The sequence below is a fragment of the Sphingomonas sp. SRI_018 genome (assembly GCF_057586275.1).
Map to the genome: position 1 here is coordinate 108324 of NZ_JBYCZO010000005.1, position 54253 is coordinate 162576.

At 66.6% G+C, this 54253-nt stretch carries 58 protein-coding genes, 1 tRNA gene, 3 pseudogenes and 1 riboswitch (2 of these 63 only partly in view); of the genes and pseudogenes, 41 read left to right on the forward strand and 21 right to left on the reverse strand.

Annotated features, from left to right (window positions below):
- The 3 genes from AC2YHA_RS18225 to AC2YHA_RS18235 form a co-directional block, all read right to left on the reverse strand.
- Positions 1-490, reverse strand: the 5' portion of a protein-coding gene (locus AC2YHA_RS18225; protein ID WP_487402753.1) for a malonic semialdehyde reductase. Its footprint begins 104 nt before the window's first position; the window shows 490 of its 594 coding nt (coding positions 1-490); its start codon is at positions 488-490; its stop codon lies beyond the left edge, outside the window.
- 23 nt (positions 491-513) lie between these two features.
- Positions 514-1089, reverse strand: a complete 576-nt coding sequence (locus AC2YHA_RS18230) for a NifU family protein (RefSeq protein WP_233786486.1) — start codon at positions 1087-1089, stop codon at positions 514-516.
- A 209-nt stretch (positions 1090-1298) separates the two neighbouring features.
- Positions 1299-2096, reverse strand: a complete 798-nt coding sequence (locus AC2YHA_RS18235) for an aspartyl/asparaginyl beta-hydroxylase domain-containing protein (RefSeq protein WP_487402754.1) — start codon at positions 2094-2096, stop codon at positions 1299-1301.
- 267 nt (positions 2097-2363) lie between these two features.
- On the opposite strand from AC2YHA_RS18235, the gene AC2YHA_RS18240 reads away from it, so the two are divergent.
- The 4 genes and pseudogenes from AC2YHA_RS18240 to AC2YHA_RS18255 all read left to right on the forward strand — a co-directional run bounded on the left by AC2YHA_RS18240 (position 2364) and on the right by AC2YHA_RS18255 (position 7462).
- Positions 2364-5276: a M16 family metallopeptidase gene (locus AC2YHA_RS18240; protein ID WP_487402755.1), complete on the forward strand. Its 2913-nt coding sequence runs from the start codon at positions 2364-2366 to the stop codon at positions 5274-5276.
- Between the two features lie 48 nt (positions 5277-5324).
- Positions 5325-5406: riboswitch (ZMP/ZTP riboswitch) on the forward strand.
- Between the two features lie 19 nt (positions 5407-5425).
- Positions 5426-5659, forward strand: a pseudogene (locus tag AC2YHA_RS18245) (DJ-1/PfpI family protein); the annotation flags it as partial.
- Positions 5583-6128, forward strand: a complete 546-nt coding sequence (locus AC2YHA_RS18250) for a DJ-1/PfpI family protein (RefSeq protein ID WP_487402756.1) — start codon at positions 5583-5585, stop codon at positions 6126-6128. The pseudogene AC2YHA_RS18245 and the gene AC2YHA_RS18250, both read left to right, overlap by 77 nt.
- Positions 6125-7462, forward strand: coding sequence for a cytochrome P450 (locus tag AC2YHA_RS18255; protein ID WP_487402757.1), 1338 nt, complete (start codon positions 6125-6127; stop codon positions 7460-7462). Before AC2YHA_RS18250 ends, AC2YHA_RS18255 begins: the two co-directional genes overlap by 4 nt.
- Here the strand turns inward: AC2YHA_RS18255 and AC2YHA_RS18260 are convergent.
- The 4 genes and pseudogenes from AC2YHA_RS18260 to AC2YHA_RS18275 form a co-directional block, all read right to left on the reverse strand.
- Positions 7449-8087: a DedA family protein gene (locus AC2YHA_RS18260; protein ID WP_233784821.1), complete on the reverse strand. Its 639-nt coding sequence runs from the start codon at positions 8085-8087 to the stop codon at positions 7449-7451. The two genes, AC2YHA_RS18255 and AC2YHA_RS18260, sit on opposite strands and share 14 nt — an antisense overlap.
- Before the next feature lie 60 nt (positions 8088-8147).
- A pseudogene (locus AC2YHA_RS18265) lies at positions 8148-8765 on the reverse strand (UdgX family uracil-DNA binding protein); the annotation flags it as partial.
- The gene (locus AC2YHA_RS18270; protein ID WP_487402758.1) at positions 8753-9238 is read right to left on the reverse strand and encodes a hemerythrin domain-containing protein; all 486 of its coding nucleotides are present in this window, start codon (positions 9236-9238) and stop codon (positions 8753-8755) included. The gene AC2YHA_RS18270 and the pseudogene AC2YHA_RS18265, both read right to left, overlap by 13 nt.
- Positions 9239-9343: 105 nt before the next feature.
- A complete protein-coding gene (locus tag AC2YHA_RS18275) occupies positions 9344-10507 on the reverse strand; it encodes a phospholipase D-like domain-containing protein (RefSeq protein WP_487402759.1) in 1164 nt (387 codons plus the stop codon).
- 115 nt (positions 10508-10622) lie between these two features.
- Here AC2YHA_RS18275 and rpoZ point away from each other — a divergent pair, with 115 nt between their 5' ends.
- On the forward strand, positions 10623-10967 hold the full coding sequence (gene rpoZ, locus AC2YHA_RS18280) for a DNA-directed RNA polymerase subunit omega (RefSeq protein WP_233784824.1): 345 nt from the start codon (positions 10623-10625) through the stop codon (positions 10965-10967).
- Positions 10968-11182: 215 nt separating this feature from the next.
- The gene (locus tag AC2YHA_RS18285; RefSeq protein WP_487402760.1) at positions 11183-11986 is read left to right on the forward strand and encodes a carboxylesterase family protein; all 804 of its coding nucleotides are present in this window, start codon (positions 11183-11185) and stop codon (positions 11984-11986) included.
- Positions 11987-12039: 53 nt separating this feature from the next.
- Here the strand turns inward: AC2YHA_RS18285 and AC2YHA_RS18290 are convergent, their stop codons facing one another.
- The 4 genes from AC2YHA_RS18290 to AC2YHA_RS18305 all read right to left on the reverse strand — a co-directional run bounded on the left by AC2YHA_RS18290 (position 12040) and on the right by AC2YHA_RS18305 (position 16981).
- Complete coding sequence (locus tag AC2YHA_RS18290; RefSeq protein ID WP_487402820.1) at positions 12040-13350, reverse strand: ammonium transporter; 1311 nt, start codon at positions 13348-13350, stop codon at positions 12040-12042.
- Positions 13351-13375: 25 nt separating this feature from the next.
- A complete protein-coding gene (locus AC2YHA_RS18295; RefSeq protein WP_233784826.1) occupies positions 13376-13714 on the reverse strand; it encodes a P-II family nitrogen regulator in 339 nt (112 codons plus the stop codon).
- A gap of 766 nt (positions 13715-14480) precedes the next feature.
- Positions 14481-14681, reverse strand: a complete 201-nt coding sequence (locus AC2YHA_RS18300) for a putative signal transducing protein (protein WP_487402761.1) — start codon at positions 14679-14681, stop codon at positions 14481-14483.
- On the reverse strand, positions 14681-16981 hold the full coding sequence (locus AC2YHA_RS18305; protein ID WP_487402762.1) for an FtsK/SpoIIIE family DNA translocase: 2301 nt from the start codon (positions 16979-16981) through the stop codon (positions 14681-14683). Before AC2YHA_RS18305 ends, AC2YHA_RS18300 begins: the two co-directional genes overlap by 1 nt.
- A gap of 117 nt (positions 16982-17098) precedes the next feature.
- On the opposite strand from AC2YHA_RS18305, the gene AC2YHA_RS18310 reads away from it, so the two are divergent.
- Positions 17099-18316 carry a UbiH/UbiF/VisC/COQ6 family ubiquinone biosynthesis hydroxylase gene (locus AC2YHA_RS18310; RefSeq protein WP_487402763.1) on the forward strand — a complete coding sequence of 406 codons (1218 nt, stop codon included), beginning with the start codon at positions 17099-17101 and terminating at the stop codon, positions 18314-18316.
- A 123-nt stretch (positions 18317-18439) separates the two neighbouring features.
- Here the strand turns inward: AC2YHA_RS18310 and AC2YHA_RS18315 are convergent, their stop codons facing one another.
- Genes AC2YHA_RS18315 through AC2YHA_RS18325 form a run of 3 tightly spaced genes read right to left on the reverse strand, consistent with a single transcriptional unit; the run spans position 18440 to position 20135 of the window.
- On the reverse strand, positions 18440-18640 hold the full coding sequence (locus AC2YHA_RS18315; RefSeq protein ID WP_487402764.1) for a Trm112 family protein: 201 nt from the start codon (positions 18638-18640) through the stop codon (positions 18440-18442).
- On the reverse strand, positions 18637-19242 hold the full coding sequence (locus AC2YHA_RS18320; RefSeq protein ID WP_487402765.1) for an LON peptidase substrate-binding domain-containing protein: 606 nt from the start codon (positions 19240-19242) through the stop codon (positions 18637-18639). Before AC2YHA_RS18320 ends, AC2YHA_RS18315 begins: the two co-directional genes overlap by 4 nt.
- The gene (locus tag AC2YHA_RS18325) at positions 19239-20135 is read right to left on the reverse strand and encodes a tetratricopeptide repeat protein (protein ID WP_487402821.1); all 897 of its coding nucleotides are present in this window, start codon (positions 20133-20135) and stop codon (positions 19239-19241) included. Before AC2YHA_RS18325 ends, AC2YHA_RS18320 begins: the two co-directional genes overlap by 4 nt.
- Before the next feature lie 163 nt (positions 20136-20298).
- On the opposite strand from AC2YHA_RS18325, the gene AC2YHA_RS18330 reads away from it, so the two are divergent.
- The 7 genes from AC2YHA_RS18330 (at position 20299) to AC2YHA_RS18360 (ending at position 23942) form a co-directional block, all read left to right on the forward strand.
- A tRNA-Gly gene (locus tag AC2YHA_RS18330) sits at positions 20299-20373 on the forward strand.
- A 317-nt stretch (positions 20374-20690) separates the two neighbouring features.
- The gene (locus tag AC2YHA_RS18335; protein ID WP_487402766.1) at positions 20691-21674 is read left to right on the forward strand and encodes an ArdC family protein; all 984 of its coding nucleotides are present in this window, start codon (positions 20691-20693) and stop codon (positions 21672-21674) included.
- Positions 21671-22072: a DUF2958 domain-containing protein gene (locus AC2YHA_RS18340; protein WP_487402767.1), complete on the forward strand. Its 402-nt coding sequence runs from the start codon at positions 21671-21673 to the stop codon at positions 22070-22072. Before AC2YHA_RS18335 ends, AC2YHA_RS18340 begins: the two co-directional genes overlap by 4 nt.
- Positions 22072-22356 (forward strand): hypothetical protein, encoded by a 285-nt coding sequence (locus AC2YHA_RS18345; RefSeq protein ID WP_487402768.1) that lies wholly within the window; start codon positions 22072-22074, stop codon positions 22354-22356. The genes AC2YHA_RS18340 and AC2YHA_RS18345 overlap by 1 nt, the downstream gene beginning before the upstream one ends.
- Positions 22357-22728: 372 nt before the next feature.
- Positions 22729-23304: a hypothetical protein gene (locus AC2YHA_RS18350; protein WP_487402769.1), complete on the forward strand. Its 576-nt coding sequence runs from the start codon at positions 22729-22731 to the stop codon at positions 23302-23304.
- A complete protein-coding gene (locus AC2YHA_RS18355; RefSeq protein ID WP_487402770.1) occupies positions 23301-23684 on the forward strand; it encodes a hypothetical protein in 384 nt (127 codons plus the stop codon). Before AC2YHA_RS18350 ends, AC2YHA_RS18355 begins: the two co-directional genes overlap by 4 nt.
- Positions 23685-23738: 54 nt before the next feature.
- Positions 23739-23942: a hypothetical protein gene (locus AC2YHA_RS18360; RefSeq protein ID WP_487402771.1), complete on the forward strand. Its 204-nt coding sequence runs from the start codon at positions 23739-23741 to the stop codon at positions 23940-23942.
- Here AC2YHA_RS18360 and AC2YHA_RS18365 read toward each other — a convergent pair.
- Positions 23926-24177 carry a DUF6771 family protein gene (locus AC2YHA_RS18365; RefSeq protein ID WP_487402772.1) on the reverse strand — a complete coding sequence of 84 codons (252 nt, stop codon included), beginning with the start codon at positions 24175-24177 and terminating at the stop codon, positions 23926-23928. The two genes, AC2YHA_RS18360 and AC2YHA_RS18365, sit on opposite strands and share 17 nt — an antisense overlap.
- A 120-nt stretch (positions 24178-24297) precedes the next feature.
- Here AC2YHA_RS18365 and AC2YHA_RS18370 point away from each other — a divergent pair, with 120 nt between their 5' ends.
- The 4 genes from AC2YHA_RS18370 (at position 24298) to AC2YHA_RS18385 (ending at position 27704) form a co-directional block, all read left to right on the forward strand.
- Positions 24298-26451, forward strand: coding sequence for a ParB/RepB/Spo0J family partition protein (locus AC2YHA_RS18370; protein ID WP_487402773.1), 2154 nt, complete (start codon positions 24298-24300; stop codon positions 26449-26451).
- A 100-nt stretch (positions 26452-26551) separates the two neighbouring features.
- Positions 26552-26746 carry a hypothetical protein gene (locus AC2YHA_RS18375; RefSeq protein ID WP_487402774.1) on the forward strand — a complete coding sequence of 65 codons (195 nt, stop codon included), beginning with the start codon at positions 26552-26554 and terminating at the stop codon, positions 26744-26746.
- 81 nt (positions 26747-26827) lie between these two features.
- Complete coding sequence (locus tag AC2YHA_RS18380; protein WP_487402775.1) at positions 26828-27310, forward strand: DUF6878 family protein; 483 nt, start codon at positions 26828-26830, stop codon at positions 27308-27310.
- Positions 27311-27320: 10 nt separating this feature from the next.
- Positions 27321-27704, forward strand: coding sequence for a DUF6915 family protein (locus AC2YHA_RS18385; RefSeq protein WP_487402776.1), 384 nt, complete (start codon positions 27321-27323; stop codon positions 27702-27704).
- Here the strand turns inward: AC2YHA_RS18385 and AC2YHA_RS18390 are convergent.
- Complete coding sequence (locus AC2YHA_RS18390; protein ID WP_487402777.1) at positions 27680-27955, reverse strand: hypothetical protein; 276 nt, start codon at positions 27953-27955, stop codon at positions 27680-27682. The genes AC2YHA_RS18385 and AC2YHA_RS18390 overlap by 25 nt on opposite strands.
- Positions 27956-28143: 188 nt before the next feature.
- Positions 28144-28959 carry an SEL1-like repeat protein gene (locus AC2YHA_RS18395; RefSeq protein ID WP_487402778.1) on the reverse strand — a complete coding sequence of 272 codons (816 nt, stop codon included), beginning with the start codon at positions 28957-28959 and terminating at the stop codon, positions 28144-28146.
- A 423-nt stretch (positions 28960-29382) separates the two neighbouring features.
- On the opposite strand from AC2YHA_RS18395, the gene AC2YHA_RS18400 reads away from it, so the two are divergent.
- Positions 29383-29841 carry a hypothetical protein gene (locus AC2YHA_RS18400; RefSeq protein WP_487402779.1) on the forward strand — a complete coding sequence of 153 codons (459 nt, stop codon included), beginning with the start codon at positions 29383-29385 and terminating at the stop codon, positions 29839-29841.
- Between the two features lie 142 nt (positions 29842-29983).
- Here the strand turns inward: AC2YHA_RS18400 and AC2YHA_RS18405 are convergent, their stop codons facing one another.
- Complete coding sequence (locus AC2YHA_RS18405) at positions 29984-30298, reverse strand: hypothetical protein (protein WP_487402780.1); 315 nt, start codon at positions 30296-30298, stop codon at positions 29984-29986.
- Positions 30299-30554: 256 nt separating this feature from the next.
- Here AC2YHA_RS18405 and AC2YHA_RS18410 point away from each other — a divergent pair, with 256 nt between their 5' ends.
- The 3 genes from AC2YHA_RS18410 (at position 30555) to AC2YHA_RS18420 (ending at position 37217) form a co-directional block, all read left to right on the forward strand.
- Positions 30555-34907, forward strand: coding sequence for a strawberry notch-like NTP hydrolase domain-containing protein (locus tag AC2YHA_RS18410; protein ID WP_487402781.1), 4353 nt, complete (start codon positions 30555-30557; stop codon positions 34905-34907).
- 11 nt (positions 34908-34918) lie between these two features.
- Positions 34919-35980, forward strand: coding sequence for a DUF7146 domain-containing protein (locus AC2YHA_RS18415; RefSeq protein ID WP_487402782.1), 1062 nt, complete (start codon positions 34919-34921; stop codon positions 35978-35980).
- A gap of 310 nt (positions 35981-36290) precedes the next feature.
- Entirely contained in the window at positions 36291-37217 is a 927-nt protein-coding gene (locus tag AC2YHA_RS18420) for a DUF2493 domain-containing protein (protein ID WP_487402783.1), read from the forward strand.
- A gap of 27 nt (positions 37218-37244) precedes the next feature.
- Here the strand turns inward: AC2YHA_RS18420 and AC2YHA_RS18425 are convergent, their stop codons facing one another.
- Complete coding sequence (locus tag AC2YHA_RS18425; RefSeq protein ID WP_487402784.1) at positions 37245-37526, reverse strand: hypothetical protein; 282 nt, start codon at positions 37524-37526, stop codon at positions 37245-37247.
- A gap of 97 nt (positions 37527-37623) precedes the next feature.
- On the opposite strand from AC2YHA_RS18425, the gene AC2YHA_RS18430 reads away from it, so the two are divergent.
- The 3 genes from AC2YHA_RS18430 (at position 37624) to AC2YHA_RS18440 (ending at position 39484) form a co-directional block, all read left to right on the forward strand.
- Positions 37624-38481: an HNH endonuclease gene (locus AC2YHA_RS18430; protein WP_487402785.1), complete on the forward strand. Its 858-nt coding sequence runs from the start codon at positions 37624-37626 to the stop codon at positions 38479-38481.
- A 307-nt stretch (positions 38482-38788) separates the two neighbouring features.
- Entirely contained in the window at positions 38789-39109 is a 321-nt protein-coding gene (locus AC2YHA_RS18435; protein WP_487402786.1) for a DUF736 domain-containing protein, read from the forward strand.
- A 66-nt stretch (positions 39110-39175) separates the two neighbouring features.
- The gene (locus tag AC2YHA_RS18440; protein ID WP_487402787.1) at positions 39176-39484 is read left to right on the forward strand and encodes a hypothetical protein; all 309 of its coding nucleotides are present in this window, start codon (positions 39176-39178) and stop codon (positions 39482-39484) included.
- 48 nt (positions 39485-39532) lie between these two features.
- On the opposite strand, the gene AC2YHA_RS18445 is transcribed toward AC2YHA_RS18440, so the two are convergent.
- Positions 39533-39808 (reverse strand): HU family DNA-binding protein, encoded by a 276-nt coding sequence (locus tag AC2YHA_RS18445; RefSeq protein ID WP_487402788.1) that lies wholly within the window; start codon positions 39806-39808, stop codon positions 39533-39535.
- A 417-nt stretch (positions 39809-40225) separates the two neighbouring features.
- Between AC2YHA_RS18445 and AC2YHA_RS18450 the strand changes: the two genes are divergently transcribed.
- The 15 genes and pseudogenes from AC2YHA_RS18450 (at position 40226) to AC2YHA_RS18520 (ending at position 51838) form a co-directional block, all read left to right on the forward strand.
- Positions 40226-40393 (forward strand): hypothetical protein, encoded by a 168-nt coding sequence (locus AC2YHA_RS18450; RefSeq protein ID WP_487402789.1) that lies wholly within the window; start codon positions 40226-40228, stop codon positions 40391-40393.
- 147 nt (positions 40394-40540) lie between these two features.
- The gene (locus AC2YHA_RS18455; protein ID WP_487402790.1) at positions 40541-40990 is read left to right on the forward strand and encodes a hypothetical protein; all 450 of its coding nucleotides are present in this window, start codon (positions 40541-40543) and stop codon (positions 40988-40990) included.
- Positions 40991-41519: 529 nt separating this feature from the next.
- Positions 41520-41837 carry a DUF736 domain-containing protein gene (locus AC2YHA_RS18460; protein ID WP_487402822.1) on the forward strand — a complete coding sequence of 106 codons (318 nt, stop codon included), beginning with the start codon at positions 41520-41522 and terminating at the stop codon, positions 41835-41837.
- A gap of 135 nt (positions 41838-41972) precedes the next feature.
- Positions 41973-42092 (forward strand): annotated as a pseudogene (locus AC2YHA_RS18465) (transcriptional regulator domain-containing protein); the annotation flags it as partial.
- A 130-nt stretch (positions 42093-42222) separates the two neighbouring features.
- On the forward strand, positions 42223-42744 hold the full coding sequence (locus tag AC2YHA_RS18470) for a DUF2285 domain-containing protein (RefSeq protein WP_487402823.1): 522 nt from the start codon (positions 42223-42225) through the stop codon (positions 42742-42744).
- A gap of 133 nt (positions 42745-42877) precedes the next feature.
- Positions 42878-43138 carry a helix-turn-helix transcriptional regulator gene (locus AC2YHA_RS18475; protein ID WP_487402791.1) on the forward strand — a complete coding sequence of 87 codons (261 nt, stop codon included), beginning with the start codon at positions 42878-42880 and terminating at the stop codon, positions 43136-43138.
- Between the two features lie 4 nt (positions 43139-43142).
- Positions 43143-44027 (forward strand): replication initiator protein A, encoded by an 885-nt coding sequence (locus AC2YHA_RS18480; RefSeq protein ID WP_487402792.1) that lies wholly within the window; start codon positions 43143-43145, stop codon positions 44025-44027.
- A gap of 313 nt (positions 44028-44340) precedes the next feature.
- The gene (locus AC2YHA_RS18485) at positions 44341-45054 is read left to right on the forward strand and encodes a DNA-methyltransferase (protein ID WP_487402793.1); all 714 of its coding nucleotides are present in this window, start codon (positions 44341-44343) and stop codon (positions 45052-45054) included.
- A complete protein-coding gene (locus tag AC2YHA_RS18490; protein WP_487402794.1) occupies positions 45051-45569 on the forward strand; it encodes a DUF2840 domain-containing protein in 519 nt (172 codons plus the stop codon). Before AC2YHA_RS18485 ends, AC2YHA_RS18490 begins: the two co-directional genes overlap by 4 nt.
- The gene (locus AC2YHA_RS18495; RefSeq protein WP_487402795.1) at positions 45566-46165 is read left to right on the forward strand and encodes a S26 family signal peptidase; all 600 of its coding nucleotides are present in this window, start codon (positions 45566-45568) and stop codon (positions 46163-46165) included. The genes AC2YHA_RS18490 and AC2YHA_RS18495 overlap by 4 nt, the downstream gene beginning before the upstream one ends.
- Entirely contained in the window at positions 46156-46500 is a 345-nt protein-coding gene (locus AC2YHA_RS18500; protein WP_487402796.1) for a DUF736 domain-containing protein, read from the forward strand. The genes AC2YHA_RS18495 and AC2YHA_RS18500 overlap by 10 nt, the downstream gene beginning before the upstream one ends.
- 3 nt (positions 46501-46503) lie before the next feature.
- Positions 46504-47304, forward strand: a complete 801-nt coding sequence (locus AC2YHA_RS18505) for a lytic transglycosylase domain-containing protein (RefSeq protein ID WP_487402797.1) — start codon at positions 46504-46506, stop codon at positions 47302-47304.
- Between the two features lie 244 nt (positions 47305-47548).
- The gene (locus tag AC2YHA_RS18510; RefSeq protein ID WP_487402798.1) at positions 47549-49291 is read left to right on the forward strand and encodes a relaxase/mobilization nuclease domain-containing protein; all 1743 of its coding nucleotides are present in this window, start codon (positions 47549-47551) and stop codon (positions 49289-49291) included.
- A 34-nt stretch (positions 49292-49325) separates the two neighbouring features.
- Positions 49326-51389 (forward strand): conjugal transfer protein TraG, encoded by a 2064-nt coding sequence (locus tag AC2YHA_RS18515; RefSeq protein ID WP_487402799.1) that lies wholly within the window; start codon positions 49326-49328, stop codon positions 51387-51389.
- On the forward strand, positions 51386-51838 hold the full coding sequence (locus tag AC2YHA_RS18520) for a CopG family transcriptional regulator (protein WP_487402800.1): 453 nt from the start codon (positions 51386-51388) through the stop codon (positions 51836-51838). Before AC2YHA_RS18515 ends, AC2YHA_RS18520 begins: the two co-directional genes overlap by 4 nt.
- Here the strand turns inward: AC2YHA_RS18520 and AC2YHA_RS18525 are convergent.
- A complete protein-coding gene (locus AC2YHA_RS18525; RefSeq protein WP_487402801.1) occupies positions 51811-52917 on the reverse strand; it encodes a Fic family protein in 1107 nt (368 codons plus the stop codon). The genes AC2YHA_RS18520 and AC2YHA_RS18525 overlap by 28 nt on opposite strands.
- A gap of 393 nt (positions 52918-53310) precedes the next feature.
- On the opposite strand from AC2YHA_RS18525, the gene trbB reads away from it, so the two are divergent.
- On the forward strand, positions 53311-54253 hold the 5' portion of the coding sequence (trbB, locus tag AC2YHA_RS18530; protein WP_487402802.1) for a P-type conjugative transfer ATPase TrbB. Its footprint extends 41 nt past the window's final position; 943 of the gene's 984 nt are visible here — the first part of the coding sequence; it begins with the start codon at positions 53311-53313; its stop codon lies beyond the right edge, outside the window.

Here is a 54253-nt window from a genome sequence, read left to right on the forward strand (position 1 = left end):
TCGGCTGGTCCGCGAAAAAGGCTGCGTCAACCTTGGCGTTGTCGAAACCCGACATCGGCCCCGTATCGAAGCCCAGCGCGCGGGCGGCGATCAGCAGATAGGCGCCCTGCAGGGACGAGTTGCGGAAGGCATTGTTGAAGCGCATCTCGCCTTCGGGAAACCAGCTCTTGGCGTCGGGCGCGTGCGGGAAGAGCCAGGGCAGATTCTCCTGGAACTCCATGTCCATGCCGATGATCACCGTCGCCGGCGCCTTGCGGATCTTGGGGGCGTTGGCCTGGCTCGCGAGCTCGGCGAGCCTGTCCTTCCCTTCCTGGTTCAGCAGCCAGATGAAGCGCGCGGGATGCTGGTTGGCCGAGGTCGGGCCCAGCTTGAGCAGGTCGTAGATGCGGCGGATGTCCGCCTCGGTGACCGGCGCGTCGGTATAGCCGTTATAGGTGCGCGCGGTGCGGAAGATCGTGTCGAGCCCGGCATCGTCGAGCGGCTGTCCCATGAAATTCTCCCCCGCCCCAAAGATCAGACCGCGCGGACTTCGGTCACTTCGGGGACATAATATTTGAGAAGCTGCTCGATACCCTGCTTCAGCGTCGCCGTCGACGAGGGGCAGCCCGAGCAGGCACCCTGCATCTGGAGATAGACCTTGCCCTGGTCGAAGCCGCGGTAGACGATGTCGCCGCCGTCGTTGGCGACCGCAGGGCGCACGCGCGTGTCGATCAGCTCGCGGATCTGCGCGACGATGTCGGCGTCCTCCGGATTATCGGCGAACTCGGCGCCCTCGGGCGGCACCGTGATGCCGGCGGCCGAGCCGGGGCGGAACAACGGCATGTTGGCGGAGAAATGATCGAGCAGCACCGCCAGCACGTCGGGCTTGAGGTCGAGCCACTCGACGCCGGGCGCGGCGGTCACCGACACGAAGTCGCGGCCGAAGAACACGCCGGTCACGTCGCCGAGGTCGAACAGCGCCTCGGCGAGCGGCGAGGCGGCCGCCTCCTCGGGCGTCGCGAAGTCGCGGGTGCCGGCCTCCATCACCGTGCGGCCGGGCAGGAACTTGAGCGTCGCCGGGTTGGGCGTGGCTTCGGTCTCGATCAGCATGACGTGCATTTGGGCCCGCGTGGGCGCGCGATCAAGGAGCAAGGCCGAAACGTCAGGGGCACGGCGTCCGTTGGAAGCTGTCCGATTGAGTTTGGGGCGTCGTCATTCCCGCGAAGGCGGGAATCCATTCTGGCTGACCGCGGTGAATCTCATGACCTTCGGCGACAATGGATTCCTGCCTTCGCGGGAATGACGATTCGAATTGGCCTTCAGACATCCATCGCCTTCAGTGCCGCATTCCAGCTCAGGATATTCTCCCGCGCTTCCTGAACGAAGGCGGAGCGGCGCGCGACGTTGAGGAACAGGTCGGCGAACCATTTGCCGGGCTGGCGCAGCGGCCGCTCGAACTGGATGAGCAGAACGACGCGGGTGCCGCTGGTGTCGTTCCACACCTCATGGTCGTAGGTGTCGTCGAACACCAAGGTCTCCCCCTCCGCCCAGCGGACGATCCGCTCGTCGACGCGCATCCTGACGTCGCCGTCGTGCGGCACGATCAGGCCGAGGTGGCAGGTGATCAGCCCCTTGGTGACGCCGCGGTGCGCGGGAATGTGGGTGCCGGGCTCGAGGATCGAGAAGAAGGCACTGTTGAGCCCGGGAATCTTTTCGACCAGCGCGGCGGTCGCCGGGCATTGCGCGAGATTTTCCTCGATCGGATAGCCGTAGCCCCACAGGAAGAAGGACTTCCACATGTTGACCTCGGCGATCGCGCGGTGATCGGGCGAGATCGTCGCCAGGCTCGGCGCCACGCCGCCCTGGAGCGCGACCGCGACAGCCTCGTCGCGGATTGTTTGCCAATTGGCGCGCAGCTCCGCCGTCCAGGGGAAGTCCCGTACGTCGAGCACCGGATCGTTCGGCACCAGCGACGAGGAGGCGATCACCCGGTCGAACGGACCGCGCAACCTTTTGCCGAGCTGCACGATCAATGGCCGGCCGCGTGCCTTTTCCAGTCGGCGCGAGTCGGCAGGCGCACCCGAGACGGCGGTGATGTCGGGAATGCGCGAGGGCACGCGATCTCCGGTTCCCGCCCGGGCAGCGGGCTCCGACTCTTCAAGCTTTACGTTCATAATACTCGCCCACAACGGCTGAACTTGGCCGGATCGCAGGTCCCTGGCCCTCATTGGCGCAGCGATCTCGGCACAGGGGGGCGCTAGGCGCGACTTGGGTCAAAATCATGGCAGCGCGACGGCAGCCTCCCGGCCACCGCCAACCAGTCGCCTCACCGGTGCGGCAAGTGACGCTGGCGGGAGATGACGAAGCCAGCTAAATCGGCGGCGATGATTTGGTTCCCCCGCGTGCTCCGCCCGGCGCTCGTCGCGCTTCCCCTGCTCGCCGCCGCCATTGCCGCCCCGGCGCAGGAACATGCCCCGCTGCCGGCGCCGCAGACGCAGCCCGGCTGGCTCTACAAGGGCAGCGACATCCCGCCCGACCCCGAGTGGCGCTTCGGCGTGCTGCCCAACGGCCTGCGCTATGCCGTGCGGCGGAACGGGGTGCCGCCGGGGCAGGTCGCGATTCGCATCCGCATGGACGTGGGATCGCTGATGGAGCACGATGACGAGCTCGGCTACGCCCATTTCATCGAGCATCTCTCCTTCCGCGGCTCGGAGCATGTCGCGGACGGCGAGGCGATGCGGATCTGGCAGCGGATGGGCGCGACCTTCGGCGCCGACACCAACGCCAGCACCAGCTTCACCCAGACGGTCTACAAGATCGACCTGCCCTCGGCGACCGAGGCCAATCTCGACGAGAGCCTCAAGATCCTCGAGGACATGATGGACCGGCCCAGCCTGACCCAGGCGGTGCTCGATTCGGAGCGCCCGGTGGTGCTGGCCGAGGCGCGCGAGCAGCCGGGGCCGCAGATGCGGCTCGCCGACCTCACGCGCGAGACCTTCTTCGCCGGCCAATTGCTCGCTAAGCGCTCGCCGATCGGCAAGCCCGAGACGCTGACGGCGGCCACGCCGGCGAAGATGCGCGCCTTCCAGGAACGCTGGTATCGGCCGGAACGCGCGGTGGTGGTGATCTCCGGCGATATCGATCCGGTCACGTCCGAGCGGCTGATCCAGCGCCACTTCTCGTCCTGGCAGGGCGAGGGTCCGGCGACGCCGAGCCCCGATTTCGGCAAGCCCGCTCCAGGGGCCGATCCCGCCACGGCGAGCCTGGTCGAGCCGTCGCTGCCGCCGCTCTTGTCGATGGCCTATGTGCGGCCGTGGACGATCGGCGACGACACCATCATCTTCAACCAGAAGCGCATGGTCGACATGATCGCGACCCGCATCGTCAACCGCCGCCTCGAATCGCGCGCGCGCGGCGGCGGCAGCTTCATCCAGGCGAGCACCGACCTGCAGGACGTGTCGCGTTCGGCAAACATCACCTTCGTCAACATCCTGCCGCTCGGCAACGACTGGAAGGCCGCGCTCGGCGACGTGCGCCAGACCATCGCCGACGCGATCGCCGCGCCGCCGACCCAGGCCGAAATCGATCGCGAGGTGGGCGAGATCGACGCCAACATGCGCGCCCAGGTGGCGAGCGCGAAGGTCGAGGCCGGCGCCAAGAAGGCCGACGACATGGTCGAAGCGGTCGACATCCATGAGACCACCACGACCATGGCGACGAGCTACGCGATCTTCCAGGATGCGGTGAAGAAGAAGTTCTTCACCCCCGCCGCGGTGCAGGCCTCTGCGAAGGCGGTGTTCTCCGGCACCGCGCTGCGGGCGGTGATCAACAGCCCCACCCCCGGTGAGGACGCTGCCGCCGAGCTCGCGGCGGCGCTCAAGACCGACGTCAAGGGCGCCGCCGAGGCCGCGGCCCGCCTGTCCAAGGTCAGCTTCGACAAGCTGCCGAAATTCGGGCCGAAGGGGAAGGTCGTCAGCCGCACCGTCGCGCTCGCCGATCCCAAGATGGAGCGGATCGAGTTCGCCAACGGCGTGACCATGCTGCTGTTCGAGAACCCCTCGGAGGTGAGCCGCGTCTACGTCCGCGTGCGCTTCGGCCGCGGCCTGACCGCGCTGCCCTCCGACCGGCCGACGCCGGCCTTCGCCGCCGACCTCGCGCTGATGCCGAGCGGGATCGGCAAGATGGGGCAGGAGGAGATCGACCGGCTCACCGGCGGCCGCCGGATCGGCTACGACTTCGCGACCGACGATGACGCCTTCGTGGTCGGCGCGACCACCTCGGCCGAGGACCTGCCCGACCAACTCCGGCTGTTCGCCGCCAAGCTGCAGTCGCCGGGCTGGGACCCCAAGCCGGTGGCACGGGCGCGGGCGGCGCTGCTGGCGAGCTATGCCGCGCTCGGCGCATCGCCCGACGGCGTGCTCGCGCGCGATCTCGACGGGCTGCTCCATGCTGGCGACCCGCGCTGGGGCACGCCCTCGCGCGAGGAGATCGACCAGCTCACCCCCGAGAGCTTCCGCGCCTTGTGGGCGCCGCTGCTCGCCGAAGGGCCGATCGAGGTGCAGGTGTTCGGCGACGTCAAGGCCGATGCCGCGATCGACGCGATGGCGAGGAGCTTCGGCGCGCTCAAGCCGCGCAAGCCCGCCCCGGCGGTGGCGCCTGCGGCCAAGTTCCCGGCGCATGTCGCCAATCCGGTGGTACGCACCCATGGCGGGCGCGACACCCAGGCGGCGGCGGTGATCGCCTGGCCGACCGGCGGCGGGATCGAAGGCGTCGGCGAGGGCCGGCGGCTCGACGTGCTGGCCGCGGTGTTCCGCGACCGGTTGCTCAACCAGCTGCGCATGAAGGCGGGGATGAGCTACACCCCCAACGTCGATTCGCAATGGCCGGTCGGGATGCCGGGCGGCGGGCGCGTCATGGCGATGGGCATGGTGCCGCCCGACAAGACCGGCTTCTTCTTCGAGCTCGCCCGCGGCATCGCCGCGGACCTGGCGGCGAAGCCGGTCGACGCCGACGAGCTGAAGCGCGCGCTGCTGCCGATCGCGCAGCAGATGATGCGCTTTTCGACCGGCAACATGTTCTGGCTCGAGCAGACCGAGGGCGGCACGCTCGACCCGCGCCGGCTGAAGGCGGTCGATACGCTCGCCAGCGACCTGGCGGGCACCACACCGCAGGAGATCCAGGCGCTTGCGGCCAAATATCTGCGCCCCGACAAGGATTGGACGTTGGTGGTGCTGCCCGAAGGCTCGCCTCAGGCGGCCGCGGCGATGGCAGCGAGCAAGAGCGCGGGCGGGCAGTAAGCGGCGGGCGGGGTTCAGCCCCGCCGCCGATCGCGCTAAGCTCCCGGCCAGGCCGCGCGTGACTGGCGATTCGGATGGAGCACCATCGGGAAGCGCGCGGCGCCGGACGCCGCTCGCCTGGGCACCCCTTTGCCATGAGGAGGACTGCCATGCCCGAGCCGATCACCCCAGATCCGGTGACCATCGCCTTCCTGCTGTTTCCGCGCGTCACCCAGCTCGACCTGACCGGCCCGGCACAGGTGCTCTCGCGGCTCGGCGGTGCCCGCATCGCGCTGGTCGCGAAGACGCGCGATCCGGTGCCGACCGATGCCGGCTTCGCGCTGCTGCCGACCGCCACCTTCGACGAGGTGCCGGCGGCGGATATCCTGTGCGTCCCCGGCGGCTTCGGCACGGTCGCGGCGATGGAGGACGAAGCGACGCTCGCCTGGCTGCGGCAGGTCGGCCGGCGCGACCTGGGTCACCAGCGTCTGCACCGGATCGCTGCTGCTCGGCGCGGCAGGGCTGCTCCGCGGCTATCGCGCCGCCTGCCATTGGGCCTCGCGCGACCAGCTCGCCTGGTTCGGCGCCGAGCCGGTGGCGGAACGGGTGGTGTTCGACCGCAACCGCGTGACCGGCGGCGGAGTCACGGCGGGAATCGACTTCGCCCTCGCCCTGACCGCCGCGATCCGCGGCGAGGACCACGCCCGCTTCGTCCAGCTCAGCCTCGAATATGACCCCGCCCCGCCGTTCGACAGCGGCTCGCCCGAACGCGCCGCGCCGGAGACGCTGGCGCGCTATCATGCGATGGTGGAGGCCCATGCCCCCGGCCGGGCCGAGAAGGTGAAGGCGATCGCAGAACGAATGACGTCATGAGCTTCGTCCCCGCCCATCCGCCGCGCGCCGATCGGCTGCGGCCCGCCTGGACCGCCTTCTTCGGCGAGCGATCGCGCAACGCCGTCGCGGGCTGGACGCATCGCGCATTCGAGGACTGGACGATCACTCGTCGGCTGATGGGTCTGACGATCCATTTCCCGCGCCATCCCGATGCGGTCGAGCGCGTGCTGCTCGGCAATGCCGCCAATTATGTGAAGCCGCGCGTGGTCAAGCGGCTGATCGCGCCGATCATCGGCGAGGGGCTGCTCACCGCCGACGGCGAGCTGTGGCGCCAGCAGCGGCGGATGGTGGCGCCGAGCTTCGCGCCGGGGGCGGTGGCGGCGCTCACCCCGCTGATCGCGGAGGCTGCCGAGCGGCGCATGGCGGAATGGCCCGCGCGCGGCACGATCGACATTGCCGCCGCCGCGACCGAGGCGACGATGACGATCATCGCCGAGGCGCTGTTCTCCGGCGATCGCCGGCTGGTGACGCCGGCGGCGAGCCGCCACATTACGGCCGCGCTCGAGGCGGCCGGTGCGGTGCGCATGTCGGCGATCCTCGGCCTGCCGGCGATCGGCTTCTCCTCCAGGATCCGCGCGGGCCATGCCGGACGTCGCTTCCTGCGCACCACGCTTACCGCGATCGTGCGCGAGCGCGGGCCCGAAGGCGGCGACGATTTCCTGGGTGGCATCATCCGGGCGCTGCACGAGCGCTTCCCGCCGGTCCAGGCGACCCAGCTCGCGATCGACAATGCCGCGACCTTCTACCTCGCCGGGCACGAGACCACCGCCAATGCGCTGGCATGGAGCATGTACCTGATCGCTAACGTGCCGGAGGTGCAGGACCGCGCGCGGATGGAAGCGATGGCGGCGCTGGCTGGCGACGTCGCGACGCTACCGGAGCGGTTGCCCTATCTGCGCCGCATCCTCGACGAGGCGCTGCGGCTCTATCCGCCGGCGCCGCGCTTCGACCGCGAGGCGGCGGACGATGACCGACTTGGCGAGCTGGTCGTGCGCAAGGGCGACATCGTCTCGATCTGGCCGTGGCTGATCCACCGGCACCGGCGGCTGTGGGACGATCCCGACGCCTTCGATCCCGACCGCTTCGCGCCGGGCCGCGAGGCGGAGCGCCATCGCTTCCAATACATCCCGTTCGGCGGCGGCCCGCGGACCTGCGTCGGCATGCGCTTCGCGATCACCGAGGCGCTGGTGATCCTCGCCCATTGGCTGGCGGCGCGCCGCTATGCCCCGATCCCGGGCCGGCCGGTCGAGCCGCTGGGCACGGTGACGCTGCGGCCGCAGGGCGGGCTGTGGCTCGACGTCAGCCCTTGCTAGAGCGGCGGATGCTGCGGACGCGGTGCCAGATGTAGCCGCCGACCACCACCACCAGCACCACGCCGATCACCGCATCGGCCGAATGGAAAGCTTCCTTGAGCCGCGGATCGGTGTGCCACGCCTCGCCGAGCTTCATCCCCACCCAGGTCAGCGCGAAGCAGAAGGGCCAGCTGCCGGCGAAGGTGTAGAGGTGGAACGGGATGAGCGGCATCCGTGCGACGCCGGCGGGAAAGGCGATGAAGGTGCGGATCACCGGCAGGAGGCGACCAACGAACACTGCCGAGCGGCCCCAGCGCAGGAAGAAGCGGTCGGCGGCGTCGAGCTCGTCGGGACCGATCAGCAGATATTTGCCCCAGCGCTCGATCACCGGCCGGCCGCCGCGCTTGCCGATCTCGTAGGCGATCACCGAGCCGAGGTTGCAGCCGAGCGCGCCGGCGGTGGCGGCGGCGAACAGGTTCATCTTGCCGAGTGAGACGAGATAGCCCGCGAAGGGCATCACCAGCTCCGAGGGCAGGGGCACGCAGGCGCTCTCGATCGCCATCAGGATGAGGACGCCGAGATAGCCGGTCGCTTCGATGACCGCGATGACGATGCCGGCGAGCCAGCCGAGGATCTGTTCCACCATGCGCGGCTTGGTGGCCGAAGCCGCGCCGCTTGCCTAGTCCCCCGACGCGCCGTCCGGCCGCTATTTCAGCCGCGCCGCCGCCAGCCTGATGTCCTCGACGAAGCGGCCGAACTCGTCCTCCGCCTGTGCGCGATCGCGGATGCGGAGCAGGAAGCTGGGGTGGATCGTCACCCAACCCTCGCTGCCGTCGGCGAGCGGAACCGGCGCGCCGCGCGCCTTGGTGATCGTCACCGCCTTGCCGATCATCGATCGCGCCGCGGTGGCGCCGAGCGCGACCGTCATCTCGGGCTTCACCAGCGCCGATTCGCGCTCGATCCACCAGCGGCAGGCGGTGATCTCGCCAGCGTTGGGCTTGGAATGGATGCGGCGCTTGCCGCGGCGCTCGAACTTGAAATGCTTGACCGCGTTGGTGACGTAGACCCGGTCGCGCTCGACCCCGGCGCTGGCGAGCGCGCGGTCGAATACCTGGCCGGCCGGGCCGACGAACGGCCGACCGGCGAGGTCCTCCTGATCGCCGGGCTGCTCGCCGACGAACATCAGCCGCGCGTCGAGCGGGCCTTCGCCGAACACGGTCTGAGTCGCATCCTTGTAGAGGTCGCAGCGCGTGCAGCCGGAGGCTTCTTCGCGCAGCGCCGTCCAGGCCGCGGCGATGTTGCCGCCGACGCTCATTCGCGCTCGTCGCTTCCCGGCAGGTTATCCTTGGCCAGCTCGAGCTCCTCAGGCTTGCGCTCCTCATAGGTTTTGGCGAGCTCATATTCGGTCGGATCGTCGAACCGCTTGGCGGCCGCCGGAAACATCTCCTCCTCTTCCTCGTCGATGTGATGCTCGTAGCGGCGGCGCATGTGGAAGAACTTCTCCGTCCATTCGTCGGAGGCGAAGTCGAGCTCCATCATCTCGCCCAGGACGTCGTCGATCTCCTTGTGCTCGGCGATCGAATGGCGGGCGTCCTCGCGCAGCTTCGGATCGGCGAGCATTTCCGCATAGAGCGATTCCTCCTCGGCGGCGGCATGGCTCTGGAGCTCGAGGCGGAATTCCTCGAACAGTGTCTTGCGTTTCTTGGTATCACCCTGGAGCTCGCCCAGCGCCTTCAGCATCTTGCGCTGCTTGTCATGGTCCGCCTTCAGGTCGCGGAAGATCTTGGCTTCGGCCATCATGCCTCTCCTCCCGGCGCCAACCGGCGAGAAGCCCGGTGGGTTTCAGTTGCGATTCGTTTGCAAGCTGGAACAGTTGCGGGCCGGCACCGATCTCACCGAAGGTCAGCTCCGGTCGCTGCCGAAGCTCAACCGCCGCGTCACTTCGGGATCGAGCACCGCCATCACGAACCAAGCGGCGAACTGCCTGGTCCGCGTCCACCAGCCGGTGCGCGCGCTGTGGAGCTCCGGCGTGATCCGCTCCGAATCCGCCACCTCGCCGTCGACATAGGCGCGGACATGCGCGGCGAAGGCGGGGTCGTCGATCCGGAGCATCAGCTCCAGGTTCAGGAAGAGGCTGCGCATGTCGAAATTGGCCGAGCCGATGTGGACGATGTCGTCGATCACGAACAGCTTGGTATGGAGCTTGGTCGGCTGGTACTCATAGATCTCGACGCCCTTCCTGAGCAGGCCGGCATAGGTGAAGCGCGCGGCCCAGATCGCGGCCGGGTGGTCGTTCTTGGCCGGCAGCACCACGCGCACGCGGCCACGTTGGCTCGCCCTGTCGAGCCGGCGCAGCATCGCCGGGCTGGGCGCGAAATAGGCGGCGATGATATCGACCCGACGCGCGGCGTTGATGTCGTTCTTGACGACGCGCGCCCAGGGCGAGAGCCGCCGCGTCGGCCCGCCGAGCAGCCAGCGCGCGCGACCGGCCGGCTCGCTCCAGGTCGAGAGCATGCGGCGGAGCGCGCGGAGCGAGGATTTCGGCCGGCGCGCCCAGCGCGAGAGGGCGTCGTAATAGCCGACGAGCCGCTGCGCCGCGGGACCGTCTACGACGAGGCCGAGATCGCGCCATGCCTGCTCGGCCGGCGTGCCGAAATAGCTGTCCTGGACGTTGAAGCCGCCGATGATCGCGATCCTCTCGTCGGCGATGGCGAGCTTCTGGTGGTTGCGCAGCAGGTAGCGCCGGCCGAGCCGCGGCACGAAGCGGCACACGTCCACTCCCGCCGCGACCAGCGGGGCGAAGAAATGGCGCTGTGCGGCATGTTCGCTGCCGAGCCCGTCGACGGTGAGCGACACCTTCACCCCGCGCCCGACGGCGCGGATCAGCGCGTTGCGAACGGCCGCGCCGGCGGCATCGTCGACATAGATGTAGAAGAGCAGCCGCACGCTCTCGCGCGCGCCGTCGATCAGTGCGATCAGCGCCTCCAGCCGGCCAGGGCCCGTGTCGAGCAGCGTCAGGCGATTGCCTTCGACCTCGAACGTCGGCTGGATCAAAGGCGCGGCCACGCCGCCGATTTGGGGCAGCGGGCGGCGCTCGGCAAGCCGTTTTCCTTGACTCCCGCGGCCCTACTCCCTAGGTGCAGCGCCTTTCCCGAACACCGTTTGCCCAAGGAAGTGCTGGATGGCGCGCGTCACCGTCGAGGATTGCGTCGACAAGATCCCGAACCGTTTCGACCTGGTACTGCTGGCTGCGCAGCGGGCGCGCCAGATCTCCGGCGGCGCCGAGCTGACGCTCGACCGCGACCGCGACAAGAACCCGGTCGTCGCGCTGCGCGAGATTGCCGAGCAGTCGGTCACCCCGAACCAGCTTGAGGAAGCGCTCGTCTCGAGCATGCAGAAGGTGCAGATCGACGACGAGGAAGCGCCCGACGAGATCGGCAGCCTCGCCGCGTCGGCCGAGGCACTGCGCCTCACCGCGGCCGCGCCGCCGCGCAACCAGAACGTCGGCGGGGATTACGACGGGTAAGCACGAGGCCCGAGCTAACGCGCGAGCGTTGGCGAGGGTCAAGCCGAGTGCCGGCCGGCGGGCATGAGCCCGACCGACGGCGCGGCTTCGCCGCGACGGCTTAGTTCGCCGCGACGGCTTAGGGAACGAAATGTAGAAAGGCCGGGGCATCGCTCCGGCCTTTTTCGTATCCGCATGACCGACTAGCGTGCGGCGAAAGCGAGGGAGGAGAGACGATGCGGCGAATGGTTCTGGCGCTGTTGGCGCTGTTGGCGCTGGTGGCATGGCTGGCGCCCGCGACGGCCGAGGCGCGCGAGACCGGCTTTCTCGATCGCGCGGTGACGGTGGCGGGGGTACGCCATGTCTACCAGGTCTATGTGCCGCGCAGCTATCGCCCGGGCGAGAAGCTGCCGATCATCCTCGCGCTGCACGGCGCCGGCGAGCGCGGCGGCGACGGGCTGCTCCAGACCGACGTCGGATTGGGCCATGCCATCCGCAAGCATGTCGAGCGCTGGCCGGCGATCGTGGTGTTCCCGCAGGTGCCGAAGGACCGGCTGTGGCAGAACAGCAAGGATATCGCCCTGGCCGCGCTGGCGGCGGCCGAGCGCGAGTTCCGCACCGATCGCGACCGCGTCTATGTCGCGGGGCTGTCGATGGGCGGCAACGGCACCTGGGCGCTCGCCTATGACGATCCCGACCGTTTCGCCGCGATCGTGGTGGTGTGCGGCTTCGTCAAGCCGATCACGCTGCGCCCCTACCAGCCGCTCGTCCCCGCCTCCGAGCCCGATCCCTATGCCGCGATGGCCAGGCGGATCGCGCGGCTGCCGGTGTGGATCATCCATGGCGGTGCCGACACGGTCGTCCCGGTCGAGGATTCGCGGCAGATGGCGGCGGCGGTCAAGGCGGCGGGTGCCGCGGTCCACTATAAGGAGCTGCCCGGCGTCGACCACAACAGCTGGGATCCCGGGTTCGACGACCCCAAGCTCCCCGCCTGGCTGTTCGCGCAGCGGCGCGGCTCGACGGCGGCCTCCGGCAAGTAAAAAAAGGCCGGCGGAATGACCCGCCGGCCCAGTCGTCCGCAGGAGGAACCTCGTCAATAGTTGTAGGCGCGCTCGCCGTGCTCCCCGAGATCGAGGCCTTCGCGCTCGACTTCCGGGGCGACGCGCAGACCGGTCAGGGCCTTGGCGGCATAGGTGGCGATCACGGTGCCGATCGCGGCCCAGACGATGGTGGTCGCCACCGCCGCGAGCTGGGTGACGATCTGGCCGCCGATCGCGAAATCGGGCTTGCCGGGGCCGCCGAGCGACGGCGCATAGACGATCGCCGTGCCGACCGCGCCGATCATGCCGCCGATGCCGTGGATGCCGAACGCGTCGAGCGCGTCGTCGTAGCCGAGCTTCGGCTTCAGCACCGACACCGCATAGAAGCAGATCACCGAGGCGACCGCGCCCAGCACGATCGCGCCGAACGGACCCGAGTTGCCCGCCGCCGGCGTCACCGCGACCAGCCCGGCGATGATGCCCGAGCAGAAGCCGAGCGCCGAGCCCTTGTGGCCGTTGACGCGCTCCGCCAGCATCCAGAACAGGCCGGCCGAGGCGGTGGCGACGAAGGTGTTGATCATCGCGAGTCCTGCCGAGCCATTCGCCTCCAGCGCCGAGCCGGCGTTGAAGCCGAACCAGCCCACCCAAAGCAGGCCGGTGCCGACGCCGGTCAGCGTCAGCGAGTGCGGCACGATCCGCTCGGTCGGATAGCCGATGCGCTTGCCGAGGATCAGCGAGGCGACCAGCGCCGAGACGCCGGCGTTGATGTGCACCACCGTGCCGCCCGCGAAGTCGAGCGCGCCCATCTTGAAGAACAGGCCCCCCGACGCCCACACCATGTGCGCCACGGGGAAATAGACGATCGTCAGCCAGACGGCGGCGAACACCATCACCGCCGAGAACTTCATGCGCTCGACGACCGATCCCAGCACCAGCGCGATGGTGATCGCGGCGAAGGTCATCTGGAAGCAGATGAAGACATATTCGGGGATGGCGACGCCGGCGGTGAAGGTCGCCGCGGTCGAATCGGGCGTGATGCCGGCGAGAAACGCCTTGCCGAAACCGGAGATGAAGTCGTTGCCGCCATCGCCGAAGGCCATGGTGTAGCCCCACATCACCCAGATCAGCATGGCGAGGCAGGCGACCGCGCCGATCTGCGTCATCGTCGACAGCATGTTCTTGGCACGGGTGAGGCCGCCGTAGAACAACGCCAGGCCCGGCAGGATCATCATCAGGACGAGGACGGTCGAGGTCATCATCCAGGCGGTGTCGCCCTTGTTCACCGTCGGTGCGGCCGGCGCGGCGGCGAAGGCCGGATGCGCCAGCACGGCGCCGACGCCCAGGGCCGCGGCAAACTTCAACATCTGCTTCATCGTTCCCCCCTTCATCTCAGAGCGCCGTCTCATCGGTCTCGCCGGTGCGGATGCGCACGGCCTGACCGACATCGAGCACGAAGATCTTGCCGTCGCCGATCGCGCCGGTGTTGGCCGAGGCTTGGATCGCCTCCACCACCTTGGGCGCGAGGTCGGCGGCGCAGACCACCTCGATCTTGAGCTTCGGCACCATGTTCGTGCTGTATTCCGCCCCGCGGTAGATCTCGGTCTGGCCCTTCTGGCGGCCGAACCCCTTGACCTCGGTAACGGTCATGCCCGCGACGCCGGCCTCGGTGAGAGCTTCCCGGACCTCGTCGAGCTTGAATGGCTTGATGATCGCGATGACCAATTTCATTGGCACCCCCTTGCGCAGTCGCAAGGAAATGCCTCGCAAGGGGCGTGCCAGAGCAATTTCGGGGCAGGAAAACGGTTACAGGGGATCGAAAATTGTCAACGCGCGGTAAATTTTTGTGCAGGCGCGAAGGAGCTGCCTAAGAATCGGGCAGTTGGAGCGGATTGCGGGAAGCGATCCGGCGTCTGTCACTCCCGGCCTTGGGCTGGAGTCCACTGCGGCTCAAGCCTCGGCGTTCGCCGGTCATGAATACCGGAACGCATCCGGCACGATTTCCGTTTTCGAGCGACGATCATCGACCTTGCCGGGGTAATGCCAAGCCAGGTCGAACTCATGAATGGAGCGAGCATTCGACCCTGTCGTCGGGCTGGAGCGGCCGAATTGGTGGAGAACTGCCGTCCGCCAGCTGGGAAAACTCTTGATAACCCACTCTGCGCGATTATCGTTCGTCGCCTAAAAGGCCAACTGAAAGATTCCGCATGCGCTACAAAATTATCGCAGCGATCTCCATTTCCTTGTCATTCATAACGCTAATTTGGTTGGCGATGATAGTCATCAAGTTGTGGCTGCTATCGCACTCCTTGATGGGCCCAGCCATTACCGTCACCACGCAGGGATATTTGTTTCTTGCGGCTCTCGTCGCGGTGTTTCTCGCATCGGTCGCTTCGTTCTCTGTGGCTGTCCGAGGCCTATCGGCGCGCGTCGAATAACTGGGGCGAACGTCTGCAACCGGGACGCTTGCCGATCTTCCGCCTTGTGTGCCTACGGGCTAGTCCGCACCGACGATCCCGCGCGCCGCGTCCAGATCGTCCTCGTCGACCATCACCCGCACCGGGATCAGCAGCCAGCTGCCGTCCGCGATCGAGGCGCCGCCGTCGAAGGCGACCGCCGGAATCCCTTCCGACTCCAGCCTGCCCACCAGCAGATGCGCGAGGTTGCGGTCGTAGCGGCCGAGCTCGACGAGACTCATCAGGAAAGCGGCCGCCCGTCCGGGTCCATCAGCACCTCGCGCCGGCCGACATGGTCGGGGCGCGAGACCAGCCCGTCCTTCTCCATCCGCTCGATCAGGCGCGCGGCGGAATTGTAGCCGACGCGCAGCTGCCGCTGGAGCCACGAGGTCGAGGCCTTCTGGCTCTCGGCGACGAGCTGGCAGGCGCGGCGGTAGAGCTGGTCCTCGGGGCTGTCGTCGCCCGACGGGCCGCCTTCCATCGCGAAGCCGTCGTCGCCTTCCGGATCGTTGGTGACCGCGTCGATGTAATCGGGTTCGCCCTGCGACCGCCAGAAGTCGGCGACCGCCTGCACCTCCTCGTCGCTGACGAAGGGACCATGGACACGCGCGACCCCCTTGCCGCCCGGCATATAGAGCATGTCGCCCTTGCCGAGCAGCTGCTCGGCGCCCTGCTCGCCGAGGATGGTGCGCGAATCGATCTTGCTGGTGACGTGGAAGCTGATTCGGGTCGGCAGGTTCGCCTTGATCACGCCGGTGATGACGTCGACCGAGGGGCGCTGCGTCGCCATGATCAGGTGGATGCCGGCCGCGCGCGCCTTCTGCGCGAGGCGCTGGATCAGGAACTCGACCTCCTTGCCCGCGGTCATCATCAGGTCGGCGAGCTCGTCGACGATCACCACGATCTGCGGCAGCGGGACGAGGTCGAGCTCCTCCTCCTCGTACATCGGCTTGCCGGTGTCGGGATCGTAGCCGACCTGGACGCGGCGGCCGAGCTTCTGCCCCTTGGCCTTGGCCGCCTTCACCTTCTCGTTGAAGCTGGCGAGGCCGCGGACGTTGACCGAGGCCATCATCCGGTAGCGCTCCTCCATCTGCTCGACCGCCCATTTGAGCGCGCGCACCGCCTTGGGCGGATCGGTGACGACGTCGGCGAGCAGATGCGGGATGCCCTTGTAGATGCTGAGCTCGAGCATCTTGGGGTCGATCATGATCAGCCGGCACTGGTCCGGCGTCAGCCGGTAGAGCAGCGACAGGATCATGCAGTTGAGCCCCACCGACTTGCCCGAGCCGGTGGTGCCGGCGACGAGCAGGTGCGGCATCGGCGCGAGGTCCGCGACCACCGGATCGCCGGCGATGTTCTTGCCGAGCACGAGCGGCAGGCCGCCCGACTGGTCGGCGAAGCTCTGGCTGCCGATCAGCTCGTGCAGGTTGACCGCCTCGCGCTTGGCGTTGGGCAGCTCGATGCCGATCACGCTGCGGCCGGGGATGGTGGCGACGCGGGCCGAGATCGCGCTCATGTTGCGGGCGATGTCGTCGGCGAGCTGGATCACCCGGCTCGCCTTGATGCCGGCGGCGGGCTCGAGCTCGTACATCGTCACCACCGGGCCGGGGCGAACCTCGACGATCGATCCCTTGACGTTGAAGTCGTCGAGCACGCTCTCGAGCAGGCGCGCGTTGCGCTCGAGCGCGGCCTTGTCGACCGCGGCCTTGGTGCCCGCCGGCGCCGGCTTCAGCAGGTCGAGCGGCGGCAGGCGGTAGTTGTCGCGGAAATCGAGCGAACCCTGCTCCGCCTTGGGCTTGGCGAGCGACGGCGCGAGCGTGCGGTCGGCGATCACCGGGGCCGGCTTGTCGATCGGCGCGGCGGGCTTGCGCGGCTGCGGCTTGGGCGTCGGTTCGGCGATCACCCGCTCTATCGGCGCTTCGTCGGCAGGCGCCTCACGGCGGAAGCTCGGCAGCGCGAGACGGCGCTCTGGCAGCTCCAGGTTGACGGCGCGCGCCCAGATCACCACACCGGCGATGCCGAACAACGTGCCCACCAGGCGCATCGTCCAGATCTCGGCGGTCTCGTTGCCGATCAGGCGGATCGCCCATTTGCAGAGATCGGCGATGGTCAGCCCGGCGATGCCGCCATAGCCCGCCGGCAGCCACAGCACCGAGGCGCTGGAGATGAAGGCGAGCGCGGTCGCCATCAGCGCGACGGCGATCGCGCAGTTGCGGAGCATCGCCACCCAGCGCCCGACGGGGCGGCCGCGCCACAATCTCAGCGCGATCACCAGCACGGGCGGCAGCATCAGCGCCACCGGCGGCCCGGCGAGCGCGAGCATGAGGTCCGCGATCATCGCCCCCGGCGCGCCGATCAGGTTGCGCACCGGCCCGCCCGCGGCGGTGTTGAGCGAGGGGTCGCCCGGATGATAGCTGCCGAGGGCAAGCGCCAGCAGCACGAGCGCGACCAGCAGCGCTAGCGCGCCGATCATCGCGCCCGAGCGCCGCGCGCCGGCCTTCATCGTGTCGCGCCACAGAAAGGGTGCCGCGCGGGTTGCCATCGTCCTGTCCCCCGGGAACGTCGCCGACCATCGGCGTTCTCCTATTGTCCTCCCCCGTGGACTCGACGTCAAGGCAGCGCCATTGGCAGCGGCCTCGAGCCGGGCTAGGGCAGCGTCATGGAGCGTGCGGACGTCCTCATCCTCGGCGGCGGTCTGGTCGGGAGCGCGCTCGGCGTCGCGCTCGATGCGCATGGGCTGAGCGCGATCATCGTCGATCCGGCCGATCCGGCCGCGGTGCTTGCCGCCGATTTCGACGGCCGCGCCTCCGCGATCGCCAGCGCACCGATGCGGATGCTGGAGGCGATCGGCGTCGGCGAGCGGCTCGCCGGCTTCGGCTGCCCGATCGAGCATATCCGGGTGAGCGATGGCCTCGCGCCGGGCGGGCTCGATTTCGTGCCCGACGCGGACGAAGGTGCGCTCGGCGTAATGTTCGAGAACCGCCGGCTGCGCGCGGCGCTGATAGGGGCGGCCGAGGCGGCGCCGCGGCTCGACCTTCGCATGAAGACGCGGGCCGTCCAGGTGACGCGCGACGCCCATGGCGTCCGCGCGACGCTGAGCGACGGCAGCGAGGTCGCGGCGCCGCTGCTGGTCGGCGCGGAGGGACGTAATTCGCCGACGCGCGACGCCGCGAGCCTCAAGGTCGCGCGCTGGAGCTACGACCACGCCGCGCTGGTCACCTCGCTCCACCACGAGAAGAGCCACGGCGGCATCGCTTTCGAGATCTTCTATCCCGAAGGGCCGTTCGCGATCCTGCCGCTCACCGACGACGAGCACGGCCATCGCTCGGCGATCGTGTGGTCGGTGCGGCGCGACACGGCGCCGGGGATGCTGAAGCTGTCCGACCGCGGCTTCCTCGCCGAATGCGAGAGGAAGATGGGCGGCGTGCTCGGCGAACTGTTGCGTCTGACGAAGCGGTTCAGCCATCCGCTCGGCTTCCACCATGCGGCAAAGATCACCGCGGAACGCCTCGCGCTGGTCGGCGACGCAGCGCACGGCATCCATCCGATCGCCGGCCAGGGCGTCAACGTCGGCTTCCGCGACGTCGCGGCGCTGGTCGAGGTGCTGGTCGACGGCAAGCGGCTCGGGCTCGACCTCGGCGACGCGCAGCTCCTCGCGCGCTACGAGCGCTGGCGCAGCCTCGACACCTTCATGGTCGCCGCCGCCACCGACGGGCTCACCCGCCTGTTCGGCATCCCCGGCAGGGCCGCGAGCGCGGTGCGCCGGCTCGGCCTGTCCGCAGTGCAGGCGCTGCCGCCGCTCAAGGACCGCTTCATGGCCGAAGCGCGCGGCGAGAGCGGCGAGGTGCCCAAGCTGTTGCAGGGACTGACGGCCTAGAATCTGTCCGTCAAAGATTGAATCGTCATTCCCGCGCAGGCGGGAATCCATTGTCGCTGAATGTCGTGAGACCCACCAGGGCCAGCCAGAATGGATTCCCGCCTTCGCGGGAATGACGGTGGTTCAATCTCGATCGGACAGGCTCTGATCCGCGACCGTCCGCGCTTCCTCGACCAGCAGCACCGGCGTGCCGTCGCGCACCGGATAGGCGAGGCCGGCCGCATCGGAGACCAGCTCACCCGCCGCCTCGTCCCAGCGCAGCGGCGTGCGCGTCACCGGGCAGACGAGGCGTTCGAGCAGCCACGGGTCGACCGTCACCGTCATTGCAGCGTCCCCGAATCCTCGTCGTGGCGGCCGAAGAACGCCATGAGCTGAACGATCAGCCGCGCCCGCTCGCTGAGCGTCGCCGCCTCGAGCAGCGCCTGCTTGGAGGCGGGATCGAACGGCGCGATCTGGGCGATGCCGTTGATCAGACTCTCGTCGTCGAGCCGGCTGACCGCTTCCCAGTCGACCGCATAGCCCTGCGCGTCGGCGAAACGGCGCGATTCGCTCTCGATCGCGGCGCGCTCGACCGGCGCCAGCGCCTCCGCCTCGCCCGGCGCCTCGAGCTCCGCCTCGATCTGGCGGAACGGCGTCGCGACATCGAGCTCGCGCAGCAGGCGGAAGCGCGCCAATCCCTCCAGCACGATGTCGAAGCGCCCGTCGGGCAGTGCCTCGACATCGGTGATACGGCCGACGCAGCCGATGTCGAACAGCGGCGGCGGGTTGCCGGCCGCGCGCGGCTGGATCATCCCGATCCGCCGGTCTCGCGCCAGCGCATCGGTCACCATCGCCCGGTAGCGCGGCTCGAAGATGTGGAGCGGCAGCAGCATCCGCGGAAACAGGATCGCCCCCGCGAGAGGGAAGATCGTCAGCCGCGTGCTCACCCGAACAGGATCGCGGAAAGTTTGCGGCGCTGGGCGGCGACCCAGGGATCCTCCAGCCCCACCGCCTCGAACAGCTGGAGCAGCTGCTTGCGCGCGGCGCCTTCGTTCCACTCCCGGTCGGCCGCGACCAGCGCGAGCAGCGTGTCGGCGGCGCCGTCGCGGTCGCCGGCCGCCATCTGCCCGCCGGCAAGGCGCATGCGCGCGTCGAAATCGTCGGGGTTGGCGGCGACCTCGGCGGCAAGGCCGGCGAGGTCGTCGACCGGCTCGGCGACCTTGGCGAGATCGATCGCCGAGCGGGCACGGGCCACCTCGGCGCTCTTCGCCACCTCCTCCGGCAGGTCGGCGAGCGCCGCCTCCGCCTCGTCGAGCCGGCCCTGGCCGACCAGCGCCCGGGCGCGGCCGGCGATCACCGCGGGATGCTCCGGCGCCATCTCGGCAAGCTGCTCGAAGATCGACAGAGCGCGTGCCGAATCGCCGCCCGCCAGCACCTCCTCGCCCATCGCGATCAGCGGCTCGAGCTCGGCCTCCTGCTGCGAATCGTCGCTCTGGATCGGCAGCTGGCGCAACAGCTGGTCGAGGATCGCCTTGAGCTGTGATTCGGTGCGCGCGTTGGTGAGGTCGGCGGCGAGCTGGCCCTGGAACATCGCATAGACGGTCGGGATCGAGCGGACCTGGAACTGCGCGGCGATGAACTGATTCGCGTCGACGTCGATCTTGGCGAGCACCACGCCCTTGGACGCGTAATCGGCCGCCACCTTCTCCAGCACCGGCCCCAGCGCCTTGCACGGTCCGCACCATTCCGCCCAGAAATCGATGATGACCAGCTTGGTCATCGACGGCTCGACGACGTCGCGGCGGAACGCCTCGACGGCATCCTTCTCCTGCGGGGACAGACCTAGCGTAGCCACGGATCGGCGCTCCTTTCGACCTCGAAGGCGCCTATGTGGGCCGGGAGGCGGATCGGGCAAGCCTTTTCGGGACTTGCGCCCGTCCCGGAGCGCTGTTAGAGGCCGCCGCCTTACCCGCCCACGGGCTCTTCCGTGGGACTGGCGCCGAGCGGGCGTAGCTCAGGGGTAGAGCACAACCTTGCCAAGGTTGGGGTCGAGGGTTCGAATCCCTTCGCCCGCTCCAGTTTTTCCTAAGAAAATCAATGATGTATGAGGAAGGTGCTCGGAGCCGGCCGCATCGGATTTGCACGGGCTACAACCGGGCTACAACGCTGAATGGCAAAATTGGCGTTCCATAGCGTCTCCTGGCGCACGGGATTTCACCTTGAGGGGGAAAGTCTTCCCCTGCCGGTGAGCCACGCTTCGCGAGTCTCCCCGGACCCCTTCGAACGGGGCTGCGCCCCTTGGGCGCCCCCTTGAGAGTGAGAGTGCGGCCGGTCGGCCGTGACGGGTTGAGCGTCACGAGAGAGGCTCGGGACCGATCCGTCGCGGAGAATCGCGATGGCATATGCACGCACCACCAGGTCCGCCGGTGAGCGGACGAACCTCTATGAACAGATCACAAACCGGATCATCGCCGAACTCGAAGCCGGACGCGTCCCCTGGGTTCAGCCGTGGGGATCGTCGGCCGCCAGTATCGGCATGCCCTACAATGCGGTCAGCGACCGGCGATACAGTGGGATTAATGTTCTCACCCTCTGGGACGCCATCGTCTCGCGCGGCTTTGCCTCCCATGCTTTCCTGACCTTCCGGCAGGCGCTGGCGCTTGGCGGTCATGTCCGGCGCGGCGAGCGGGGCGTGGGCGTCATCTACACGCGCCGCTTCATTCCGAAGGAGGAACGCCGCCGCGCCGACAATGAAGGCCGCGAGCCCTCGGGCGGTATCCCATTCCTCAAATGGTTCACCGTCTTTTCGGTCGAGCAGTGCGAGGGATTGCCCGAACGCATCTGCGAACCGCCGCCGCCGATCCCCGAAGGGCTGATCCTGCCGCAGGCCGAGGCGCTGATCGCAGCGACCGGCGCCGACTTCCGCATCGGCGGTCCCTCGGCTTATTATTCGCCCCGCCATGATTATGTGCAGGTGCCGCGGCCGGATGATTTCCACGACCCGGTGAACTGGCACCGGACGGCTTTTCACGAGCTCTCGCATTGGGTTGGAGGCGCCGCCCGTCTCGACCGCGATCAGAGTGGCAGCTTCGGCTCGGTCGCGTATGGCAAGGAGGAGCTGATCGCCGAAATGGCAGGCGCCTTCGTCTGCGCGGCGCTCGGTATCACGCCCACCGTCCGGCATGCCGATTACCTTGGTTCCTGGCTGGAGATCATCCGCGAGGACAGTCGCGCGATCCTGCGCGCGGCCAGCGCGGCCTCGAAGGCGGCCGATTATCTGCTCGCCTTCCGGCCCGATGCCGCGCTGGCGGCCAATGACGACGATCCGGAGCCCGATCCCGATTGCGGCATGGCGCTCGAAGGGAGGGCCGTGGCATGATCCTCCTGACCCCGGAACTGCGCGACCAGCTTCGCGCCAACGATCTCGCCCGCTGCAACGCCTTGCGCCGCGGTGATCCAGCGCCGGATCCCGTGCCGGTGGTCCGCTTCTTCAATCCCGTGGGCGCCGCGACCTGGCTGGCTACGGAGCTGGACGAGGATGGGATTCTCTTCGGCGTTGCTGACCTCGGCTTTGGCTGCCCGGAACTGGGCAGCTTTGCGCTGGAGGAACTGGAATCGATCCGGCTGCCCTTCGGTCTTGGCATCGAGCGTGACATCCTGTTCGAGGGCCGGTTTCCACTCTCGGTCTATGCCGAAGCGGCCTGCCGCGCCGGCTCGCTGATCGAGGGCGAGCGCATCCTCATCCGGGCGGCCGCCGCCGCGAAAGGCGGTGCGTGATGCGCTTCGCCAAATGGCCCAGGCCCAGCGTCTATGAGGAGACCTCGCGCAAGCGTGCCGCCTTCGCCACAAAGCAGCGGCGCGAGCGCGAGGCGCTGCCGCTGTTCGCCGACATGATCGCGGCCAGGCAGCACAGCGTCGATGAGGAGATGGCCCGCCGTGCCGTCTGGTGGCTGCAGCAGCAACAGGAACGGCGTGACGAACGGGCGGCGGTGTGGCGGCGGGCGCGGGCGCGCCTCTTCGCCTTCCCCGACCATGAACGCCGATCGATCCGGCGCGCCTAGCGGGATTGTCCTTACCCGGCCGATCCTTACAGCTTCGCCGATCTTCTCCACCAGATCCGCATCGGCAAGATCGATCCCGAGCGCCCGCCGTGGCGATATCATGCGCGGGCGCAAGCGCGGATAACGCCGAGTCCCGCCAGCTTCGCCGAGGCGTTCAAACGGATCGGCCAGCGCAGGATCGAACCGGCGCCGGGTCTGCCGCAGGTCGAGGCGCCCCAATATTGCGGCAATCTTGGGCACGGCATCCTGTTCCTCGATGCGCTCCCGCCAATCGGGAACGATGCTGTTCCGACCTTCCATGTCCGGGGTGTCTGCACCGATGCCGACATCGCGCTGATCGGGCGGCTGGCCGAAGCCGCCAAACAGCGTGCCGTGAAGGTGGTGCGCGTCGATCTTCCGCACACGCGCGCGACCGGCTTCTCGCATCGGCTGCTGATCCTCGCCTGCTCGGCGACCAAGCGCCGCGATCCCGGATGGATGCCGGCGTGGGAGCGCTATGACGGGCCGCTCTGGCAGACCTGGCGCACGGTCGATCCCCGGCGCCGTCTCGCCCGCGTCGGGTTCCTCTCCGCCCGCTATGGTTTCGGCGCGGGCGACCGGCCGATCGAGGACTATGATGCGCGGCTGACGCCCGATCTGGCCGAGCGGATGATCGCGGGCGGCATGACGACGCGCTGGCCACGTCCGCCGTCCCCGCGTAAGCCCGACAATTGCGGCTCGCATCCCGGCTGCGAGATCGCGACCCTCGCTTACCATGGATCGCGGCCGTTCACCGACGTCGCGCTGGTCGGCGGCGGACTTTACCTCAAGGTGATGCGCGCCTTTCTCGATGGCTTCCGCGAGATGCGCTGCATCACACCCGACGCGGACATCACCGAGATCAATGCCGGCATCGGCATCATGCGCAAGCGCCTGCGCGCCTGGCTCGAACAGGGGCGCGAGCCGTGACGGGCTCGCGCTCCCCGATCGGCCATAATGGCGGGCCAGCGCTCGACGACGAGGAGAGCGGCCCGCCGACGCCGCGCTACTGCAAATATAGCCGGCACTGGTCGCCGCCGTCCGACTGGGAGGTCCGCGCCTATGAGGCGTTCCAGCTCGGCGTTTCAAAACGGCGGGTGAAGCGCCCTTCAGGCACCTGCGACCGCGTGCTTCTGCAACAGGGCAAGCCGCTCGCCTTCTCGGCCACGGTCGACACGTTCGGCTGCCTCAACTTCTCGGCCAAGCCACCGGCGCCGATCACGCGCGGCCGCGGCTTCGTCACCGTCTATGAAGGAGACCGGATCGTCTGGCAGGGGCATGAGGAAGACCTGCCCGAGGAGCACCGCTGAACAGCAGGTACTTTCATGCTATGCTGCGACATTCCCATGGCGATGGAGTCGCCGATGCCGAAGAACCGCATGACCTTCCATGATCCGCGCGACGAACTGCCGCCGGTCACGATCGAGATTCTCAAGGGCGATGTGCTGCGCTTCACCCAGATCGATCATGAGGGCCGCACCCATGTCGTCACCTTCTCCGACCGCTTCGACGTTCGGCGCGGCGTGTTCGACGTGGCGGAGCAGCCCGCACCTACAGCGGCAGCCTGAGCTGGTTCACATCGGGCGGGAATGAGCCCTCCAGTTTCTCGATGATCGTTGCCGCCAGTGTATCGGCGGCGCGCTCGCGCATCCGTTCGTCCGGCATCGTCAGCCCGACCCGCGCCCAACCGGGCGCGGCCAGCAGGATCGCGGACAGATCATCTCGTTCGATTCGTTCCATGCAAATATGAGAACAAATGGCGAACTTCGTGGCAAGTCGCTTGCGGCGAATGTTGCTGGCCATCTCGACAAGGCCGCATGGCCTGCCTGCGGCAGGCCATGAGAGGGAGAGGGAAGCCGGGGGCTTCATGACGGGCTGGGAGCCGGGAGAGAGTCTCGCGGCGGCCCGTCACGGAGAAGACCCATGGCCAAAGCGCCACAGAAGATCACCCTCAGCGGCTCGCGCGACATTCCGTTCGACCGCCTGCGTCTGTCCCAGTCCAATGTCCGCCGGGTGAAGGCCGGCGTGTCGATCGGCGAGCTGGCCGACGACATCGTTCGGCGCACCCTGCTCCAGAGTCTCAACGTCCGGCCTATCCTCGATGAGGCGGGGCAGGAGACCGGTGATTTCGAGGTGCCGGCCGGTGGCCGGCGGTTCCGTGCTCTCGAACTGCTGGTGAAGCAGAAGCGCCTCGCGAAGAATGCGCCGATTCCCTGTGTGGTCAGGGTCGCCGATGACGGCGTGCTGGCCGAGGAGGACAGCTATGCGGAGAACACCTTCCGCGAACCGCTCCATCCGCTCGATCAGTTCAAGGCCATGCAGGCGATGGTCGACAAGGGCGAAGGCATTGAATCGATCGCCGCGCATTTCCTCGTCACCCCGGCGGTGGTGAACCAGCGCCTGCGTCTCGCCAAGGTATCTCCGAAGCTGCACGCCATCTATGCCGAGGACGGCATGACGCTCGAGCAGCTCATGGCCTTCTCGGTCTCGGACGATCATGAGCGGCAGGAACAGGTGTGGGAGCTGCTTGCCCACAGCTACAACAAGTCCGGCGCCTATATCCGTCAGAAGCTGACCGAGGACACGATCCGCGTCGCCGACCGGCGCGTGCGGTTCATCGGCGTTGATGCCTATGTGGCAGCGGGCGGTCATGTCCTGCGCGACCTGTTCGAGGAGGATGACGGCGGCTGGCTCACCGATCCGGCGCTGCTCGACCGGCTGGTGAGCGAGAGGCTTCAGGCCGAAGGCGAGACGATCGGCGCCGAAGGCTGGAAATGGGTCGCGACCGCGGTCGACCTGCCCTGGGGCGTGACCGACGGCATGCGCGAGATCGAAGGCGTGCTGGTGTCGCGCACGCCGGAGGAGGATGCCCGTCTCACCGAACTGGAAGCCGAGGCCGAGGCGCTGGAGGAGCAGTGGTCGGACGAGCCCCATGTGCCCGACGAGGTGCATACGCGCCTCGCGGCCATCGATGCCGAGATCGGCGCGCTGGTCGAGCGGCCGCTGACCTTCGAGGCGGAAGACATGGCGCGGGCCGGCGTGTTCGTGTCGATCGAGTCCGATGGCTCGCTCTGCATCGAGCGTGGCTATGTCCGGCCCGAGGATGAGCTGGCGGTCGAAGCCGAGCCCGGCGGGGACGAAACCGATGCACCCGTCGCGGGCGGCGATTCGGATGGCGAGGACAGTGACGGCGCGAGCGATCCCGCCGCCTCCAATGTCGTGTCGATCAATGCCGCATCATCCGGGGACGAGGAGGAGGATGGCGAGATCCTCAAGCCACTGCCCGACCGGCTGGTCGCCGAACTCACCGCCTGGCGCACGCTCGCGCTGCAGGATGCCCTCGCACGGGAACCCTCCACGGCCTTTGCGGCGGTGCTGCACGCCTTCGTGCTCAGCACCTTCTACAGCTACAGCCGCGAATCCTGTCTCGAGGTCTCACTCAACAAGGTGTCGTTCGGGTTCGCGCCGTCCGAGCTGCGCGGCAGCGCCCCGGCGAAGGCGATCGAGGAGCGCCACAAGCGCTGGGCCGACCGGCTGCCGGACGACGACAAGGATCTGTGGGATGCGTTGCTGGCGTTCGACGGGGCCGAGCAGGCGGCGCTGTTCGCACATTGCGCCTCGCAGGTGCTCAACGCGCAGCAGGAGGTCGTGCCCAAATACGACAATGGCCGTATCTCGAAGCACAGCGTCGAGCGGCGCATCGCGCACAGCCATGTTCTCGCCCGCGCGGTCGGGCTCGACCTGATCGGCGCCGGCTGGCGTCCGACGGTCGAGGGCTATTTCCGCAGCGTGACCAAGCCGCGCATCCTTGCCGATGTGGCGGAGGCCAGGGGTGCGAAGTTCGCGGAGATGATCGACCATCTCAAGAAGGGCGACATGGCGAACGAAGCCGAGCGGCTGCTCGAGGATGCCGGCTGGTTGCCTGAGCCGATGCGGACGCCGGAACTGCTCGATGCGCCCGCTGCCGATCCGGCAGCCTACGAGGCGGCGGCAGCTCTGCCTGCCTTCCTCGACGACGAGGAGCAGCCGGTCGAAACCGGCAATGATGACGGCGAGAATATCGCGGCGGCCGCCTGACAAACGGGACGGGCGGATTCGCTCGTCTCGCTTCTCGCCCCTTTCCATCCCTCGAGCCCGGCGCACCCGCGTCGGGCTCTTTCATTTCAGGAGCTTCACGATGCAGAACACCCCGATCGAAACCGCGACGCCCGAAGACTTGGCGCCGGTGCTGCTGAGCGCACTTCAGCGCCGCGGGCAACTTGGCCGCGAGGGGGCGGTGGCGCTCTCTCGCCTCGTCGCCGACGATGACGCCAATTTCGATGAGGCGGCCGAATGGAACTCGGACGTCGCCGCCGGCGGGCTTCGAGAATGATCCGCCGCCATTTCACCTCCTTACCTCAATCTCCGAAAGCCCGGTCCTCGCGCCGGGCTTTCGCCTTTCAGGAAATCCGCAATGACCGATTCAAACCAACCCCAACCGCCTCAGCCGACCATCGACATGACGGCAATCATGCAGCGCTTCGCACAATGGGAAGCAGATGCGGCCAAACTCGTTCCCGCAAACAAGGAAAGGCTCCTGACCTTCCTCGCTTCTGCCGGCATCACGCGCGTCATCGTCATCTTCGACGGATGTGGCGATAGCGGCCAGATCGAGGATGTCACCGCCTTCAGGGGCGACGAGCAAGCCGATCTGCCTAACGGCACCGTCGAGATATCCATGCTTCGCCATGGTGCCGACGAACCCGTCAGCAATGTCTTCTCGGCTGCCGAAGCGATCGAGGATCTTGCCTATGATCTGTTGCGCCAGACCCATTGCGGATGGGAGAATAATGACGGCGCCTACGGTGAGTTCATCTTCGATGTTACGGCCGTGACGATCTCGCTCGATTACAATGAGCGGTTCACTTCGTCCGAATCCCATGCTCATGACTGGTGAGGAGACGACGATGGGACATTGCTATCATCATGCGCTATCCTCGGTGCGCCAATGGGGCGGCGCGCCCGACGACTATCTGCCGCTCCATCAGTGGTTCGACGAATCAAAATCGATCACGGCGGACTTTCGCCATCGCGCGCTGCGGCACCATGCCGAGGGCATTTTCATGCTCGAACGCTTCTTCGGGCCGACGATCACCGCCTCGTCGGGGCGCGTCGTTCCCGTCCGCCTCATCGGCGAACAGCATGTGCGTCAGGATCTGGGGTTCATCCCCAGCTTCGCGGACTGGGTGCGTTGCATCCGCCCGGAACCCTGGATGGGTCGCGCCCAGCCGATCCACCGCGAGGTCGATCCGTTCGCGGTTCGCTCCTATTCGATTGGAGAGGCGGCATGAAGGTCAGGGCCATCCTCGCCTTCGATATCAAAGAGGAAGACGGCAAGCCGGTTGCTTCTGTCGAACGCTACCGCGTGGCCCCAGGCGGTAGGGCGCATGCCATCCGCAACTGACTGATGGGGGCAGGCTTCCTCGACGATATCGACAGCTGGACGCTCGCGGTCGATGTCGTCGAGGGCATGCCCGACGATCCCGATGCGCGCGAGCATCGGCGCGGACGCCAGTATCCCGTCTATCTTCAGCGTCGGCACGATTGTCGCCGCTGTTGGCCGGAGCTGGCCGCCACCCAGGGTTTTACGGGAAGCGCCTTGCCGGACGCTTTGCCCTCGGCATGGGACTCGAGCGGTGCTGGCGGGTCACTTCCGAACATGCGCAAGAGTGGCAAGGAAATTCGCCGATCCACGCAATAATCGCAAAAATGCGGGCGGTTTTGGTATTGTCAGCCGAGCGGAGGATTTTCCGTGGCGGTGCGGAACATGAGCACCAGCGTGCGGCGCAGCTTCTGCCGCTGCTCGAACGTAGCGCTCATGCCTGGGTTCGCCAGGGCGTCGCAGGCTCCAGGAAAAGAGCTCCGCTCCAACTCTTCCACACAGCGGGCGGGCCAGCTCGCCGATGCCGCGACTGCCTGGCGGTATATATTACGCGCTTTCGCGCACAGAGCCGGCATGTCGTCAGTGCAACCCATCACATAGGCCAGATAGGCGATATAGTTGCGCTGCCAAGCTGCTTCAGGGAGCCCCATGTCATCGGCGGTGGGGAGACTTTCGGCCAGGATTTCGCAGCCGTTTCCATCGATGAACGGTTCGGCATTATGCAGGAAGCAGGAGCGTGACAGGGGACGAAATGCTAAATCGATCTGCGGTTTCGCTGTCAGACCATTGCGAAAGATGATGCCCAGATATTTGCAGGCATAGGGGCCTATCCCAGCATCATCGGAGTCGCAAACTCGGGTCATCCGATCCTTCGCCATGTCATAGTTTCGACGGGCTGGATCGAGGAAATAGATCTTGCCGGCCTCGTAACAGCCACCCATCTGAAAACCGGCTGCGCAGGAACGTTCATAATCTTTCAAGGCAGCGGCAGCATCGTTCCGCTTTTCGGCCGCGACGCCGGTGCTCCAGCAACTATCAACGTTACCATCCTTAACGCAGCTTGGCGGGGATGGGTCTTGCGTTGAAGGCCGCGCGTGGACGGCTCCGCTGCTGGAAGCGATCTCAGTTATCACCATCGCCAAAGCAAGCAGTAACGATCTCATTTTTTCTCTCGGATGATGGCAAGGTTTGATCGCGCTGCCGGAATTGCCTTGTGGTCGCTTATAGAAGAATGATCTCGCCGAATCACAATTCTCCGAGCGCTGCCGATCCTTGTATGGGCGATTTCAGGGAACAGGCCAACGGGTGGAAAGGCGGCTGGCACACCTCGTCCGACGCTACTGGGGCAGCGCTTCTGGCATAGGGGCTACTTCTCGACCACCGCCGGCAATATCACCGAAGACATTGTCATAGCCTACCTGGACCGACATATCGGCAGACATGGCTTCAGCCCCTCCGCATGATCCTATCCGCGTCAGCCGGTGAGTCATTCAGCGTCGATTCGACGACTCGACCTTGTCCAACGGCTCTTATAGAGGGGCAGGCTACCGCCGTAGTCGACAGAATCAACGAGGGATGAAGTAGCGATGGGACCGATCGAACAACTTCGAGATGCAATCGCTGCGAGCAAATTTATCTCCAGTCCGCAAATTGGCGACGGGTTTGTTTTTGGTGCGGCGCGCCTTTTGGCAGCTGATGTTCATGTCAATGTAAACGTGGATCCCGAACTGGAAGACAGGTCGGAAATGGATGCAGAAGCGCTCGTCGCTGCCATCGAACGAGTTCTTGAGATGAGCTCCCAAGTCTGGAGGCGGATCATCGACGGCATCGCCGAAGAGATCGAGGGTGCTGTTGGTGACGAAAATGTGATCGAGACCACGGATTTGCGTCACGATTTGGCCGTTCGTTCAGTGGTTGTTTTTGCCGACGCCACTCTCCTGACCTTCGTGGCCCCGATGCAGTTTCCTGATAGTTGGATCCGCGTGCAATTGGATGAGGATTTCGAGGTGGAGGATGTCTCCATTGATCCGAAAAACGAGGATTGAGATTGTTGAATCTGCTACGGCGTATCATTGGGGCTGCAAAGCCAGCAGGTCTACCTATGCTCGGGGATCGAGGTGCTGACGGTTGTCGACGCTGATCGCGTCCGAGTTCAGCGGATTGTGGCGTGTGTAATGGGAATTCGGCTTAATGACTTCCACGTTCGGTGTGGTCATCGGTCCACTTGGTCAATGCGCGGCAGGCAGACGCATAGTCGCCCGTTTCCTGCACCTGCTTTTGTAGACGCGCAATCAAGGCACGTTCTTCGTCAACTGTCGGCATTTCGCCAGGTGCCCATGCCGCGCTGGCGGCCAGATTCCGTTTTACGCGGGCTTCGAATTCTGCCTGATCGCAGCCGGAGGTGAACAGTTTCGATGCCAGCATGGAGCGTGGCTGATACGCCACATAGACCAGCCCGACAAGCAAGCCAGCGAACAGGTACAGCTTGAGCGTTCTGCGCATCGCTATGCTCCTCATCCCGTCAGAAGTTCCTCACAAGAGTTTCCGATTCATATCTATGTTTCGGCTTTTTGAGCGCCGGCAACGCGACATTGCCGACACATCGGCCTGATCTGATCTTGCGAAGGCGTCTAACAAAGTCGGCGTCGAACAACATCCGATAAAAGTCAGAGGGAAGGCCGGGAAGAGGGAACCCGGCCGGGCTTAGAGAGAGCGTCCGCCGGGGGTACGCTTTCCGCTCTCCCGGAGACCTCACCTCATGACCCAACTTCTGTCCGACGCGGCGCTGCGCGCCGCGCCGCTTACTGCCGCAAGCCAGTTCGCCGGCCGGGCCGGCGCCCTGCTGGCGGCAGCCGCCAGCCTTCTGCCTGCGCTCGAGGCCGGGCGCACCATCGATGCGGCGCAGCTCCGCACCGCGATGTCCGGTGCCTTTAGCGGCAGCGATGCGACAGGCGCCTGGGATTGGAAGACTGCCTATGATGCCTGCGAGGCGACGGAGATCCTGTTCCTGCGCCGCTTTGGCCCGGCGATCGTCGGCCGCGCGCCGATGAGCGTGCTGGCACTGATCGAGCGCATCGCGGCGCTGATGCCGACGCATACCCGCCGGTCCGAGACCAGCCAGGCGCTGCAACAGTTCTCGACCCCGCCGGGCCTCGCTTTCATCGCAAGCATGGCGGCCTCGATCCATTCCGCCGATCATGTGCTGGAACCCTCGGCCGGGACGGGCATGCTCGCCGTCCATGCCCTGCTGGCACGGGCCGGCCTCACGCTCAATGAGCTGGCCGAGATGCGCGTCGAGTTGCTGAAGCTTCTGTTCCCGGACGTTGCGGTGTTGGCCCATGATGCCGCCTCGATCGACGATCGGCTGCCCGCCAGCGTCCGTCCGACCGTGGTGCTGATGAACCCGCCTTTCTCGGCGGTCGCCCATGTGGATCGCACGATGCGCGACACGGCGATGCGCCATATCATCTCCGCCCTTGCACGCCTTGAGCCGGGTGGTCGCCTGGTCGCAATCACAGGTGCGAACTGCGCACCGACCTCGTCCGACTGGCGCGGGCCGTTCACCCGGTTGCAGGAACGGGCGCGTGTCGTTTTCACCGCCGTGATCGCGGGGAAGGTCTATGCAAAGCATGGCACTAGCATCGAGACGCGGTTGACGGTCATCGACAAGCTGCCCGCCGAAGATCCCGACAAGTTCGTCGAGACCATGGGCAAGGCGCCCGATAACGCCACGCTGCTGCAATGGGTGCTCGACCAGGTGCCGCCACGCGCTCCGATCACGCCGACGCCTGTCGCTGCTTTGCCAATCGTCGCTTCCGCCACGCGGGTTTGCGCGAAGACGCGGGCCGTATCCACGACCGTCATACCATCCGCCCCGATTACCCCAGCGGTCGAACTCGCCTACGAGACGATCGACTGGACGTCGCCGGCCGAACGGCTGGGCGATAGCATCTACGAGCCCTATGCGCTCCAGTCGCTGCGAATCGATGGCGCGCAGCCGCATCCCACGCCCCTGGTCCAGTCGGCGGCAATGGCCTCGGTCGCGCCACCCAAACCCTCCTATCGCCCGCATCTGCCGCCGCAGCTCGTGACGCTCGGAATCCTGTCCGACGCCCAGCTTGAATCCGTTATCTATGCCGGCGAAGCGCATGCGGGCCATCTGTCCGGCGCGTGGAAGGTCGATGAGACGTTCGACACAATCACCGCAGCGGCGGAGGATGCGGACGATGCAGTTCGGTTCCGCCGGGGTTGGTTCCTCGGTGATGGCACGGGTGCTGGCAAGGGGCGGCAGGTCGCGGCGATCATCCTCGATAACTGGCTCAAGGGCCGCCGTCGCGCGCTGTGGCTTTCGGTCTCGGAACGACTGCTCGAGGACGCGCAGCGCGACTGGTCGGCGCTGGGACAGGAACGGCTACTAGTGACGCCGCTCTCGCGTTTTCGTCAGGGTAGCGACATACGCCTCGAGGAGGGCGTGCTGTTCACCACCTACGCGACGCTGCGCTCGCAGGAACGCGGCGGCAAGAAATCGCGCGTCGACCAGATCGTCGAATGGCTGGGCGCTGATTTCGACGGCGTGATCGTCTTCGACGAGGCCCACGCCATGGCCAACGCCGCCGGCGGTAAGGGCGAGCGCGGCGACGTTGCGCCTTCGCAGCAAGGTCGTGCCGGTCTTCGCCTGCAGCATGCGCTCCCCAATGCCCGCATCCTCTATGTCTCAGCGACCGGCGCGACCACCGTGCAAAACCTTGCTTACGCCCAGCGCCTGGGCTTGTGGGGCGGGAATGATTTCCCGTTCGCGTCGCGGGGCGAGTTTGTCAGCGCGATCGAAAATGGCGGGGTTGCGGCGATGGAGGTGCTGGCGAGGGATTTGAAGGCGCTCGGTCTTTATACGGCGCGTTCGCTTTCGTTCGATGGCGTCGAATATGAGATGCTGGAGCATAAGCTCACCGACGAGCAGGTGCGCATCTATGACAGCTATGCCTCGGCATTCGAGGTCATTCACAATAATCTCGACGCCGCCCTGGAAGCGGCCGGTGTCACCAGTTCGGCCCATGGCACCCTCAACCGCCAGGCCAAGGCGGCGGCGAAGTCCGCCTATCAGGGGATGCTCCAGCGCTTCTTCAACCACCTCATCACGAGCATGCAGACGCCCACTGTCATCGCCAGCATCGCGCGCGATCTGGAAGCAGGCCATGCCGCGGTGGTGCAGATCGTCTCGACCGGCGAGGCGATGCAGGAGCGCCGCCTCGCCGAGATCCCGGCGGATGAATGGCAGGACGTATCGGTGGATATCACGCCGCGAGACGGCGTTCTCGCCTACCTCCAGCACAGCTTCCCGGTGCAACTCTATGAGCCGTTCACGGATGGCGACGGCAATCTCTCGTCCCGGCCGGTTCATGACGAGAATGGCGTGCCGGTGGTCAACCGCGAGGCGGTCCGCCGTCGCGACGCGATGATCGAGCGCCTCGCCGCGCTACCGTCGGTGCCGGGCGCGCTCGACCAGATCGTCCAGCATTTCGGGACGGACAGGGTGGCCGAGGTGACGGGCCGCGCGCGCCGCGTGGTACCCAAAAAGAATGACGACGGATCGGTGCGTTTCGCGGTCGAGAATCGCCCGGCCTCAGCCGCGCTTCACGAGACCGATGCGTTCCAGCAGGACAGGAAGCGCATCCTCGTCTTCTCGGAAGCGGGCGGCACGGGGCGCAGCTACCATGCCGACCTCGGTGCAGTGAACCAGCGGCGGCGCATCCATTATCTGCTGGAAGCCGGCTGGAAGGCCGATGCCGCGATCCAGGGATTCGGACGGACCAACCGCACCAATCAAAAACAGCCGCCGCTGTTCCGGCCGGTCTCGACTGACGTGAAGGCACAGAAGCGCTTCATCTCGACCATCGCTCGGCGTCTGGATTCGCTCGGCGCGATCACGCGCGGCCAACGCCAGACCGGCGGGCAGAATATGTTCAACGCGGCTGACAATCTCGAAAGCTGGTATGCGCGCGATGCGCTACGCCAACTCTATGTGCTGCTCTCACGCGGCAAGGTCGAGGGCTGCTCGCTCGACCGTTTCGAAGCGGCGACTGGCCTGTCGCTGCTCGACGGCGACGGCGGCTTGCGCGACGAACTGCCCGGCATCAACATCTTCCTGAACCGGATGCTGGCGCTGACGGTCGACATGCAGAACCGGCTGTTCGAGGCGTTCGAAGGCCTGCTCACCGCCCGGATCGAACAGGCGGAGGCGTCGGGTAGCTATGAGGTGGGACTGGAGACGCTGCAGGCCGAGAGCTTCCGCATTGTCGGGCGCGCGCCGATCTACACCCATCCGGGCACCGGTGCGCAGACCGCCTTGCTCACCATCGAGCGCAAGGATCGGCTGATGCCGCTCTCGCTCGCCGATGCGCTGGCAATGGCCGACGATCGCGGCGGCAAGCTGCTGATCAATGCGAAGACCGGCCGGGCCGCCGTCCAGCGCCGGGCGCGCAGCGTCACCGATGATGACGGTGCGATCCATCCGCGCGTGCGGCTCATCTGGCCGCTGACGGATTCCGTCATGGCGGCCGAAATGTTGGCGGCAAGTCCGTGGGAGGAGGTTGACCGGGCGGCCTTCAGCGCGGCCTGGCAAGCCGAACTTGCTACGCTACCCAGCTATGAAACCTCGACCCTGCACATGGTCTCCGGGCTGCTGCTGCCGATCTGGAAGCTGCTGCCTGACGAATCGACGCGGGTCTATCGGCTCCAGAGCGATGACGGCGAGCGCGTCATTGGCCGTCGGATCTCCCCGGCCTGGGCGGCGCGGGTCGCGAATAACGATGGCGGTCCCGTCCGGCTGAGTGGCGAGGAGGCTCTCTCTGTGCTGATGTCGGGCGAAGCCGCGCTGCATCTGGCGCAGGACCAGAAACTCCAGCGGGTGCGCGCGATGCACGACTGGCGGATCGAACTCACCGGCTTCAACGATCTGGGTGTCGAGCGCCTTAAAGCTTGTGGGTTGATCTCGGAGATCGTCTCGTGGAAGCTCAAGCTCTACGTGCCGACAGGGGCTGTCGGCGCCGATGTGCTGGAGCGCTTGTTCGATCGCTTTCCAATCGAGCGTCTCTCCTCGCGCAAGGCCGCCTGAGGAGCCCTGATATGTCCCCAAAGTTATTAAGCAGCCCCGCCAGCCAGATCGCCGACCGCCTTGCCAGCCATGCGGAGGGCGTCTGCCGTCATTATCTCTCGAAAGGCCATAAGGAAGGTCGATACTGGCTGGTGGGCGACGTTCATAACACGCCCGGGCGCAGCCTCTATGTCCGCCTCGCCGCGTCCCCCGATGGGCGCGACGCGGCGGGCAAATGGACCGACGCGCAGAGTGGCGATCACGGCGACCTGCTCGATATCATCGCCGTCGCCCGGAACTGCCGGACCATGCGCGAAACGCTCGACGAGGCCCGGCGCTTCCTCAGCCTGCCGATGCCGGCGCCGAGTGAGGACAGGCCTGTCCGGCGAACGAAGGCGCCGACCGGCACGCCTGGAGCGGCCCGGCGACTGAACGCGGCCGCAAAGTCGATCGCGGGCAGCCTGGTGCGGACGTATCTCGCGTCCCGGCAGATCACCGATCTCACCGGCTGTGAGGCACTGCGATATCATCCCCATTGCTGGTATCGCCCATCCGACGAGGAGGACCCCGATGTCCGTCCCGCATGGCCGGCGATAGTCGCCGCGGTCACCGATCTTAACGGCAGCGTCACCGGGGTTCATCGCACCTGGCTGGCGCTTGACGGCAAGGACAAGGCGCCCGTCGCCTTTCCTCGCCGCGCCATGGGGCATCTCCTCGGCAATGGGGTTCGGTTCGGACGAAGTGGTCCCGTCATGATGGCGGGCGAAGGCATCGAGACCATGTTGTCGCTGCGGCAGGTCATGCCCGCGATGCCGGCGATTGCGGGGCTCTCGGCCGCCCATCTCGCCGCCATCCTGTTCCCGGCGGGCCTCAAGCGCCTCTATGTCGCGCGCGACGACGATCCGGCGGGCGCGGGGGCGTTGAAGACGTTGACCGGCCGCGCGATCCTCGCGGGGATCGAGGTCATGCCGCTCGAGCCGAGGCTCGAGGACTTCAACGATGATCTGCGGGCCTTCGGACGGGAGCGACTGGCGTTGGGGCTGCGGACCCAGCTCGCAACCGCGGATGCCGGGCAATTCCTGAAACAGGGGTGATTGTACGGGCCATGTGAGGCGACGGTCACGCACGCTCGCCATCCACTCCGTTACTGTCACGGACGCCGCGCACTCGTCCTTCGTTAGAGGGCGACTGCGGCAAACGGCGCGGGACGGCAATGGCGTCCAGCGGCTATTTTCCGCCGGGGCCGAAGCCCCTTTGCATCGCGAAGCAAAATATCCGCGTCCCGCCATCCTTCGCTTCGCTTCGGCCGCGCCGTTGCGCGCGGTTCTGTCCCGCTCCGCCTGCCGCTCCCCGTCGCCACGAAGGCCGCGAGAGGCGCGGCTGTCAGACGACGGAGATGAGAAGATGGCGAGTGATCATGATGAGACCGAAGCCCAGCCCGGTTCCACCGCCTACCTGCTTCAGGAAATGCAGCTCTACGGTCACCGGCCGTTTGAGGATGAACCTGATCACAGGCCCTTGCCGGACGATCGTATTGCCGGCGGCGCGGTCGCCGAGATGTTCGACGCCCTGGTCTCCTGCCTGATCGATACGCGGATCGAACCCGATCTTGAGGATCTCGCCTGGCATGTCGTCAACATATTCCACCGCGCCGGCGAACGGATCGAGCGCGAACTCGACGACAATGAGCAGGCGCAGAAGCGGATGCAGCGCGAACAGGACGGCAGCGAGGTCAAGTCGGTCGAGCTGGAACGCACGATCGCCGAAGGCATCACGATGATCGAGCGCCGCGACACCATGGAGTATTTTCGCGACGCCGCCGCCGAGCAGTTCCGCATCCACATTCGCAAGCCCTGGCTTCCCCGCTCCGGGCCGATGGTGAATCACAAGGCGCTGACCTCAGCAGTGCTCGACAGCCGCAAGCATGTCGATCGACGCGAGTATCAGAAGCAACGGCTGCTCGATCCCGATGGCGTTCGCATCGCGTTCACCGGCGGCGCCGACTGCAATGACCATGAGCGAATCTACACGGTTCTCGACAAGGTCCACGCCCAGCTTCCGGACATGATCCTGATGCACGGCGGCACGCCAACGGGCGCCGAACGCATCGCCGCCTGCTGGGCACGGGATCGCGAGGTGCCGCAGGATCCCTACCGGCCTGACTGGAACCGGCACAAGAAGGCCGCGCCGTTCAAGCGCAATGACGCCATGCTCGAAGCCTGTCCCAAGGGCGTGATCGTGTTCCCCGGCACGGGCATCCAGGACAATCTTGCCGACAAGGCCCGCAAGATGGGCATCCGCATCTGGGACTTCCGCAATCGGTCCGGCTGATCGGCCGCCCCGCCGTGCGTGCCCCTGTCAGCCCAGGGGCGCGTTCGACAGGCGCATATATTCGCTCTCCGTCACAAAGGCGGAGAATTGCTCTCCCTTGAGATTCTTCTTCAGACCTGTTGGATATGTCTCGGTTCCCTCGAGGATCGTACCGCCGACAATCACATGACCGTCATGGGTATAGTCCTGCACGTCGATGCGGAACGTCAGGACGCCGCTTTGTCCGTGATAGACGAAATGCTTCCCGAAATGCGGCAGCTCGGGCGCGAAGTTATGCTGGATCAGCGGCTCGGGTTCGGGATCGCCCACTATGGCAGCATTCCATATCGCCCGCTTGTTTCAAGCACGAATAAGCCAGGAAGATCGATGTCGGGCAATCTTAACGTCCCTGTGACATCGTCGCCGCATGACGACGCTCGACGATATCCGGCCTGTCCGCAAAGACTTCGTGCATGATCTCGTGCGCGAAGCAGGGCTCGACGTCTCCGACTGGTCGAACGGCAAGCGCGGCGCGGCCGGCGCGCGGACCAACCCTAAATATTGCTATGAGTGGGTGTTCGTCGAGCCCGGTAATGCGATCGTCCTGAATCTCTGGCATGTGCTGCTCGAAGAAGAAGACGGCCGTATCCTCCATCGCGGCAATTTCCGGGAGGATGCCGAGATCCAGTTCGCGCGGGGCCGCGGCAATCCCTGGGGACGCCGCGCCCGCAAGCTGGACGAGGCACTGCAACTCGCCCTGCGCGACAAGCTCGCGATACGGGTCATTCTCAACACCGGAAATCGCCGGGATCGCGACGATCCGGAAGCCAAAGCCTCGCAGGTCACGCAACGCGAACTCGATCCCGAGCCCTGGACGCTGGCCTCCTATGACGCCGCAACTGGCGCCCATGTGCTTGTGCGCGGTATAGCCGGTCCGTTCGTCGATCAGTTCGTCCTGTCCGAACCGGCCGGTTCCGAGGAGGTGAGGCGGCGCGAACAGGCGGGTCTTGTCTATGTCCGCGATCCGCGCGTCCGCAGCGCCGCCCTGCTGCGCGCCGGGGGATGCTGTGAATATTGTGACGTCCCCGGCTTCGCCCGGGCGGACGACGCGATCTACCTCGAGACCCATCATATCGTCCCTCTTCATGAGGGCGGCCCGGACACGATGGCGAATGTCATCTGCCTCTGTCCCAATCATCATCGGGAGGCGCATTTCGGAGCCGGTGCCGCCCGGCTGCGGGAAGCATTTCTGAAGCGCCTGGCCTCGACGATCTTGCCGGCCTGATCCGGCTGGCGGATCGCATGCTCTCCTCCGGGCGGGAAGAAAGGGATCACCCGGAAAACGCTGAGAGAGTCCAGCCCCCGGCAGCCCATGCCATTATATGAGGAAAACGTGGCCAGGACAATCGGACCTCTCCGGCTGCCGGAGACCGACCCCTCATCTGTCGCCTGAATACGATCCTCGGCCTGCCTTGTGCCGTCAACCCCGCAAGGGGGTTCCCTTCCGCTTGCGCTCCAGTGACGTCGGCAAACCGGGCTCTCCTATGGGCGCCATCGGGGACGGTCCCCGAGCAACCGAAGGAGTTTTGATCATGGGTACTATCGCTAACCTCACCGTGAAGACCGACGGCAGCCTCGAAGGCACGCTGGCAACGCTCAACGTCACCGCGCCGATCGCGATCATCCCCAACGCCCGCAAGGCGAAGGAGAGCGAGCCCGACTTCCGGATCATCAGCCGCAAGAACGGCTTCGAGCTGGGGGCCGGCTGGAACCGCTACTCGCAGGCCACGGGCGCCGAATATGTCTCGGTCTCGCTGTCCGCCCCGGAGTTCGGGACCATCTACGGCAATGTCGCCAACGCGCCCGGCGATGACCCGATGAAGAAGGTCATCATCTGGAACCCGCCGGCCTGATCGGCACCGGCCCCGCCTCCGGGCGGGGCCGCTTCGTTTGGTCTCCAGACAGGAAAGGACGCGCCCATGAGCCGTCACCCCGTGACCGTCCGGTCCGCAACGCGAACCGACGACAATGCCGTGATCGGATATGATCCCCCGATGCGGACCTACTTCCTACAGGCGTTCGAAGACGAGGAACGCGACGACCCCGGCCTCTGGCTGGGCATACGCTTTGACGAATATCCCAGCCTCGGCGCGCTGATCGCGGCTGCCAAGCGGCAAGGTTACGCGCTCGAAAATCTCGCCGAGCGCGACATCGCCGATATGGCGCATGAAGCGGCGCAGCCGTCGCGGCCATCGCTTGCCGAATGCGCAGGCTGGGCGATGCGCTGATATGACGCTTGCCGGGACAGGTCCGCGCCTGTCCCGGCTTTGCCATGCTCAGCCGTTCAGCCTGTCCTTCACGGCCTTGGCAGGCGCGAAGGACAGCTTCTTCGACGCGGCGATCTGGATGGTTTCGCCATTGGCGGGATTGCGGCCTTCGCGCGCCGGGCTGTCCTTCACCTTGAACTTGCCGAAGCCGTTCAACGAAATCTCTTCTCCCTTTGCGGCCGCCTCGACAATCGCGGCGAGAACGCCGTCGACATATTTGCGGGCATCGGCCTTGGTGATGTCGTTTCCGGCAGCCAGTGCCTCGGCCAGATCATTATTGTTCACGAATAGCTCCACTTCTCAAACTGTGCCGCCAGGGCTCGAATCACAATGGTCCCTGACGGCCTGGCCATCTCTAGGCAGCGGCCACGCTGCGGTCATCTTCTCTCTTGCATGCCGATCAGGCGCAGTCGGTCTGCGGTTCCGGGAGAGCGCATTGGCGGAGGGAGGTTCCAGGCGAGCGACTGGGCGGCAACGGCATCAGGATGACCTGCCCGGATACGAAGACCAGCCCCGCTCTCGATAGGCGCTGATCCCCTGGCCGAAGTCCGGCCTCCTTCAATCAACCCGTGAAGGGTCCGCTACGCTTCGCGTGCAGCCGCTTGGGATGAACCCCGGCGCGGTGATTGCGGCCAGCCCCCGGCCGCCGGGGCACCTGTCGAGCGGGGATGGTCTCCGCTCCTTCAGACAGGAGTTCAGCCCATGCCGCTCAAGACCGCCCAGTCGTTCGCCTGGAACCTCGCGAAAACGCTGATGACCGTCATCGTCCTCGTGCGGACCGACGCTGGCGATTACGCGGTGATGCCCTGGGATGAGTTCGACGGCAATCCGGCAAACGTGGTGCGCGAATATGACCCGTTTCCATCCTGATGGACGGGCACGCCTTCACCCAAAGGACGAAGCAGTTTCCTGTTTCGTTCGCATTTCCCTCGCGTTATTCTGGCGCCGCATCATAGCGCTGTGGAGGTGGCGGAGAGCGCGTCCGACGATCATTCGTCATTCGAAAGGACGCATCTCATGACCATCTTTCTCGTGCTTGGCCTGTTCGCCGGCCTCTACATGATCTGGCTGCTGTTCAATCTCGCCGTCCATGCGCTACCGGTCGGTGCCGGCATCTGCATCGCTTTCTGGATGCGCGATCATGGCCACGGCTATGTCGCCGCTATTCTCGGCGGTCTCGCCGCGGGGATTGCGATCCTGCTGATTGGCCAATTGCTGTTCGCGATCGTTCGCGCGCCCATCCTTCGGCTTGTCCTTGCACTGATGTTCGCGATCCCGGCCGGCATTGGGGGCTACCACGCCGTGCAGGGCGTCCTGCGGCTTGCGTTCGATCCGGGCACAATGCTCTCGGTGCTGAGCTGGATCGGCGCCATCGTCATTGCATTCGCCGCATGGTCGCGGCTCACGGGTGCTGAGGCTCCGGGGCCAGTTTCGCAAACGGCGATGTCGATTCGGAACGCACGATAATCGGGCCGCGCATACCGTTTCAGATCGCAGACTTGGGACAGGCCTCCACTGAGGGGCTGAGGATGATCCGCCGCGAGATCAGCGGTTTGTCCATGTGAGCGCCCGATCGTGGTCGCTTGTCCGGTCGGTCGAAGACACCGAAAAGCCGGCAGCCGGGTTGGTTTCCCGATTCACTGTCGGGACGGTGCAATACTGGCCTGAACATCGCGAGAACCCGGCCCTGCAATTGTCTGAACCCTCGAAGACCGGACCAGCCAAAGCCGTCCCTCTCACCGCCGCCACCGTCACGGCCTCGTCTCAATGCGCACATGGCCGTCAGGACGCTGACGCTCGCCCGGCTTGCCGCAACGGCGCGGGGCGGACTTTCTTCCCCACGGCGTTCCGCCGTTCCTCGCGCCCCAAGAAACTCCGTCCCGCGCCGTCCTTCGCTCACGCTGCGGGCCTTGAGGCTGCGGCCCCGGTCGCCTGCCGGCTGGTCTGGCGCATCGAGGCCGCGATCGGCGCGGCTCGAAGTGAAAGGAACAGCAATATGGCAAAGATCGGCAGCTTCAAGAAGGTTTCAGGCGAACTGCGGGGCCAGATCATGACCCTCGCCATTCAGGCCAAGTCGGTTCGCATCGTCGCGGACGAGAACGCCAGCGGCAACGCGCCCGGCCACCGGATCCATATCGGCGAAGCCGAGGTGGGGGCCGCCTGGAGCAAGCGGACCAGCGATGATCGTCCCTATCTCTCGGTCAAGCTCGACGATCCGAGCTTCACGGCTCCCATCTTCGCGCAACTCTTCGCGGGCGAGGACGGCGAATATGACCTGGTCTGGAACCGGCCGTCGCGGCAGACCCGCGACTGATCGCGACCGATCCGCCGGCTCCTCCGCGAGCCGGCGGATATCCCCATTTCTGGGGAGCCGCCTCCCACCATGTTGGAATAGCCCGCAAATCCGATAGCCCGCAGCCTGCGCTCCCAAATCTGAAGGGGAGCAGACATGCCCGGCGGACAGGGAAGCGACGGCGACCGGCGCCTTCTCGACCGGGCGGGATTTGCACAGGAGTTTCTGCGGCGCAATCCTCTCTATCGCGCGGACTGGGAAAAGGTCAGGCGCATGGGGGAAGGTTCGGTGCAGGAGCAGGAGGTCATGGCCCGGCGATGGGGCCTCAGCTTTCCCATGCGCGCCGTCCGCCTTCGCCGCGGCCGAGCCCGCGCTCTGGCAGGCGGCGCTGTCACCCACGACCGTCATCCTCGATACGGCGCCGCCGGGGATAGCCGACGCGGCGCCATTCGATATCGACGCCTGGCCGATTATCCTGGCCGACCGCACGCTTTCGACCGGCCGTCATCTCATACTCGGCGATATCGACGGCCCGCATCGCCTCTGGGTCCGCGATCCGCTCAAGGGCAGCCCGCTCGCTTATGTGCTCGTCCGGGACGACGCGATCGACCTGCGCCATAGCGCCGTCCAGCGATTCCACCGCAGACTGGCGGGCGCCGCGCGCATGCGCCTGCCGCCGGGCTTTGCGCCCACGCCTTTTCAGCGCCGGCGTCTGTCCATGCTTCTCGACATACTCGATGCCGTCCTCGAACGTGAGCGTTCCACGATCACGACCCACGAGATCGCACGCCGCCATGTCTATCCCCACATGAGGATCGGCCGTGGCAATGAGTGGAAATCCTCATCCGAGCGCCGGCGGACCCAGCGTCTCATCGACGAGGCGATGGGGCTGATGAACGGCGGCTACCGCGCCCTGCTGCGGGGCTGAACCCGCCGCCTGCGGTGCGACAAAAGTCGACCGCGTAAAACAGCCGCTCCCTCCCGCCGGTCCTGCTCCGCCACTTTCCTCCAGCCCGGTCGATCGCCGCCGTGCGCGGTCCGGGCTTCGATGGAGGAAGAACATGGATCAATCCGCACCACATTCGCCGCAATTTCTCAAGACCCCCGACGCCGCCGCGCGGCTCGGACTTTCGCCGCGCACGCTCGAGAAGCATCGCTGCTACGGCACCGGCCCCAATTTCCACAAGCTGGGCGGGCGCGTCGTCTATTCGATCGAGGCGCTCGACGCCTGGGCCGAACTCGGCCGCCGCCGTTCGACCTCCGATCCGGGCACCGGCGTCTGCCTGCCCGCCAAGCGCCTCGATAGTCAGCCGGCACGCTGAGACGATGCGCCGTCGCCCGTCACCATCGGCAATCGCCGGCCCCGAGCGGCAGCAGCTCGACCTGTTCCGTTCGGTCCCGGTCGATCCCGCGCCGCGCGACGCGCAGGATCTCATGGCCTGGCCATTCTTCAGCCTCGCCAAGTCGCGCCGCTCCGCGCCGATCGACTTCCGCATGGGCGAAACCTGGATCTCGGTCGAGGCCGTGCCCGAGCACGGCATGGCGACCATCTGGGATGCCGACATATTGATCTGGGCGGCGAGCCAGCTCGTCGAGGCGCGCGATGCCGGCCGGCCCACCTCACGGCTGATGGCGACGACGCCGCACGAGATTCTGACCTATATCCGGCGCGGAACCGGCCGCGACAATTATGATCGCCTCAAGGCCGCGCTCGATCGGCTCCAGTCGACGACCGTCGCGACCTCGATCCGCCAGCAGCACCAGCGCCGCCGTCATCGTTTCTCCTGGATCAACGAATGGCAGGAGCGGCTCGATGCGCAGGGCCGCCCGCTCGGGATCGAGTTGATCCTGCCCGACTGGTTCTATGCCGGCGTGCTCGATCGCGCGCTCATCCTGACGATCGACCGCGCCTATTTCGATCTGACCGGCGGGCTGGAGCGCTGGCTCTACCGCATCGTGCGCAAGCATGGCGGTCGCCAGGCCGGCGGCTGGAGCTTCGACTTCGAACATCTGCACCTGAAGTCCGGCGCGCTCTCGCCGCTGAAACGCTTCGCGTTCGAACTGCGCGGCATCGTGAAGCGCCAGCCCTTGCCCGGCTATACGCTGCGGATCGAGCATGGCTTCGGCAAGGAGCGGCTCGGCTTCACGCCCATACCGGTTGATCCGATCGACGCCGCCATGCGCCGTCTCAAGCTCCCGGTCTGTGGATAACGGCCATGGGAGTCGTCCTATCAGGAACCGCCGGAGTCGTCCTTTCGGGAACCGGAGAGTCGTCCTATCGGGAACCGCGACGCGGCCGAAACCCGCAGAAATCCGAGCCAAATCGACATCCCTCTAACCGTCCTAATAGAGAAGACTATTTCATAGTCTTCCTAACCTGGTGCGGGGCTGTGGATTCCGGCCGCTTTGTCGCCATGCTTCGGGCACGTCGATCGGGATGGCGCTCTGCAGCCCGGAAGGCCCCGTCATGACGGTCCTGACCGGCGACTGCCGCCTGCTCATGCCGGAACATGCGCCCTTCGACATGATCCTGGCCGACCCGCCTTATGGTGACACATCGCTGATCTGGGATCGGCGTGTCGAAGGCTGGCTCGCGCTTGCCCGCGATGCGCTCGCGCCATCGGGCTCGCTCTGGCTGTTCGGATCGCTGCGCAGTTTCATCGGCGTGGCGCAGGAATTTGGCGCCGCCGGGCTTCGCATTGTGCAGGAAGTGGTCTGGGAGAAGCAGAACGGCAGCGCCTTCCATGCCGATCGCTTCAAGCGCGTCCACGAACTGGCCGCGCAGTTTATCCGCGACGATGCGGCATGGGCCGATATCTACAATGACGTCCAGAAGACGCAGGACGCGACCGCGCGCACCGTCCGGCGCAAGCGCCGGCCGCCGCATACCGGTCACATCGAGGCGGGCCATTATGCGAGCGAGGATCGCGGGCCGCGCCTGATGCGCTCCGTCATCTATGCGCGCAACTGCCACGGACGCGCGATCCATCCGACCGAAAAGCCGGTCGGTCTTCTCGAAATTCTGGTCCGCACGAGCTGTCCGCCCGGCGGGCTGATCGGCGACTGGTTCGCCGGCTCCGGCGCCGCCGGGGAAGCCTGCCGCGCGACGGGCCGGCGGTATCTCGGCTGCGAGATCGACGCCGACATGGCCGTCCGCGCCAACGACCGCATCGCCGCCACGCTGCCGCTGGGCGGCGCGCCAGCTGCATCCCTCCCTCTTCCCGGAGACCAGACATGACCCATTTGCCGCCCGGCGAGCGCGTGCCCACGGGCGCGGTCCCGCCGCTCCGCAGCAGCCGCACAGAGATCGAACTGATCTGGATCGAGAAGCGGCTCGAGCATTGGATTCGTTTCGGCCGGATCGCCGGCGAGCGGATCGTCAGCCGCAAGACGCGCATCGTCAGCTTCCGGCCCGATGCAATGATCGCGTTCGTGCGCTGGTCGGCCAATGACTATGGCACGATCCATTCGCGCATCGACATCCTGCGCGCGGTGCGCGGCGGCGAAGCCTATACGACCGCGCCCTTCGTGCGGCCCGGTGGCGAATTGCTGCTCTCCATCCAGGGCTGGCCGAAGGTCCAGCGGGTGCTCGAACTGATCGACACGATCGAAGCCGTGGGGCTCGACCCGTGTGAGGTTGCGCCCGATCACTGGCGCCATGTGCATAACCGCCTGAGCGCCGGCGAGCCGGTGCGGGCCTATACGCCCGAGCGGCATCGGGCCTGGCTGCGGCGCAAGGCGCTCGGCCAATGACCCGCCTCGGCTATGTGCTGGTGACGATCGTCATCGCGGAACTGTTCATCGCCCTGTTCGCGGCGGTGGCGTGGCTCTCGCCGCAGCCACGCCTGCTCTGGAACGCCAGTGCAAGCGCACCGATCGGTCTCTATCGGCTGCATCCGGGCGACACGCCTGCGGTCGGCGATATGGTCGCCTACCGGCCATCGCCCGCGCTGGCGCGGTTCATGAGCGAGCGCCACTATCTGCCCATCGGCGTGCCGCTGCTCAAGCATGTGGCGGCGCGTCCGGGCGCTACGATCTGCCGCCGCAATGCGGCGGTCACGATCGACGGGCGCACGGTCGCCATCGCCCACGCGGCCGATAGCCGCGGCCGACCCTTGCCGGTCTGGCGCGGCTGCCGGGTGCTTCAGGCCGACCAACTGTTTCTGCTGAACCCGGCGCTCGACAGTCTCGACGGACGCTATTTCGGGCCGGTCCCGGCGTCCGGCCTGATCGGACGCGCGACGCCGATCCTCACCCGCAGCGCGCCCGACGCGCCGCTGCGCTGGCATTCGGCGCCCGCACGCCAGTCCCAGGCAATCACTCACGAAGGAGATATGTCATGCAAATAGGTTACTTCCGTCCGGAAGGCGAAGGCTTTGCCGGTCGCCTTCACACGCTGACGCTTGATGTCGCGCTGCGGCTCGTGCCCACCGGCTTTACGGGCCATGGACGTGCGCCGGACTGGCGCGTCCATCTCTCCGATGTGCAGGCGCCGGGCGGCCTCGGCCCGGAGGTGGGATCGGGCTGGAATCATGATGGCAAGAGCGGTGCGTTCGTCACGCTCCAGCTCGATTGTCCGGGCTTCGCCCGTCCGATCCGCGCCAATCTGCTGCGCTCCCATCGCGACGAGGAGGCGCATGTCCTGCTCTGGTCGCCACGCCTGCGGCGTCCCAAGGCGGAATGACCGATGCGCGCCCGCTTCGCATCGCGTTGTCGCCTCAGTGCCGGTCGCCTCGCTGGCGTATCGGCCCTGACCGGCTCGTTCCCCTTCCTCTTCCCGGCCATTGCTGTGCTGGCCGTCATGCCGGCCGCTGCGGCGAATGCGCCAGTGCCCGCACATCCCTATGCGGCGCATGTGGCGCAAGCAGGGCAGCGGTTCGGCATCCCCGAGGCGTGGATCTGGGCGGTGATGCGCGTCGAGAGCAATGGCGATCCGGCGGCGATCTCGCACGCCGGCGCCATGGGGCTCATGCAGATCATGCCGGGCACATGGGCCATGCTGACCGCGCGCTATGGGCTTGGCGGCAATCCCTGGGACGTGCGCGCCAATATCCATGCCGGTGCCGCCTATCTGCGCGAAATGGTCGACCGCTATGGCGATCTGTCCACCGCGCTTGCTGCCTATAATGCGGGACCGGGCCGGGTGGACGACTGGCGCCAGCGCGGCCGTCCCTTGCCCGCCGAGACGATCACCTATGTCGCGAAGATCACGCCGGTCCTCGGCATGTCCGGCGTCGCTTCGCCCGCCATCATGCCTGCGACCGCACACCCGCCTGCTGCGCCATCCTGGCGCGAGGCGACGCTGTTCGTGGTGCGCGGCGACGACGCATCGGACGGCAGCGAAACCGCCACCGATCCCGCGCCCGTCGCGCAACCGGGCGGCAAAATCGCTGCGCCGGTTTCGCCGCCTTCGACCATCCCGCCGCGCCCCTCATCGCCTGCTCCGCACGGCCTGTTCGTCCCGCTTTCCGGTCGGAGCGCGCCATGAGCGGTCATGGCGTCCGTTGGCGTTCTCTGGCGTGGGATTTACTGCGCTGGATAAGGAGTCAACACATTGGAATCGAAGAGGAAAGTGGATGGCGAGATAAAAAGAATGCCACCTGTGGGGCATTATGTGGTTGTAAGTCAGGGGGATTTTCACGTGGCGCCGGATCTGAGCCGGTGGCGCGGTTATCCGATTATCGCCTGACATCAGCCGGTTGGCGGGTGGCAGCACGGATTTGGGGGCCGTGATGGCCACCGGCGACGATGATTTCGAGCTGCGGCCGGGAAGGAGCCGCGACGCTGGCAAGGGATCGGGGCGCAAGGCCCAGAGCCTCGCGGCGCAGGTCCGCCGGGCGGCGGCCAAGGCAGGCTATAGCCGCCGGGGTCCATCGCGCGGCAAAGGCACGGGGCGCCACGGACGGGGACGTGTCGCACGGCTGAGAGCCAGGGCACCAGCCAACGCCCGCCGCGTCGTCATCAAGGCCCGTGTCGTGCGGCACAAGGGATCGAAATTCCGTTCCGCGCCGCTCGGCCGCCATATCGCCTATTTGAAGCGCGACGGCGTGACGCGCGACGGGCGCGACGCCAGCCTGTTCGATGCGCGCTCGGATCAGGCGGACGGCGATGCCTTCGCCGAGCGGTGCGAAGATGACCGGCATCATTTCCGTTTCATCGTCTCACCCGAGGATGCCGGACGGATGACCGATCTGCGCGCCTTCACTCGCGAGCTCATGGACGACATGGCGCGCGATCTGGGCACCCGGCTCGACTGGGTCGCGGTCGATCACTGGAATACCGACAATCCCCATATCCATGTCCTCGTGCGCGGCGTCGATGTGCGCGGCGCCGATCTGGTCATCGACCGCGACTATATCCGCGAAGGCATGCGCGCCCGTGCCGAGGAGCGCGTCACCGCGGAACTGGGCCTGCGCACTGAGCAGGACATCCGCGCCGCGCTCGAGCGGGAGGTGGAGGCCGACCGCTGGACCAGCCTCGACCGGCGGTTGCAACGCATTGCCGATGAGGCGACCGGTATCGTGGATCTGCGCCCGGGCGGCGCAGATGATCCCGAGATGCGCCGGCTGCTGGTCGGGCGCGCCGCGAAGCTCGAACGGCTGGGGCTGGCCGACGGGCAAGGGCCGGCGGTCTGGTCTATCCGGCCTGATGCTGAACAGACGCTGCGTGACCTCTCCATTCGCGGCGATATCATCAAGACCATGCACCGCGCGATGCGCGATGGCGGTCATGCGATCGATCCTAGCAGCTTCGCCTTGCATGGCGATGCCCCCGCCGATCCCATCATCGGCCGCCTCGTCGAACGCGGACTGCATGATGAACTGACGGGCACCGCCTATGCCGTGATCGAGGGTGCCGACGGCCGCACCCATTATCTGCGCTTCGACGATATGGAGATGACCGGCGACGCGAAACCTGGCGCGATCGTCGAGACGCGAAGCTGGCAGGATGCCAGGGGCAACACCCGAATGTCGCTCGCCACGCGCTCCGACCTGACATTGGCCGAGCAGGTGAACGCGCCGGGCGCCACCTGGCTCGATCGCCAGCTCATCGCGCGTGATCCCGTCGCGACCGGCGGCGGATTCGGGCAGGAGATTCGCAATGCGATGGAAGCGCGCGCCCTCCATCTCGAAGGCGCCGGTCTCGCGCAGCGGCGCGGCGCCGGCTTCCTGTTCGCGCGCGATCTGATCAGCACGCTCAAAACCAATGAGGTCGATCAGGAGATCGACGCCATCACCCAGCGCACCGGCCTTGCCCATCGGCTATCGGCGGCCGGTGACTATGTGAGCGGCGTCTATCGCGAGCGGGTGACGCTCGCCTCGGGCCGGTTCGCGATGATCGACGATGGTCTCGGGTTCCAGCTCGTGCCCTGGCGGCCGGCGCTCGATCAGCATCTGGGCAAGCACATCAGCGGCACGATGACACCCGGCGGCGTCGACTGGTCGCTCGGCCGTGGCCGGGGGCTGGGCCTGTGACCTTCCACATCCTCATAATCAGGAGCTTCCTCTCATGAACGCAACCCGTATCCTCTGGGGTCAGGTCATCGCCGTCTTCGGCGTGACGCTGACCGGCATCTGGGCGGCAACCCAATGGACCGCGCACGCACTCGCCTATCAACCCGAACTGGGTGAGCCCTGGTTCTCGCTGGGGTCATGGCCGATCTATCCGCCGCCGGCCTTCTTCTGGTGGTGGTTCGCTTTCGATGCCTATGCGCCGAAGATCTTCGAGACCGGTGCGCTGATCGCGGTGTCGGGCGCAATGGCCGGCATCGTCATCGCGATCGCCATGTCGGTCTGGCGCGCGCGCGAGGCGAAGAAGGCCGAAACCTATGGTTCGGCGCGCTGGGCCAGCGAGCGCGAAGTGAGGCGGGTCAAGATGCTCGGCGACGATGGCGTCGTTCTTGGCCATTTCGCACAGCGCTATCTGCGCCACGATGGTCCCGAGCATGTCCTGTGCTTCGCGCCGACTCGCTCGGGCAAAGGCGTCGGCCTCGTCATACCGTCGCTGCTCACCTGGCCGGGAAGCTGCATCGTCCACGACATCAAGGGTGAGAATTGGCAGCTCACTTCCGGTTTCCGATCGCGGCACGGCCGCGTGCTGCTGTTCGATCCCACCAACCCGGCAAGCGCCGCCTATAATCCGCTGCTCGAGGTCCGGAAGGGCGAGTGGGAAGTGCGCGACGTTCAGAATGTCGCCGACGTGCTGGTCGACCCCGAAGGCAGCCTCGAGAAGCGCAATCATTGGGAAAAGACCAGCCATGCGCTGCTGGTCGGCGCGATCCTCCATGTCCTCTACGCCGAGGAGGATAAGACGCTGGCCGGAGTCGCCGCCTTCCTCTCCGATCCGCGCCGCCCGATCGAAACCACGCTGCGTGCGATGATGACCACGCCGCATCTGGGCGAGGCGGGCGTCCATCCTGTGGTCGCCTCTGCCGCGCGCGAGTTGCTCAACAAGTCGGAGAACGAGCGCTCGGGCGTGCTCTCGACAGCCATGTCCTTTTTGGGGCTCTACCGCGATCCGATCGTCGCCACGGTCACGCGCGCCAGCGACTGGCGGATCGCGGACTTGGTGGATGGGCCAATGCCGGTCTCGCTCTATCTGGTCATCCCGCCCTCCGACATCAGCCGCACCAAGCCGCTCATCCGCCTGATCCTCAACCAGGTCGGCCGGCGACTGACCGAGGAGTTGAATCCCAAGGGCCGTCCGCATCGCCTGCTGCTCATGCTCGATGAATTTCCCGCGCTCGGACGGCTCGACTTCTTCGAAAGCGCGCTGGCCTTCATGGCAGGCTACGGGATCAAGGGCTTCCTCATCGCCCAGAGCCTGAATCAGATCGAGAAGGCGTACGGGCAGAACAACGCCATTCTCGACAATTGTCATGTCCGCGTTGCCTTCGCGACCAATGACGAGCGCACCGCCAAGCGGATCTCGGACGCGCTTGGCACCGCGACCGAAATGCGCGCGATGAAGAATTATGCCGGGCACCGGCTGTCGCCCTGGCTGGGCCACCTCATGATCTCGCGCACCGAAACCGCGCGGCCGCTTCTTACGCCCGGCGAGATCATGCAATTGTCGGAAGACGAGGAAATCGTCATGGCGGCCGGCATTCCGCCGATCCGCGCGGACAAGGCGCGCTATTTCACCGATCCACGCTTCACCGCGCGGTTGCTGCCGCCACCGAAGGTACAGCCGCTCGACCCGAAACGCCGCCCGAAGGACGACTGGTTGACCCTGGAACCGGTCGACGCACCGCCCAGGCCGGTTGTGGAGCAGGCCGGCGATAAAGGCGACATCGGACAAGACGGCACGGCTGGCGCTGACGAACAACGCCCGGCAGCAGACGATCAGGCAGACACCAGCGGCGATCCCGCCAATGCCGGCATCCGGCGAGAGCCCGAACTGAGTGAGCATGAGGAGATCGTTCCGCCTGAAAAGGATCAGGTGCCTGAAGACATGCCCGACGAGCATCAGCAGGACGAGGAAGCCGCACGCGCAAGGCGGCAGGCCGATCGCCTCATGAAGCGCAACGCCCGCAATGCGTCGCTTGATCCCGATGACGGGATCGTGCTGTGAGCGCCGGTCACGTCAAGCGCAGCATCCGCCTGCCCGCGGATATCGCGCGCCGGCTCGCCGATCACGCGTCCGCGCGCCGGACCACGCAGGCTGCGATCATCGAGGCAGCACTGGAGTCCTTCCTGTCGCCCGATGCCGCCGAGCGGCTGGAAGCCGCGCTCGCCCGGCGGCTCGACCGTCTGACCCGTGATCTGGGACGGCTCGAATGGCATGTCGAACTGTCGAACGAGACGCTGGCGCTGTTCGTGCGGAACTGGCTTAACGCCACGCCGTCTCTCCCCGATAGCGCCGCGCAGGCCGCAAGGGCGCAGGGACGCGAGCGATGGGAGCGGTTTATAGATATGCTGAACCGGCGCATGGAACTGGGGCCGCGGTTCAGGAATGAGATCGCGGAAGATGCAACGAGGTCAACCCGGTCGGATCAGGACTCGGGCAGGACCAGCGAATAGCTGGTGCTGCGCCCACCGGCCGGCTCCTTCTCAAGGATACCGCGCCGGAGCAAATCGTTGATGTCGCGCAAGGCGGTATCGGACGATGCCTTGGTGATCGCCGCCCATTTGGCATTGGTCAACTTGCCTTCGAAGCCGTCCAGCAGGCGGTTGACGACCTTGCGCTGGCGTTCGTTCAGGGGCTGTCCGGCGACAGACTCCCAGAACCGCGCTTTGTGCATGACGCTGGCGAGGATGGTTTCAGCGCCGTCGAAGGCGCGATCCAGGCAGCCGATGAACCACGAAAGCCAGGGCGTAATGTCGAGCTCGCCCTTCTGCGCCCGCTCCAGCATGTCGTAATAGGCTTTGCGCTCTGTCCGGATTTGCGCGGACATGCTGTAGAAACGCTGCGCGCTTCCCTCCGCACGCGCCAGCGCGAGGTCGGCGATGGCCCGGGCAATTCGTCCGTTGCCGTCATCGAAGGGGTGGATGGTGACAAACCACAGGTGCGCCACTCCGGCTTTCAGGACAGGATCCGGCGTCGCTGTCTCGAACCAGTCGAGAAAGCGGGACATCTCTGCGTCAAGCCGCTCCGATGCGGGGGCTTCGTAATGGACGCGCTCGCGGCCAATCGGACCCGACACAACCTGCATCGGGCCGGCTTCGGCGGTGCGCCATGCGCCTACGGTGATACGGCTCATGCCGCTGCGTCCGGTGGGGAACAGCGCCGCGTGCCAGCCGAACAGCCGTTCGGCGGTCAGGGGCTGCGCATAATTCTGTGTGGCATCGAGCATCATTTCGACAATGCCCTCGACGTTGCGATCGGCTTCGACCAGCCCGCCGATGTCCATGCCGAGACGGCGGGCGATGGAGGAGCGCACCTGCTCCCTGTCCAGCACCTCGCCCTCGATCTCGCTGGACTTGATAACGTCCTCGGTAAGGGCCTGGAGCACGGCTTCCTCGCGCAGCGGGAAGCCAAGGGCCTCCATATGGCCGATCAACCGCCCCTGTCGGTGGCGCACGGCGGCGAGCGGCTGGGCAAGCTGCTCGTCGCTCCAGCGCAGGTTTGGCCAGTCCGGCAGTTCATGGATATAGATCATATTCACCGCACTTTCTGCGGCGAATATAGCGTTTATTCACCGCAATGGACAAGAACATTCGCCGCATGATGCGCGGTGAATAAGGCGGCTATTCACCGCAACGCTACAGGCGGTTTATGAAACGGCTCAAACGCAAAGCCACACTTGGCCTTTCGCGAATCCTTCACCCGCCGGGCAGCGGCGACTATTCATCACGTCGAAACATCCTCAAGTGATGGCGCTCTGCCCGTCCTTGATGCGGCATTCCAAGTCGCGGCAGCCTACGCCATTTCCTGTATTCCTTCGCTAGCCTGCTACGATCGCAAATCCTTGTTGAATCCGCGCTTTTTCTGCGTCTCTTAATCATCCCCATCGCGCGGACGCTTCTGATCCGCGCCGCAAACAGGGATCATCATGGCGTCGAGCTGGACCGATACGGAAGCACGAGTCCGAGGTGCGCGAATGCTGCGCACGGCCATCGGCCCAATGGTCGGCCACTGGCTGACCGACCCCCTCGTCGTCGAAGTCATGCTGAACCCGGACGGCTGCCTGTGGGTGGACCGGCTGGGCACGGGTCTTGCCGATACCGGGCGGCGGCTGGCGCCTGCTGATGCCGAACGGATCATCCGTCTCGTTGCCCATCATGTCGGCGCGGAGGTTCATGCCCGCTCTCCCCGTGTCTCGGCCGAACTGCCGGAGACCGGCGAACGGTTCGAAGGATTGCTGCCGCCGATCGTGACCGCACCGGCCTTCGCGATCCGCAAGCCCGCCGTCGCGGTCTTCACGCTCGATGATTATGTATCGGCGGGCATCATGTTGGCGGCTGAAGCCGAAGTGCTGCGCGCCGGGGTCGCCGATCGGCTGAACATCCTCGTCGCGGGCGGCACGGGCACCGGCAAGACGACGCTCACCAACGCGCTGCTCGCAGAGGTAGCCGGGACGGGCGACCGGATCGTGCTGATCGAGGACACGCGCGAGTTGCAATGCGCCGCGCCCAACCTCGTGGCTATGCGGACCAAGAATGGCGTCGCCTCGCTTTCCGATCTCGTCCGCTCCTCGCTACGCCTGCGCCCCGACCGCATTCCGATCGGCGAGGTGCGGGGCGCCGAAGCGCTCGATCTGATCAAGGCCTGGGGCACCGGGCATCCCGGGGGGATCGGCACCATCCATGCCGGCAGCGCGCTCGGGGCACTGCGCCGGATGGAACAGCTCATCCAGGAGGCGGTGGTCACCGTGCCCCGCGCCCTCATCGCCGAGACCATCAACCTCGTCGCGGTGCTGGTTCGTGAGGGTCACGGCCGCCGTTTGGCCGAGCTTGCTCGCGTCGAAGGGCTCGGCGCCGATGGCGACTACCGGC

Coding starts and splice junctions, on each gene's coding strand:
- AC2YHA_RS18230 (WP_233786486.1), bottom strand. CDS start 1,089: ATGCTGATCGAGACCGAAGCCACGCCCAACCCGGCGACGCTCAAGTTC.
- AC2YHA_RS18240 (WP_487402755.1), top strand. CDS start 2,364: ATGATTTGGTTCCCCCGCGTGCTCCGCCCGGCGCTCGTCGCGCTTCCC.
- AC2YHA_RS18250 (WP_487402756.1), top strand. CDS start 5,583: ATGCCGGCTTCGCGCTGCTGCCGACCGCCACCTTCGACGAGGTGCCGG.
- AC2YHA_RS18255 (WP_487402757.1), top strand. CDS start 6,125: ATGAGCTTCGTCCCCGCCCATCCGCCGCGCGCCGATCGGCTGCGGCCC.
- AC2YHA_RS18260 (WP_233784821.1), bottom strand. CDS start 8,087: ATGGTGGAACAGATCCTCGGCTGGCTCGCCGGCATCGTCATCGCGGTC.
- AC2YHA_RS18270 (WP_487402758.1), bottom strand. CDS start 9,238: ATGGCCGAAGCCAAGATCTTCCGCGACCTGAAGGCGGACCATGACAAG.
- rpoZ (WP_233784824.1), top strand. CDS start 10,623: ATGGCGCGCGTCACCGTCGAGGATTGCGTCGACAAGATCCCGAACCGT.
- AC2YHA_RS18285 (WP_487402760.1), top strand. CDS start 11,183: ATGCGGCGAATGGTTCTGGCGCTGTTGGCGCTGTTGGCGCTGGTGGCA.
- AC2YHA_RS18290 (WP_487402820.1), bottom strand. CDS start 13,350: ATGTTGAAGTTTGCCGCGGCCCTGGGCGTCGGCGCCGTGCTGGCGCAT.
- AC2YHA_RS18295 (WP_233784826.1), bottom strand. CDS start 13,714: ATGAAATTGGTCATCGCGATCATCAAGCCATTCAAGCTCGACGAGGTC.
- AC2YHA_RS18300 (WP_487402761.1), bottom strand. CDS start 14,681: ATGAGTCTCGTCGAGCTCGGCCGCTACGACCGCAACCTCGCGCATCTG.
- AC2YHA_RS18305 (WP_487402762.1), bottom strand. CDS start 16,981: ATGGCAACCCGCGCGGCACCCTTTCTGTGGCGCGACACGATGAAGGCC.
- AC2YHA_RS18310 (WP_487402763.1), top strand. CDS start 17,099: ATGGAGCGTGCGGACGTCCTCATCCTCGGCGGCGGTCTGGTCGGGAGC.
- AC2YHA_RS18315 (WP_487402764.1), bottom strand. CDS start 18,640: ATGACGGTGACGGTCGACCCGTGGCTGCTCGAACGCCTCGTCTGCCCG.
- AC2YHA_RS18335 (WP_487402766.1), top strand. CDS start 20,691: ATGGCATATGCACGCACCACCAGGTCCGCCGGTGAGCGGACGAACCTC.
- AC2YHA_RS18340 (WP_487402767.1), top strand. CDS start 21,671: ATGATCCTCCTGACCCCGGAACTGCGCGACCAGCTTCGCGCCAACGAT.
- AC2YHA_RS18345 (WP_487402768.1), top strand. CDS start 22,072: ATGCGCTTCGCCAAATGGCCCAGGCCCAGCGTCTATGAGGAGACCTCG.
- AC2YHA_RS18360 (WP_487402771.1), top strand. CDS start 23,739: ATGCCGAAGAACCGCATGACCTTCCATGATCCGCGCGACGAACTGCCG.
- AC2YHA_RS18365 (WP_487402772.1), bottom strand. CDS start 24,177: ATGGCCAGCAACATTCGCCGCAAGCGACTTGCCACGAAGTTCGCCATT.
- AC2YHA_RS18370 (WP_487402773.1), top strand. CDS start 24,298: ATGGCCAAAGCGCCACAGAAGATCACCCTCAGCGGCTCGCGCGACATT.
- AC2YHA_RS18375 (WP_487402774.1), top strand. CDS start 26,552: ATGCAGAACACCCCGATCGAAACCGCGACGCCCGAAGACTTGGCGCCG.
- AC2YHA_RS18380 (WP_487402775.1), top strand. CDS start 26,828: ATGACCGATTCAAACCAACCCCAACCGCCTCAGCCGACCATCGACATG.
- AC2YHA_RS18385 (WP_487402776.1), top strand. CDS start 27,321: ATGGGACATTGCTATCATCATGCGCTATCCTCGGTGCGCCAATGGGGC.
- AC2YHA_RS18395 (WP_487402778.1), bottom strand. CDS start 28,959: ATGAGATCGTTACTGCTTGCTTTGGCGATGGTGATAACTGAGATCGCT.
- AC2YHA_RS18400 (WP_487402779.1), top strand. CDS start 29,383: ATGGGACCGATCGAACAACTTCGAGATGCAATCGCTGCGAGCAAATTT.
- AC2YHA_RS18405 (WP_487402780.1), bottom strand. CDS start 30,298: ATGCGCAGAACGCTCAAGCTGTACCTGTTCGCTGGCTTGCTTGTCGGG.
- AC2YHA_RS18410 (WP_487402781.1), top strand. CDS start 30,555: ATGACCCAACTTCTGTCCGACGCGGCGCTGCGCGCCGCGCCGCTTACT.
- AC2YHA_RS18415 (WP_487402782.1), top strand. CDS start 34,919: ATGTCCCCAAAGTTATTAAGCAGCCCCGCCAGCCAGATCGCCGACCGC.
- AC2YHA_RS18420 (WP_487402783.1), top strand. CDS start 36,291: ATGGCGAGTGATCATGATGAGACCGAAGCCCAGCCCGGTTCCACCGCC.
- AC2YHA_RS18430 (WP_487402785.1), top strand. CDS start 37,624: ATGACGACGCTCGACGATATCCGGCCTGTCCGCAAAGACTTCGTGCAT.
- AC2YHA_RS18435 (WP_487402786.1), top strand. CDS start 38,789: ATGGGTACTATCGCTAACCTCACCGTGAAGACCGACGGCAGCCTCGAA.
- AC2YHA_RS18440 (WP_487402787.1), top strand. CDS start 39,176: ATGAGCCGTCACCCCGTGACCGTCCGGTCCGCAACGCGAACCGACGAC.
- AC2YHA_RS18450 (WP_487402789.1), top strand. CDS start 40,226: ATGCCGCTCAAGACCGCCCAGTCGTTCGCCTGGAACCTCGCGAAAACG.
- AC2YHA_RS18455 (WP_487402790.1), top strand. CDS start 40,541: ATGACCATCTTTCTCGTGCTTGGCCTGTTCGCCGGCCTCTACATGATC.
- AC2YHA_RS18460 (WP_487402822.1), top strand. CDS start 41,520: ATGGCAAAGATCGGCAGCTTCAAGAAGGTTTCAGGCGAACTGCGGGGC.
- AC2YHA_RS18475 (WP_487402791.1), top strand. CDS start 42,878: ATGGATCAATCCGCACCACATTCGCCGCAATTTCTCAAGACCCCCGAC.
- AC2YHA_RS18480 (WP_487402792.1), top strand. CDS start 43,143: ATGCGCCGTCGCCCGTCACCATCGGCAATCGCCGGCCCCGAGCGGCAG.
- AC2YHA_RS18485 (WP_487402793.1), top strand. CDS start 44,341: ATGATCCTGGCCGACCCGCCTTATGGTGACACATCGCTGATCTGGGAT.
- AC2YHA_RS18490 (WP_487402794.1), top strand. CDS start 45,051: ATGACCCATTTGCCGCCCGGCGAGCGCGTGCCCACGGGCGCGGTCCCG.
- AC2YHA_RS18495 (WP_487402795.1), top strand. CDS start 45,566: ATGACCCGCCTCGGCTATGTGCTGGTGACGATCGTCATCGCGGAACTG.
- AC2YHA_RS18500 (WP_487402796.1), top strand. CDS start 46,156: ATGCAAATAGGTTACTTCCGTCCGGAAGGCGAAGGCTTTGCCGGTCGC.
- AC2YHA_RS18505 (WP_487402797.1), top strand. CDS start 46,504: ATGCGCGCCCGCTTCGCATCGCGTTGTCGCCTCAGTGCCGGTCGCCTC.
- AC2YHA_RS18510 (WP_487402798.1), top strand. CDS start 47,549: ATGGCCACCGGCGACGATGATTTCGAGCTGCGGCCGGGAAGGAGCCGC.
- AC2YHA_RS18515 (WP_487402799.1), top strand. CDS start 49,326: ATGAACGCAACCCGTATCCTCTGGGGTCAGGTCATCGCCGTCTTCGGC.
- AC2YHA_RS18525 (WP_487402801.1), bottom strand. CDS start 52,917: ATGATCTATATCCATGAACTGCCGGACTGGCCAAACCTGCGCTGGAGC.